The organism is Streptomyces poonensis, from assembly GCF_014650915.1.
GTDB lineage: Bacteria > Actinomycetota > Actinomycetes > Streptomycetales > Streptomycetaceae > Streptomyces > Streptomyces poonensis.
The window spans coordinates 1-57,412 of sequence record NZ_BMVW01000019.1; the positions used below are offsets into that span (position 1 = coordinate 1).

Genomic DNA, 57,412 nt, shown 5'->3' on the forward strand with positions numbered 1-57,412 from the left:
CTAAGCCTTACAGCGCCGATGGTACTGCAGGGGGGACCCTGTGGGAGAGTAGGACGCCGCCGAACAATTTTTGCAAGAGTTGGTCCCCGGACTTCAGTTCGGGGACCAACTCTTTTTTATTTTGTGTCACTTCGCGTTCACGTTGCGCGATCACCATCCAGTCATGGCTACCGTGGGAATGCTCAGGGCGGCGGGTATCGGTGTCGGTGACGAGGTCATCGTGCCGGCGTTCGGCAACGTCGAGGTCGCCGAGGCCGTGGCACTGACCGGTGCTGTGCCGGTTTTCGCCGACATAGATCCGGTGACGTACTGCCTCGATCCCAGAGCGGTGGACGCGGTCGTCACCCCGCAGTCGGCCGCTGTCGTCGTCGTACATCGCTTCGGCCGGTCGGCCGACGTCACGCGGTTGCGTGCCCTCGCCGAGCGGCGCGGGCTGCTGGTCCTGGAGCAGGGTGACTCCGAGGCGTCGTACGACGAGGTCGCCCAGCGCAGGGAACGGGCCGCCTACCTCGACGCCAAGCTGAGCGGGGTGCGGACGCCGGAGGAGGCCGAGGGGCACACGTACCAGCAGTACGTCGTGCGGGTGCCGGGCAACGGGCGGCCGGACCGGGACGCCTTCGCGCGCGCCGTGCGGGCGCGGGGAGTCGAGTGCCGGGTGCCGGTGAAGACTCCCGTGCACCGTATGCCGGCGTTCCGGCAGGACGTGTGTCTGCCGGAGACCGAGCGGGCCGCTGACGAAACGCTGGCGCTGCCCGTGGACGCTTCGCTGACCAGACGGGACATGCAGCGGATCGTCGCCGCGTGCAACGCGCTCGGTGGACTGCTGCAGCCCGCTTTCTGATCCCTTCGGACGCGGTTGGGAGCACGGGTCCGTTCGGGGTATGATCTATTCCGTTGCCGCGAGGGAAACCTTGAAAGCGACAGGCCCCTATAGCTCAGTCGGCAGAGCGTCTCCATGGTAAGGAGAAGGTCAACGGTTCGATTCCGTTTGGGGGCTCCGACAGAAAGGCCCCGCCCATTCGGGCGGGGCCTTTCGCGTGTTCTCAGTCCTGCTCCTCAGTCCTTCTGGAGGCCCGGTACACGCATCGCCAGAATCGCCATGTCGTCCGAGGGGGCGTCGGAGGCGAAGCGCTCGACCGCGCGCATGATGCGGGCCGCCACAGCGCCCGCCGTCAGGCCCGTACAGGCCGTCAGGACGTCCGCGAGACCGTCGTCCCCGAGCATGCGGGTGCCCTCGCGGCGTTCGGTGACGCCGTCCGTCACGCACAGCAGGACGTCGCCCGGGTCGAGCCGTACCTCCTGCTCGTACAGGTCGAGCTCTTCCATGACGCCGAGCAGCGGCTGCGGCTCGGCGGCCGGCTCGACGGTGCCGTCCTGGCGCAGGCGCAGCGGCAGCGGGTGGCCGGCGCAGACGACCTTCAGCAGCGCACCGCCGTCCTCCTGCGGCCACAGCTCGCCGTACAGCAGGGTGAGGAAGCGGCCGCGGTCGCCCTCGTCGAGGATCGCTGAGTTCAGGCGCTCCAGCACCATCGGCCCGCTCAGGCCCTCCCGGGCCAGCAGCCGGAGCGCGTGCCGGGCGAGGCCGGTGACCGCGGCCGCGTTCGGGCCCGTACCGCAGACGTCGCCGATGGCGAAGCCGTACGCGCCGTCGCGGATCGGGAACAGGTCGTAGAAGTCGCCGCCGACCTCGTTGCCCTCGCCCGCCGCCCGGTAGATGACGTCGACCTCCACGCCGTCGATGTCCGGCAGGCCGGGCGGGAGCAGGCTGCGCTGGAGGGACTGGCTGATGGCCATGCGCTCCGAGTACAGGCGGGCGTTGTCCAGGGCCAGGGCGGCCCGGCGGCTGAGGTCCTCGGCCAGTTCCAGGATCTCCTGGCGGAAGTGCTCGTCCGTGGGCTTGCCCAGCGTCAGCATGCCGATCACGCGGTTGCGGGCCACGAGGGGCAGGACGACCGTCTCGCCGCCCACCGCGGCGGCCGTCGCCAGTGTCGTACCGATGCCCGAGCTGACCGTGGCGGGCTCGTTCAGGCCCAGGCTGCGCATGGACTGGCGCAGTGCCGCCTGGTGGGCCGCCTCGGCGGGGGCCGACCAGATCCGGGCGCCGGGGGTAGGGATCGGCTCCGGCGGGCGGATCTTCGACAGGAGGGCCTTGAGGCCGTCGATGCGCTCCTCGTCCTCGTGGAGAACGTACGAGAGGTACGGCTCCGAGGCCTGGTCGGCGATCGTGTAGACCGCGCACCAGGTGGCGAGGGTCGGGATGGTCATCTGGGCCATCAGGGCCAGGGTCTGGTCGCGGTCCAAGGTGCCCGCGAGCAGGTCGGACGCCTCGACCAGGAAGCTGAGCGAACCGCGGCGCAGCCGCTCCAGCTCGCCCAGGCGGGCCGACTCCACGGCGAGCGCGATGCGGTCGGCGGCGAACTGCAGCCGCAGCGCCTCCTCGTTGGAGTAGCGGCCGGAGGCCTCCGCCGCGACGCCCAGCGAGCCCGTGAGACGGCCCTCGACCTTGAGCGGGACCGTGACCACCGAACGCATGCCCGTGCCGTTGAGCAGGGGTACGGCGCCGGGGACGGCCGTGAGGTCGTCGTGGACCGCGGGCATGCGGGCCGAGCCGTAGCGGCCGGGGCCGGCCTCCACGGGCACGCGGGCGAAGCGCTGGCGGGCGGAGGGCAGGCCGGTGGAGGCGCGCACCTCCAGCTCCGTCTCGTCGTCGGTGGCCAGGAGCAGGAAGGCCGCGTCGCTGTCGAGCATGTCGCGTGCGCGTTCGACGGTGCGCTGGAGCAGGCCGTCCAGGTCGTCGGGGGCGGGCGAGCCGATGAAGACCTCGAAGGGGTCCGCGCTCGGGCTCTCGGACGCGGTCGCCGCGTCGGAGGACGAGCCCCGCAGCGGAGTCTGCAGGACGGCGCGCTCGTGGTCCCGTACGAGCAGACAGACCGTGGACGGATCGCCGTCCGTGTCGCGTACGCGCAGGTGGGAGGCGTAGACGGGGGTCACGCGGCCGTTGGCGCCGCGGATGCCGTAGCTGCCTTCCCAGCGGGAGAGCTGAAGGGCCTCGGCGATGCCGGTGCTGGTGCCCGGGGTGTGCGGCCAGGCGGCGAGGTCGGTGAGGGGCTTGCCGACGACCTGCTCGGCGGGGTAGCCGAAGAGTTCCTCGGCGTCCTCGTTCCAGGCGCTGAGCGCGCCCGTGCGGTCGATCTGGACGACCGCGACACGTACCCGGCCGTCGGTGAGCGGCAGGAGTTCCGCCGGCAGCGAGGGGCCGGCGGCGCGGGTGCCCACCGGGCGTTCGGGGAGATCGAGCTGGAACCAGACCTGCTTCTGCGTGGGCGTGTACTCGACACCCCAGCGGGCGGCCAGAGCCGCGCAGAGCTGCAGGCCGCGGCCGCCCTCACGGTCGGGGCTGCCCATGCTGACGGCTTCGGCCTGGAGGGGAATCTCACGTTCGGGATATCTGTCGGCGACCTCGATGCGGACGCCGTCGTCGGTGCGCAGGCACAGGACGTCGGCCGAGGTGCCCGCGTGCACCACCGCGTTGGTGACCAGCTCGCTGGTGAGGACCACGGCGTCGTCGACGATGTCGGCGAAGCCCCAGCCCTGGAGGGTGTCGCGGACGAAGGAGCGGGCGGTCGCGACCGATCGCCCGACGGGCTCGAAACTGGCGGCCGCGCGCGCGGTGATCACAGAACTCCTTGTCCGGGTGTCTGCCTGCGGGTGTCCGCAGCCGACCCGCTCCTGCGGGGGCAGAAGCAGAGAATGGTGCTCCGTCGGCCGAGGTTCCTGGGGCGCTCCCCCAGGATGCAGTCCGGTGGTCATGGTGCGGCCGCCCCTCCGATGCCTGCCCGCTCGTGCTCGTGCCACCGCCCAGGCCGGACGGGCCGGCACGGCTGGACAGCCGCATGCAAGGTTACTTACCTTCGCCGTCCATGCGGATGCCGGTCGCCTGTGATTCCGCCCCGGGCGTGCGGACGATGTGCGAAGCTGCCGAACTGTTATGGCCTGGTTCAGCCATGGTGAAACACTGGGCAAGCTTCTAGGGAAGGTCCGGCCAGGTCGAGTGCCTTCCGTACAAGCGGGCAGCAGCATTCCGGCGGGTCCTGGTATATCGAGGCGGCGCCGCGCGGCCGTGCGCGGCACGCCGAGCAGCACCTGAAACACGCAGAGCAGTGATGGTCGACCCCTGCGGGAGGGACACAGTGGAGTCTGGCGCAGCGGCGCGGGGCACGAAGACGCGCGCGAAAGGCGGACAGTCCCTGGGCAGCAGTAAGCGCACACCGCGCAACGGCACCACCGCAGTGGACACGGCGTCCCTGAACCGGCTGCTCGCGGCCCTGGAGGCGGTCCGCGACGGCAACTTCCGCAAGCGCTTGCCGGTCACCGGCGACGGCGTGATGTCGGAGATCGCGGCCGTGTTCAACGAGGTGGCCGACCGCAATCTGCATCTGACCGGTGAGCTGTCGCGCGTGCGGCGTGTGGTGGGCCGTGAGGGCAAGCTGACCGAGCGGCTGGAGACGGGCGCCTGCGAGGGGTCCTGGGCGGCGGCGATCGACGCCTCCAACGCGCTGGTCGACGATCTGGCGCGGCCCGTGTCCGAGGTCGGCCGGGTGCTGTCGGCGGTGGCCGAGGGCGATCTGTCGCAGCGCATGGAGCTGCGGGCGCTGAGCACGGACGGGAACGGGCATCCGCTGCGCGGGGAGTTCCTCAAGGTCGGGCGCACGGTCAACAATCTGGTGGACCAGCTGTCGACGTTCACCGACGAGGTCACGCGGGTGGCCAGCGAGGTGGGCACCGAGGGCAAGCTGGGCGGCCAGGCGCGGGTGCGCGGGATGTCCGGTTCGTGGAAGGACCTGACCGACTCCGTCAACACGATGGCGTACCGGCTCACCGCGCAGGTGCGGGACATCGCGCTGGTGACGACGGCGGTCGCCAAGGGCGATCTGTCGCGCAAGGTCACGGTGCACGTGGCCGGCGAGATGCTGGAGCTGAAGAACACCGTCAACACGATGGTGGACCAGCTGTCCTCGTTCTCGTCCGAGGTGACGCGCGTTGCGCGCGAGGTGGGCGTCGAGGGTGAGCTGGGCGGCCAGGCGCAGGTCCCGGGCGTGGCCGGCGTCTGGAAGGACCTCACCGACTCGGTGAACCTGATGGCCGGCAACCTCACGGCCCAGGTACGTGGGATCGCGCAGGTGACCACCGCCGTCGCCAACGGTGACCTGTCACGGAAGGTGACCGTGAGTGCGCGCGGCGAGGTCGCGCAGCTCGCCGAGACGATCAACCAGATGACCGAGACGCTGCGGACGTTCGCGGACGAGGTCACGCGGGTCGCCAACGAGGTCGGCGGAGAGGGCCGCCTCGGCGGTCAGGCGAACGTGCCGGGCGCGGCCGGGACGTGGAAGGACCTCACGGACTCCGTCAACACGGTCTTCCGGAACCTGACCACGCAGGTGAGGGACATCGCGGCGGTGACGACGGCCGTGGCAAACGGTGATCTGTCGCAGAAGGTCACCGTCGACGTCGCCGGCGAGATGCTGGAGCTCAAGAACACCGTCAACACGATGGTGGACCAGCTCTCCTCGTTCGGCGCCGAGGTCACGCGCGTGGCCCGGGAGATCGGCGTCGAGGGTGAGCTGGGCGGCCAGGCGCAGGTGCCGGGCGCGGCCGGGACCTGGAAGGACCTCACGGACTCCGTCAATACGGCGTTCCGCAACCTCACCGGACAGGTGAGGAACATCGCCCAGGTGACGACGGCGGTGGCCAACGGCGACCTCTCGCAGAAGGTCACCGTCGACGTGTCCGGCGAGATGCTCCAGCTGAAGAACACCGTCAACACGATGGTGGACCAGCTGTCGAGCTTCGCCGACCAGGTCACCCGTATGGCCCGGGACGTGGGCACGGAGGGCCGCCTCGGCGGTCAGGCGCGCGTGGACGGCGTGTCGGGCACGTGGAAGGAGCTCACCGACTCCGTCAACTTCATGGCGGGGAACCTGACCTCGCAGGTGCGGCAGATCGCCCAGGTGACGACGGCGGTGGCGCGCGGTGATCTGTCGCAGAAGATCGACGTGGACGCGCGCGGGGAGATCCTCGAGCTGAAGAACACCATCAATACGATGGTCGACCAGCTCTCCGCGTTCGCCGACCAAGTGACACGTGTGGCGCGTGAGGTGGGTACGGAGGGCCGGCTCGGCGGTCAGGCGCAGGTGCCCGGTGTCGCCGGTGTGTGGCGGGACCTCACCGACTCCGTGAACGGCATGGCGGGCAACCTCACCGCCCAGGTGCGCAACATCGCGCAGGTCGCGACGGCGGTGGCGCGCGGTGATCTGTCGCAGAAGATCGACGTGGACGCGCGCGGGGAGATCCTCGAGCTGAAGAACACCCTCAACACGATGGTGGACCAGCTGTCCAACTTCGCCGAGCAGGTCACGCGCGTGGCCCGTGAGGTGGGCACCGAGGGCATGCTCGGCGGCCAGGCCGAGGTCCAGGGTGTCTCCGGCACCTGGAAGGACCTCACGCAGTCCGTGAACGGCATGGCCAACAACCTGACCATGCAGGTGCGGAACATCGCCGAGGTCACGACGGCGGTCGCCAACGGCGATCTGTCGAAGAAGATCACGGTCGACGCCAAGGGCGAGATCCTCGAGCTCGTCACGACCGTCAACACGATGGTGGACCAGCTGTCCAACTTCGCCGAGCAGGTGACCCGCGTGGCCCGCGAGGTGGGTACGGAGGGCCAGCTGGGCGGCCAGGCCCGGGTGCCCGGCGTCTCCGGCATCTGGAAGGACCTGACGGACAACGTCAACGTCATGGCCAACAACCTGACCGGCCAGGTGCGCAACATCTCGCAGGTCGCCACCGCGGTCGCCAACGGTGACCTCACCAAGAAGGTCACCGTCGAGGCCAGCGGCGAGGTGGCCCAGCTCGCCGACACCGTCAACACGATGGTGAAGACCCTGAGCTCGTTCGCCGACCAGGTGACCCGGGTGGCCCGCGAGGTGGGCACGGACGGCATCCTCGGCGGTCAGGCGCGCGTGCCGGGCGTGTCCGGCACGTGGAAGGACCTCACCGAGTCCGTGAACCAGATGGCGTCCAACCTGACCGGCCAGGTGCGCAACATCGCGATGGTCACCACGGCCATCGCCAAGGGCGACCTGACGAAGAAGATCGACATCGACGCGCGCGGGGAGATCCTGGAGCTCAAGACCACGATCAACACGATGGTCGACCAGCTCTCGTCCTTCGCCGAGGAGGTCACCCGGGTCGCTCGTGAGGTGGGCACGGAGGGCCAGCTGGGCGGCCAGGCGCGCGTGCGTGACGTCGACGGCACCTGGCGCGACCTCACCGAGTCGGTGAACGAGATGGCCGGGAACCTGACCCGGCAGGTGCGTGCCATCGCGCGCGTGGCCACCGCGGTGACCCGCGGCGACCTCAACCTGAAGATCGACGTGGATGCCTCGGGCGAGATCCAGGAGCTTCAGGACTACATCAACAAGATGATCGCCAACCTGCGCGACACCACGATCGCCAACAAGGAGCAGGACTGGCTCAAGGGCAATCTCGCCCGGATCTCCGCGCTGATGCAGGGCCGCCGCGACCTGGAGGACGTGGCCTCGCTGATCATGAGCGAGCTGACGCCCGTGGTCTCCGCGCAGCACGGCGCGTTCTTCCTCGCCCTGCCGCTGGTCGACGGCAAGGACCTCAAGGACCTCGGCACCGGGGACGACGACGCGTACGAGCTGCGCATGCTCGGGTCGTACGGCTACTCCATGGGCTCCATGCCGACGTCGTTCCACCCGGGTGAGGGGCTCATCGGGACGGCCGCCAAGGAGAAGCGCACGATCCTGGTGGCGAACGCGCCGAGCGGCTACCTGAAGATTTCGTCCGGTCTCGGCGAGGCGCCCCCGGCCCAGGTCATCGTGCTTCCGGTGCTCTTCGAGGGGACCGTGCTCGGCGTCATCGAGCTGGCCTCGTTCACGCCGTTCACGCAGATCCAGAAGGACTTCCTGAACCAGATCGCCGAGATGATCGCGACCAGCGTCAACACCATCTCCGTCAATACCAAGACCGAGGTACTGCTGAAGCAGTCCCAGGAGCTCACCGAGCAGCTCCAGCTGCGGTCGGAGGAGCTGGAGCAGCGGCAGAAGGCCCTGCAGGCGTCCAACGCCGAGCTGGAGGAGAAGGCCGAGCTGCTGGCCCGGCAGAACCGCGACATCGAGGTCAAGAACACCGAGATCGAGGAAGCGCGTCAGGTGCTGGAGGAGCGCGCGGAGCAGCTCGCCGTCTCCATGCGCTACAAGAGCGAGTTCCTGGCGAACATGTCGCACGAGCTGCGCACCCCGCTCAACTCGCTGCTGATCCTCGCCAAGCTGCTCGCCGACAACCCGGAGACGAACCTCACCCCCAAGCAGCTCGAGTTCGCCGAAACGATCCACGGTGCGGGCTCCGACCTGCTCCAGCTGATCAACGACATCCTCGACCTGTCCAAGGTCGAGGCGGGCAAGATGGACGTCTCCCCGACGCGCATCGCGCTCGTGCAGCTCGTCGACTACGTGGAGGCCACCTTCCGCCCGCTGACCGCGGAGAAGGGCCTGGACTTCTCGGTGCGGGTCTCGCCGGAGCTGCCCGCCACGCTGCACACCGACGAGCAGCGTCTGCTGCAGGTGCTGCGGAACCTGCTGTCGAACGCCGTGAAGTTCACCGACACCGGCGCCGTCGAGCTGGTGATCCGGCCCGCCGGCGCGGACGTGCCCGCGGCCATCCGGGAGCAGCTGCTGGAGGCCGGCTCGCTGCGGGACGCGGACGCCGACCTGATCGCGTTCTCCGTCGCCGACACCGGCATCGGTATCGCGGCCAGCAAGATGCGGGTCATCTTCGAGGCCTTCAAACAGGCGGACGGCACCACGAGCCGCAAGTACGGCGGTACGGGCCTCGGGCTGTCCATCTCGCGGGAGATCGCGCGTCTGCTGGGCGGTGAGATCCACGCCCAGAGCGAGCCCGGCCGCGGTTCCACGTTCACCCTGTACCTGCCGCTGCACCCGAGCGAGCTGCCGCCGCAGGGGTACACGCAGTCCGCGCCCGCCATGGAGGCCGGCGAACTGGTGGAGGCCGAGGCGGGGGCGCTCACGCCGTCCGACATCGAGACGCCGGCCGAGGTGAAGTCGTACCAGGCGACGCAGAACGGGCCCGCCGCGCTCTTCAGGCGGCGCCGCAGGACACTGCCGGCGGTCGAGCGGCGCGGTACCCAGCAGGCCGCGCCCGCGGCGTCCGCCGGGCAGGAGGAGTGGTCGCCCAACGGCCAGGAGCCGGCTGCCCAGCCGCGCCGGTCGATCCGCTTCGACAGCGAGAAGGTGCTGATCGTCGACGACGACATCCGCAATGTCTTCGCGCTGACCAGCGTCCTGGAGCAGCACGGCCTGTCGGTGCTGTACGCGGAGAACGGCCGTGAGGGGATCGAGGTCCTGGAACAGCACGAGGACGTGGCGGTCGTCCTGATGGACATCATGATGCCCGAGATGGACGGATATGCCACGACGACGGCGATCCGGCGGATGCCCCAGTTCGCCGGGCTGCCGATCGTCGCGCTGACGGCCAAGGCGATGAAGGGCGACAGGGAGAAGGCCATCGAGTCGGGCGCCTCCGACTACGTCACCAAGCCGGTGGACCCCGATCATCTGCTCTCCGTGATGGAGCAGTGGATGCGGGGCGAGTGACGGGTGTGTTCCGGCACACAGGCGCATTCCGGACGGTCCCGAGCGCTGCCGGGCGGGCCTTCGGGCGCCCCGGGAGCGCCCGGATGAAGGGTCGCCGGGCGCCGGGAACGTATGGCCGAAAGCCGGTCCCGGGGTGGCCGGTTGCCGCCCCTCGGGACAGGCCCGGCATAACTGACTGTGGTGGAAGCCGTGTAGAAGTGCGGGATTCGGGGAACCTTCTGGTCCCCCGCTACGTTTCTGCTACGTGCACGGTGACATGGCGGTGACAGGGTGTGTCGACAAGCGGGGTACGGCTACGATGACCGGCACAAGGACGGGCGGCACAAGGAAGTCGTCCCTTGGGACGGCTCCCGGAAGTGCCGCTCCAGGTCCTGCGGACAGGGGAGGCCCCAAGCCGGGGCGAGGAGGGCGGGCCATGGTACAGAAGGCCAAGATCCTCCTGGTCGATGACCGGCCGGAGAATCTGCTGGCGCTGGAGGCCATTCTCTCCGCGCTCGATCAGACGCTGGTACGGGCATCGTCCGGGGAGGAAGCGCTTAAAGCGCTGCTGACGGACGACTTCGCGGTCATCCTGCTGGACGTCCAGATGCCGGGCATGGACGGTTTCGAAACGGCCGCGCACATCAAGCGGCGAGAGAGGACCCGGGACATCCCGATCATCTTCCTCACCGCCATCAACCACGGTCCGCACCACACCTTCCGCGGGTACGCGGCGGGCGCGGTCGACTACATCTCCAAGCCGTTCGACCCCTGGGTGCTGCGCGCCAAGGTCTCCGTCTTCGTCGAGCTGTACATGAAGAACTGCCAGCTCAAGGAGCAGGCAGCGCTGCTGCGGCTGCAGCTGGAGGGGGGCGGCAGGCCTGCCGTGGGCGACGGCAAGGAGCCGGCCGGGATCCTCGCCGAGCTCTCCGCGCGGCTCGCCGCCGTGGAGGAGCAGGCAGAGGCGCTGTCCAAACAGCTGGACGACGAGTCGGCGGACGCCGCGTTGGTGGCCACGGCAGCCCACCTCGAACGGAAGCTGACGGGGCTGCGCCGCGCACTGGACGCCCTGGAACCGGGCACGGGCAGCGGTGCCGCGTCCGTACCGTCGCAGAACTGACCGCGGTAACGACACAGCACCGACAGCGGGACTGGCTCAGCGCCGACGGCGGAACCGCGGAAGAACCCAGCCTCGCCGTCGCGCAGGCGCACCGGCCACTGCGGGACGCACACGCCGCGCGCCGCACACGCTGCGCGCCGCGTTGCGCCAAGCGGCGTAAGCCCTGTGAGGGTGAGTCAAGGGCCCTAGGTGCCGCGTCAGTTTCCCGTATCCCCAGAGCCGACACGAACGGGTGAAGCAGTGGGCACGCGTGTCCGTTGTGGTCTTCACCGGTAATCTCGCCCTCATGGCCTCACGTCAGTCCGCCGCCAAGAAGGCGCCCGCCAAGAAAGCGGCCGCTCCCGCGAAGGCTCCGGCGAAGAAGGCCCCCGCGAAGAGGACCGCCGCGAAGAAGGCGCCCGCCAAGAAGGCCGCGGCGAAGAAGGCGGCTCCGAAGCAGCCGGCACCCAGTCCGACCGGGGGCGTGTACCGGCTCGTACGCGCCGTATGGCTCGGTGCCGCGCATGCCGTCGGCGCCGTGTTCCGGGGCATAGGGCAGGGCGCGCGGAATCTCGATCCGGCGCACCGTAAGGACGGCGTCGCGCTGCTGCTGCTCGCTCTCGCGCTGATCGTCGCCGCCGGCACCTGGTCCAGCCTGCAGGGCCCGGTCGGCGACCTCGTCGAGATGCTCGTCACCGGGACCTTCGGCCGGCTCGACCTGCTCGTGCCGATCCTCCTCGGGGTCATCGCCGTACGGTTCATCCGCCATCCCGAGAAGCCCGAGGCCAACGGGCGCATCGTCATCGGTCTGTCCGCCCTCGTCATCGGCGTGCTCGGACAGGTGCACATCGCGTGCGGGTCGCCCGCGCGCAGCGACGGCATACAGGGGATACAGGACGCCGGCGGCCTCATCGGCTGGGGCGTGGCGACTCCGCTGACGTTCACCATGGGCGAGGTGCTCGCCGTACCGCTGCTCGTGCTGCTCACGGTCTTCGGGCTGCTCGTCGTCACGGCGACCCCGGTGAACGCCATCCCGCAACGGCTGCGGCTGCTCGGCCAGAAGCTCGGCATCGTGCAGGAGGACGCCGGCCGGAACCTCACCGAGGACGACGAGCGGTACGAGGAGCAGTGGCGCGAGGCGTTGCCCGCGCGCTCCCGCCGCCGCGGTACCGGCCCGCAGGCGTACGACCCCGACGACGCCGAGCAGGAGGCGCTCTCCAAGCGCCGTGGACGGTCCCGGCGCTCCGGGGCGTCGCAGCCCGACCCGAACCGCCCGAAGGGCCCTGTGGACGTCGCCGCGGCCGCCGCCGCCGAGCTCGACGGCGCCGTGCTGCACGGCATGCCGCCCTCGCCGCTCGTCGCCGACCTCACCCAGGGCGTCACCGCCGAGCGCACCGGGCGCGAGGAGACGACGCCCGTACCGGCGGCGCGCTCCAACGAGCCCCGGCCGCCCGCCAAGGCGCCCCAGGAGGAGCAGTCGAGCGCCGGGGTCCCGGACCTCACCAAGGCTCCCCCCGAGGCGCCTCGCGACCTGCCCGCGCGCGCGGAGCAGCTCCAGCTCTCCGGCGACATCACCTACGCGCTGCCGTCCCTGGACCTGCTGGAGCGCGGGGGCCCCGGCAAGGCGCGCAGCGCGGCCAACGACGCCGTCGTCGACTCGCTCACCACCGTCTTCACCGAGTTCAAGGTGGACGCCCGGGTCACCGGCTTCACCCGCGGCCCGACGGTCACCCGGTACGAGGTCGAGCTCGGCCCGGCCGTGAAGGTCGAGCGGATCACGGCGCTCACCAAGAACATCGCGTATGCCGTCGCCAGTCCCGACGTGCGGATCATCAGCCCCATCCCCGGCAAGTCCGCGGTCGGCATCGAGATCCCCAACACCGACCGCGAGATGGTCAACCTCGGCGACGTGCTGCGGCTCGCGGAGTCCGCGGAGGACGACGACCCGATGCTGGTCGCGTTCGGCAAGGACGTCGAGGGCGGCTACGTCATGCACTCGCTGGCGAAGATGCCGCACATGCTGGTCGCAGGCGCCACCGGCTCCGGCAAGTCGTCCTGCATCAACTGCCTGATCACCTCGGTCATGATGCGGGCGACACCCGAGGACGTCCGGATGATCCTGGTCGACCCCAAGCGGGTCGAGCTGACCGCGTACGAGGGCATCCCGCACCTGATCACGCCCATCATCACCAACCCGAAGCGGGCCGCCGAGGCGCTCCAGTGGGTCGTACGGGAGATGGACCTCAGGTACGACGACCTGGCGGCCTACGGCTACCGGCACATCGACGACTTCAACCGCGCGGTGCGCGAGGGCAAGGTCACGCCGCCGGAGGGCAGCGAGCGCGAGCTCCAGCCGTATCCGTACCTCCTGGTGATCGTCGACGAGCTGGCCGACCTGATGATGGTGGCGCCCCGGGACGTCGAGGACGCGATCGTGCGCATCACGCAGCTCGCGCGCGCGGCCGGTATCCATCTGGTGCTCGCCACGCAGCGGCCGTCCGTGGATGTCGTCACCGGCCTGATCAAGGCGAACGTGCCGTCCCGGCTCGCCTTCGCCACCTCCTCGCTCGCCGACTCGCGGGTCATCCTGGACCAGCCCGGCGCCGAGAAGCTGATCGGTAAGGGCGACGGGCTGTTCCTGCCGATGGGCGCGAACAAGCCGACCCGTATGCAGGGCGCGTTCGTGACCGAGGAAGAGGTCGCGGCCGTCGTCCGGCACTGCAAGGACCAGATGACGCCCGTCTTCCGGGACGACGTCGTGGTCGGCACCAAGCAGAAGAAGGAGATCGACGAGGACATCGGCGACGACCTCGACCTGCTGTGCCAGGCGGCCGAGCTGGTCGTCTCCACGCAGTTCGGCTCCACCTCGATGCTCCAGCGCAAGCTGCGCGTGGGCTTCGCCAAGGCGGGGCGGCTGATGGACCTGATGGAGTCACGGGGCATCGTGGGTCCCAGCGAGGGCTCCAAGGCGCGGGACGTGCTGATCAAGCCCGATGACCTGGACGGTGTGCTGGCGACGCTCCGTGGGGAGGATTCCTAGAGGGGGCCGGTCGTCGGCCGGTTCCGCACGCGTACGTGGACCGCGGGCGGGTAGGCGAATGTGACTCACCCGTGAGGAACCGGTGGGCAACCGTTTCCCTCCGGCGTACGTCAAGTTGAGGGAGGGGACACTACTGTCCCACCTTCAGGATGTCCGGCCATTCTGATGGCGTACAAAGTCCTACCGCCCGGTTGCCCCACCCTTTTGCACCCCCCCTAGACTGAACCTCCAGCACAGGTGGCTACACCCTCGAAAGGCGCCCCCGTGTCCATCGGCAATCCCTCTGACGGCAACTCCCCTGAAGACGAGCGTCCGTTCGAAAATGAGCAGGACGACCACGAGGCGGAACGCCCCTCGATCGGACGCGCCCTGCAGCAGGCGCGCCTCGCGGCCGGGCTGACCGTCGATGACATCACCAACGCCACCCGGGTACGCATTGCCATCGTGCACGCGATCGAACAGGACGACTTCGCCCCCTGCGGCGGCAACGTCTACGCGCGCGGGCACATCCGCACCCTCGCGCGCGCGGTGCACATCGACCCCGAGCCACTGCTCGCCCAGTACGAGGCCGAACACGGCGGACGGCCCGCGCCCACTCCGGCGGCCCCGCTCTTCGAGGCGGAGCGGATCCGTCCCGAGCGCCGCGGCCCCAACTGGACCGCCGCCATGGTGGCCGCCATCGTCGCGGTGATCGGCTTCGTCGGCTTCACCCTGTTCGGCGGCGACGACGGGGACGGCGGCAGGACACAGGTCGCCGAGGGATCCACGCCGACGGCGAGCAAGCCCGCCACGTCCACGCCGAAGACCGAGAAGCCCGAGACGGAGCCGGAGCCGTCGGACAGCGCCATCGCGGCCGCGCCCCGCGACAAGGTGACCGTCCAGGTGAGCGCCGTCGACGGCCGCAGCTGGATCTCCGCCAAGGACCACAACGGCCGGCTGCTGTTCGACGGGCTGATGGAGCAGGGCGACTCCAAGACCTTCCAGGACCAGCAGAAGATCGATCTTGTCCTCGGCGACGCGGGCGCGATCCAGCTGTACGTCAACGGGAAGAAGATCGAGGACGAATTCCGAGCGGGTGCCGTCGAGCGCCTGACGTACACCAAGGGAGACCCCGAGGCCGGATAGGCCTCGTGCCGGGAGACGGCCCGACGACCTGGTGGACAGGGGGACGGCCGGACGACCCGACGCGCACGGACGCCGCACAGGATCGGACAGGGGGCACGGGGTTGGCCGGGATCGGCCAACCCCGTCGACATGGGCCGTCAGTGGGACGAAGTACTCTTGAGCCCATGCCTGAACGCCGTACCGTCGCACTCGTCACTCTTGGCTGCGCCCGTAACGAGGTGGACTCGGAGGAGCTCGCAGGCCGCTTGGAGGCGGACGGCTGGGAGCTGGTGGAGGACGCCGAGGACGCGGACGTCGCCGTGGTCAACACGTGCGGCTTCGTCGAGGCCGCCAAGAAGGACTCCGTGGACGCGCTCCTGGAGGCCAACGACCTCAAGGGACACGGCAGAACCCAGGCCGTCGTCGCCGTCGGCTGCATGGCCGAGCGGTACGGCAAGGAGCTGGCCCAGGCGCTGCCCGAGGCCGACGGCGTGCTCGGGTTCGACGACTACGCGAACATCTCCGACCGGCTCCAGACGATCCTGTCCGGCGGCATCCACGCCTCGCACACCCCGCAGGACCGGCGCAAGCTGCTGCCGATCAGCCCCGCCGAGCGGCAGACCGCGGGTGCGGACATCGCCCTCCCCGGGCACGCCCCGGTCGACCTCCCGGAGGGCCTCGCCCCGGCCTCGGGGCCCCGGGCGCCGCTGCGCCGCCGACTGGACGGTTCGCCCGTCGCCTCGGTGAAGCTCGCCTCCGGCTGCGACCGACGGTGCTCCTTCTGCGCCATCCCGTCCTTCCGCGGCTCCTTCATCTCGCGCCGCCCCAGCGATGTCCTCAACGAGACGCGCTGGCTCGCCGAGCAGGGCGTCAAGGAGATCATGCTGGTCTCCGAGAACAACACCTCGTACGGCAAGGACCTCGGCGACATCCGGCTGCTGGAGTCGCTGCTGCCCGAGCTCGCCGAGGTGGACGGCATCGAGCGGGTGCGCGTCAGCTACCTCCAGCCCGCCGAGATGCGGCCCGGGCTCATCGACGTGCTCACCTCCACGCCCAAGGTCGCGCCCTACTTCGACCTGTCCTTCCAGCACTCCGCGCCCGGCGTGCTGCGCGCGATGCGGCGCTTCGGCGACACCGACCGCTTCCTGGAGCTGCTCGACACCATCCGCTCCAAGGCCCCGCAGGCCGGTGCCCGCTCCAACTTCATCGTGGGCTTCCCCGGCGAGACCGAGGACGACCTGGCGGAGCTGGAGCGCTTCCTGAACGGTGCGCGGCTGGACGCGATCGGTGTCTTCGGTTACTCCGACGAGGAGGGCACCGAGGCCGCGACGTACGAGAACAAACTGGACGAGGACGTCGTCGCCGAGCGTCTCGCGCGCGTGTCCCGGCTGGCGGAGGAGCTGGTCTCGCAGCGCGCCGAGGAGCGCGTCGGTGAGACGCTCCAGGTGCTCGTCGAGTCGGTCGACGGCGAGGACGGCGCATACGGCCGTGCCGCGCACCAGGCGCCCGAGACGGACGGCCAGGTGCTGTTCACGAGCCGCGAGGGGCTCGCTGTCGGCCTCATGGTCGAGGCGAAGGTGGTCGGCACGGAGGGCGTCGACCTGGTGGCCGAGCCGCTTCCGGGGGCGGCGGCGGCCGGCGAGGAGGCGGCCAGATGACGGGAGTCCCGGCACCCGCGGCGGGTGAGTCCTCCAGCGCCCCGGGCGCCCAGGGGGATGCCAAGCCCGTGCGCGGCGGGAAGCTGGGCGCCGCCGCCGTCAATCAGGCCAGCCTCTGGAACATCGCCAACCTCCTGACGATGCTGAGGCTGCTCCTCGTGCCCGGCTTCGTCGTGCTGATGCTGATGGACGGCGGGTACGACCCGGTCTGGCGCGCCTGGGCCTGGGCGGCCTTCGCCGTCGCCATGATCACCGATGTCTTCGACGGGCACCTGGCGCGCACGTACAACCTCGTCACCGACTTCGGGAAGATCGCCGATCCCATAGCCGACAAGGCGATCATGGGAGCGGCGCTGATCTGCCTCTCCTCGCTGGGCGACCTGCCGTGGTGGGTGACCGGTGTCATCCTCGGCCGGGAACTCGGCATCACCCTGCTGCGTTTCCTCGTCATCCGGTACGGGGTCATCCCCGCGAGCCGCGGCGGCAAGATGAAGACGCTGGCGCAGGGCACCGCCGTGGGGATGTACGTACTGGCACTGACGGGGCCCCTGGCGACCCTGAGGTTCTGGGTGATGGTTGTGGCGGTCGCCCTGACCGTGGTGACCGGACTCGACTATGTAAGACAGGCCATTGTGCTGCGCAGGCGCGGAATGGCCGAGCGGGAGGCCGCGTTGAAGGAGACGGAGCGGTGAGCTCCACGGCCGCCGACGTGCTGCGACTACTCACAGCGAGGGGTGAGACCCTTGCTGTCGCCGAGTCGCTGACCGGCGGCCTGGTGGCCGCGGAGATCACCGCGACCCCCGGGGCCTCCCAGGCCTTCCGGGGTTCGGTGACCGCCTACGCCACCGCTCTCAAGCGGGAACTGCTCGGCGTCGACGGCACCCTGCTGGCCACGCGCGGCGCGGTGGATCCGCAGGTCGCGGCCCAGATGGCGGCCGGTGTACGGAAGGCGCTCGGCGCGGACTGGGGGATCGCGACCACCGGAGTCGCCGGGCCCGACCCCCAGGACGGACAGCCGGTGGGAACGGTCTTCGTCGCAGTCGACGGGCCTGCCGACACGGATTCCGGCGGTCGCGGTGGCGGGAAAGTGTCCTCGCTGCGGTTGAACGGCGACCGGGCGGAAATTCGTAGGGAGAGTGTACGGAGCGTACTCGCACTGCTCCTGACAGAGCTTGCGGGCGAACAGACCGGGAATGAGCGGACACAGGATACGGAACAGAACGGGGGGACTTGATGTTTGCAGCCCTGAGTGAACACGACAGCGCTCCCCGCACGGCCGCAGCGCAAGGCGGTACGGTGGGGCGTGAAGGATGCGGTTACGCGGTCCGAGGAGGGAGCCACCGATGATTCTGCTCCGTCGCCTGCTGGGTGACGTGCTGCGTCGGCAGCGCCAGCGCCAGGGCCGTACTCTGCGCGAAGTCTCCTCGTCCGCCCGAGTCTCACTCGGCTATCTCTCCGAGGTGGAGCGGGGGCAGAAGGAGGCTTCCTCCGAACTGCTCTCCGCGATCTGCGACGCGCTGGACGTACGGATGTCCGAGCTCATGCGGGAAGTGAGCGACGAGCTCGCCCTCGCGGAGCTGGCCCAGTCGGCAGCGGTCACCGATCCGGTGCCCGCACCAGCGCGTCGCCCCATGCTGAATTCCGTCTCGGTGACCGGTGTGTCACCGGAGCGGGTAACGATCAAGGCGCCCGCCGAGGCGGTGGACGTGGTCGCCGCGTGACGTTCGTACACGCGTGAGACAGGTGCCGGTCGGACGCTGACAGAGGTCCGGCCGAGCCCGAGGAAGTGTTGTGAGGCCCCGGCCGGGGCTTCTCCGGGAGAACCGGAGGGGTGCCGGTCGGGGTTTTCGCATGTGCATGGGGTGGGGTCCGTCTTCTGCTGGTGGTGAGGGCGCTGTCCGTCTGTGGTGAGGCGCTGTCCGTCCGTGGTGAGGCGTCGTCCGTCTGTGGTGAGGCCGTACTCCGCTTGCCGGTCCGTAGGACGGCGGTCATCGTGGAGGAGGCGGGGCTCGGGGCCGTACGTTCACCTCCGTCCGCGGAAAGCGGAACAGGGGTGAGTGGAGCGTCGGCGAAATGGCGGTGGTGCGTGTGAACGGCGGGTGCTGGGCGCGTGCGGCGCACAAGATGAGGTGTGCGTGCGCTGTGCCGCGGGTGTGGCACCGGCGCAGTGTCCGTACGGGTGCGGTGCGTCTGCGTGCCCGTGGTGCGCCCTGCCGACTGATAGGGGCGGCGGCCTAGCGTCGGGCCGGAGCGCTTCGAACGGCCCCGGACGGCGGGGTGGCCTGGAGGTGGCGGCCATGCGGACAGTGCGCTGGGGAGCGGTACTGGGACTCGGGGCGCTCTGGTGGTGGGGGGTGCTGCGGACGGCTTTCGCCGCGGACGCCGGCCTGGTCGAGGCGACGGTCGCCGCGGGTGGATGGGGGCTGAGCCTGTTGCCGGTGCACTGTGTTCCGTCGCATGGGGAGCCGGACCCTGTGTCGAGCAGGGGTTCGGACGGGGGTTCCGTTCCCTCGTAGTCGTGAACAACGAGGCCGTCCGGCTACCGAGGGCGGACCCGAGACAGGAAGCCTCAGAACGTCGTACGGCGCTGGACGGGGCGGGCGGCGGTCGGGGACGGCCCCGTCTGGCATGCGGGGCACCAGTAGGTGGGGCGTTCGCGGGTGCCGTCGCCCTGGTCGGCCATGCGGACGGGGGTCTGGCAGCGCAGACAGGGACGGGGTGCGCGGCCGTACACGAAGAAGTTCTGGCGCGGGAGGCCCGTGGTGTTGCGGACAGGGCGGTCGCGGTTGGCTTCCAGTAGCTTCTTCGCCAGGCCGGGGAGCTGGGCGGCGTGGCCCGGTGGGAGGTCGCCGACCGGGAGCCACGGGGTGACGCGGAGCAGGTGACAGAGCTCGCACTTGAAGACGTTGCCGATGCCGGCGAGATTGCGCTGGTCCAGGAGGGCCTCGCCCAGGGGGCGGGCCGGGTCGACGAGCAGGTTGGCGAGGGCGCGGTCAGGGTCCCAGTCCGGGCCGAGGAGATCGGGTCCCAGGTGACCGACGACGCGCTGTTCCTCGGAGGTGCGGAGCAGCGCGAGCACGGGGAGACGGTAGCCGACGGCCGTGCGGTCGGCGTTGCCGAGGACGGCCCGGATCTGGTGCGACGGACCGCCGCTCCAGCGCTGGCCGTTCGCGAACACCTTCCACGCGCCGTCCATCCGCAGATGCGAGTGCAGCGTCAAGCCGCCCTCGATCCGGGTGAGGAGGTGCTTGCCGCGCGGGGTGACGTCCAGGACGCTACGGCCGGTGAGGTCGGCGGTGGCGTACTTCGGTACCCGGAGGTCGGAGCGGATCAGCACCTTGCCCGCCAGGGCGGCGTGCAGCCGGTTCGCGGTCTGCCAGACGGTGTCTCCTTCGGGCATGGCTCCAGGGTGGCATGTCGGGAACGGTGCTGGTCGGTGGGACAGGGCGAGGAGGGCGGGCTCACGCGCGCAGCCGGAGCCCACGAGGGGTCGCGACGAAGCCGGCTGCCTCCAGGAGGGCGCCCAGCGGAGATGTCAGGGCGGAGGCTCCGTTGACGCGCTCCACCGTGACCGTGCCGAGGGAACCCGCGCGGGCGGAGGCGGCGAGGGCCTCGGCGGCGGCCGGCAGACGGGGATCGTCGGTGACGGCACCCTCCGGGTCCGTGGGCCAGGCCAGCAGGGTCTTGCCGCCGCGCTCCATGTACAGGGCCAGCTCGCCGTCGACCAGGACGACCAGGGCTCCCGCCTTGCGGCCCGGCTTGTGCCCGGCGCCGGCCGGCGGCTCGGGCCAGGGCAGGGCCGCGCCATGGGCGTTGGCCGGGTCGGCGGCTGCGAGGACCACGGCGCGGTCGCTGCCGGTACGGCGCCCTGCACGGTTGGCGGGGCCTGTGGCGTGACCGGGGCCCCCGGCACCGGAGCGACGGAAGCCGCTGGGGCCGCCCGTGCTCCCGCCGGTGCTGCCTCCGGGGAACTCGAAGGGGTCGGCGGGACCGGTGGGGAAGTCCGGCACGCCGTTCATGCCACCGGCACCGGGGAAGTCCGACAGGCCGTCGATGTCGCCGGCGAAGCCCGGGTGGCCGCCTGTGCTCCACGGAGAGTCGGTCCGCTGACCTGGACCCGGAGTCGCTGGGAGTCCGGATGCGCCCCCGGGTGACGCGTATCCGGACTCTGTCCCCGTCTCTCCCCGCTCCCGTGCGTTCGCCGTCGCGCGCAGGCGGTCCACTGCCCCGTCCATCGCGAACTGGGCGGCGCCGAGCCCTTCCACGACGTAACCGCGCCGTGCCTGCCCACTCTCCTCGAAGGCGGACAGCACGCGGTACACCGCCGAGAAGCCTCCCTCGACCCCCTCGGCGGCCACGGCGCCGCGGGTCACCACGCCGTGCCGGTCGAGAAGTGCCCGGGCCAAAGCGTGGGCGCGCACGGTGGGGTCCGGCTCCTGGGCGGGGAGCAGCGACCACCGGCCCGCGACCGTGGGAGGGCCGGTACGGGACTGGGGACGTGCGGCGGCGGTCAGGGAGCCGTAGCGGCCGCGCGGGACGGTGCGCTTGGCGCGGTGGGCGGTGGATCCGGCCGTACGGCCCGAGCCGAGGAGCGCGCGCATCGGGGTGAGCGTGTCGTTGGTGAGCAGGCCCGACCAGGACAGCTCCCAGAGAGCGTCGGCCAGTTGGGGATCGGTGACGTCGGGGTGTGTGGTGGCGCGCACCTGGTCGGCGATCTGGCGGAAGAACAGGCCGTAGCCCCCCGTCAGCGTGTCCAGCACCGACTGGTGGAGCGCGGTCGGCTCCAGGGGATGCGGGGGCGGGAGCAGCAGGGGGGCCGCGTCCGCGAGGTACAGCGAGATCCAGCCGTCCTTGCCGGGGAGTGCTCCGGCGCCCGCCCACACGACCTCGCCCGACGCCGTGAGCTCGTCGAGCATCGACGGCCGGTAGTCGGCGACGCGGGACGGCAGCACCAGCTTCTCCAGGGCCGACGCCGGTACGGAGGCGCCCTGCAGCTGCTCGATCGCGCGGACCAGTCCGTCGATGCCCCGCAGTCGGTGACCGCCGCCCACGTGCTGCCACCGCGGCAGGAACTGCGCGAGTGCGGCGGGCGGCACGGGCTCCAGTTCGTGCCGCAGCGCGGCGAGGGATCGGCGGCGCAGCCGGCGCAGCACGGCCGCGTCGCACCACTCCTGGCCGATGCCCGCCGGATGGAACTCGCCCTGCACCACCCGGCCGCTCGCGGCGAGACGCTGGAGCGCGCCCTCGGTGACGGCCACTCCGAGGCCGAAACGGGCGGCTGCCGCGGCCGAGGTGAACGGGCCGTGGGTGCGCGCGTATCGCGCGAGGAGGTCGCCGAGCGGGTCCTTGACCGGCTCGGTGAACGCCTCCGGGACGCCGACGGGCAGCGCCGTGCCGAGCGCGTCGCGCAGCCGGCCCGCATCCTCGATCGCCGACCAGTGGTCGGCCCCGGCGATCCTGACCTGGATGACACGGCGGGCCGCGGCCAGTTCCCGGGCCCACTGCGGGTCGGCACCGCGCCGCGCCAGCTCGTCGTCCGTGAGGGGGCCCAGCAGCCGCAGCACGTCCGCGACGCCCTCGGGGTCCTTCACGCGTCGGTCCTCGGTGAGCCACTGGAGTTCCTGCTCCAGCTCGGTGAGGACGTCGGCGTCGAGCAGCTCGCGCAGCTCCGCCTGGCCCAGCAGCTCGGCCAGCAGCCGTGAGTCCAGCGACAGGGCGGCGGCGCGCCGCTCGGCGAGGGGCGAGTCGCCCTCGTACAGGAACTGCGCCACGTACCCGAAGAGCAGGGAGCGGGCGAACGGGGAGGGCTCCGGGGTGGTGACCTCGACGAGCCGGACCTTGCGGGACTCGATGTCGCCCATCAGTTCGGCGAGCCCGGGGACGTCGAAGACGTCCTGGAGGCATTCGCGGACCGCTTCCAGGACGATCGGGAACGAGCCGAACTCGCTCGCCACCTCGAGCAGCTGAGCGGCCCGCTGGCGCTGCTGCCACAGCGGGGTCCGCTTGCCCGGGTTGCGCTTGGGCAGCAGCAGCGCGCGGGCGGCGCACTCGCGGAACCGGGACGCGAAGAGTGCGGAGCCGCCCACCTGGTCGGTGACGATCTGGTCGACCTCGCCCTTGTCGAACGCCACGTCCGCCGCGCCGACGGGCGCCTTCTCGGCGTCGTACTCCGTGCCCCCCTTCATGGGGTCCTGGTCGAGCAGGTCCAGGCCCATCAGATCGACGTCCGGCAGACGCAGCACGATGCCGTCGTCGGCGTGCATGACCTGGGCGTCCATGCCGTACCGCTCGGACAGGCGGGCGCCGAGGGCGAGCGCCCAGGGGGCGTGGACCTGGGCGCCGAACGGGGAGTGCACGACGACCCGCCAGTCGCCCAGCTCGTCGCGGAAGCGCTCGACGACGATGGTGCGGTCGTCGGGCACATGGCCGCAGGCCTCGCGCTGTTCGGCGAGGTACGACAGGACGTTGTCCGCGGCCCAGGCGTCGAGGCCGGCCGTGAGCAGACGCAGCCGTGCGTCCTCCGGCGTCAGAGAGCCGACCTCACGCAGGAAGGCGCCCACCGCGCGGCCCAGCTCCAGCGGGCGGCCCAGCTGATCGCCCTTCCAGAACGGCAGCCGGCCCGGGACACCGGGCGCGGGGGAGACCAGCACGCGGTCGCGCGTGATGTCCTCGATCCGCCAGGAACTGGTGCCCAGCGTGAAGACGTCCCCCACGCGTGACTCGTAGACCATCTCCTCGTCGAGCTCGCCGACCCGGCCGCCGCCCTTCTTCGGGTCGGAGCCCGCGAGGAACACCCCGAAGAGGCCGCGGTCCGGGATCGTGCCCCCGGACGTGACGGCGAGGCGCTGGGCACCAGGGCGTCCGGTGACCGTGCCGGTGACCCGGTCCCACACCACGCGTGGGCGCAGCTCCGCGAAGGCGTCCGACGGATAGCGGCCCGCCAGCATGTCGAGCACGGCCGTGAACGCCGACTCCGGGAGCGAGGCGAACGGAGCCGCGCGGCGGACCATGGCCAGCAGGTCGTCGACCTGCCAGGCGTCCAGCGCGGTCATGGCGACGAGCTGCTGGGCGAGCACGTCCAGCGGGTTGGCCGGGATCCTCAGGGACTCGATGGCACCCTCACGCATCCGCTCGGTGACCACGGCCGCCTGGACCAGGTCGCCGCGGTACTTGGGGAAGACCACGCCCGTGGAGACCGCGCCCACCTGGTGGCCCGCGCGGCCCACGCGCTGGAGGCCGGAGGCGACCGAGGGCGGTGACTCCACCTGGATCACGAGGTCCACGGCACCCATGTCGATGCCGAGCTCCAGACTGGAGGTGGCGACGACGGCCGGCAGGCGGCCCGCCTTCAGGTCCTCCTCCACCAGGGCGCGCTGCTCCTTGGAGACCGAGCCGTGGTGGGCGCGCGCGATGACGGGGGGAGCGCCGTGGGCCGCGCCCGAACCGCCCATGAGCTCCGCCGGGGAGTGGTGCTCGTCCAGGGACTCCCCGGTGGCCCGCTCGTAGGCGATCTCGTTGAGCCGGTTGCAGAGGCGCTCCGCGAGACGGCGGGAGTTCGCGAACACGATCGTCGAGCGGTGCGACTGGACGAGATCGGTGATCCGCTCCTCGACGTGCGGCCAGATCGACGGGCGCTCGGCGCCCTGCGCGCTGTCGGCGACGGGGGACCCGCCCAGCTCGCCCAGGTCCTCGACCGGGACGACCACGGACAGGTCGAACTCCTTGCCGGACGGCGGCTGGACGATCTCCACCTTGCGGCGCGGGGAGAGATAGCGGGCGACCTCGTCGACCGGGCGGACGGTCGCGGAGAGGCCGACGCGACGGGCGGGCCTCGGCAGGAGCTCGTCGAGCCGCTCCAGGGAGAGAGCGAGATGCGCGCCCCGCTTGGTGCCGGCGACCGCGTGCACCTCGTCGAGGATCACCGTCTCCACGCCCGTGAGCGCGTCGCGCGTGGCCGACGTGAGCATCAGGAACAGCGATTCAGGAGTGGTGATCAGGATGTCCGGCGGGCGGGTGGCCAGAGCGCGGCGCTCGGCGGCCGGAGTGTCGCCGGACCGGATGCCCACCTTGACCTCCGGCTCGGGCAGACCGAGGCGTACGGCCTCCTGGCGGATGCCGGTGAGAGGGCTGCGCAGATTGCGCTCCACGTCGACGGCGAGGGCCTTCAGCGGCGAGACGTACAGGACGCGGCAGCGCTTCTTCGGGTCGGCGGGGGGCGGTGTGGAGGCCAGCTGGTCGAGGGCGGCGAGGAACGCGGCGAGGGTCTTGCCGGAGCCGGTCGGGGCGACGACGAGCACGTCCGAGCCCTCGCTGATCGCCTGCCACGCCCCTGTCTGCGCCGCCGTGGGCGCGGAGAAGGCCCCCGTGAACCAGGCGCGGGTCGCGGGGGAGAAGGCGTCGAGCGGGGAACCAGCCATGCACCCATCCTGCACCCGAGCACTGACAATGGGGCTGACCTGCGGTGACGACGGTCACTCGGGCGGGCCCGCTCAGCGGTGCCCTGGTGCTGCGGGAGAATGAGGGCATGGCGAGTTCGGGCGAGCGGGCACGGCACTGGCAGTATGCGGAACTGCCCGGTGTCGATCTGCTGCGGGCCCGGTACGTCGGGAAGCGGTTCGTGCGGCACACGCACGAGAACTTCGTCATCGCGGCCATCGCCGACGGTGTCGAGGTCTTCCATCACGGTGGTGCCGATCAGTACGCGGGGCCCGGAGCGCTGGCACTGATCAATCCCGACACCCCGCACACGGGACGGGCGGGTGGGCCCGAGGGTTGGCGGTACGGGGCCGTCTATCCGTCTCCCGAGCTGGTGGCCGAGATCGCCGCCGAGACGACGCTGATCCGGGGGACACCCGGTTTCCGCAACCCGGTCCTCGACGACCCGTACGCCGCCGGGCTGGTCCACCAGGTGCTGCGGGCCGTGGACGAGGGCAACGCGCTCGCGGCCGACACGCTGCTGCGGGTCGCCGTGACCCGGTTGCTGCGGCTCAACGGCGGGACGCCGCCCCGGCGTGCCGTGCGCACGGCCGGGGCCCGCATGGCCGCCCGCGCGCGTGCGGTCCTGGAGGAGCGGATGGCCGAGCCGCCGACGCTGCAGCGGCTCGCCGAGGACCTCGGCACCAGCCCCTTCGCGCTGCTGCGGGCGTTCCGGGAGACCTACGGGATGCCTCCGCACGCGTGGCTGACCGATGCCCGGGTGCGCGGGGCGCGACGCCTGCTGGACGCGGGCAGCACACCCGCGGAGGCCGCCGTCGCCGTGGGCTTCACCGACCAGCCGCATCTCAACCGTCACTTCGGCCGGATCGTAGGAGTGCCGCCGGGCGCCTACCAGCGGGAGCGCAAAAATGTACAAGACCCGCGCGGTCGGGTCCCCGTACGGTCCGACGCATGGCACAACAGACAGCACCAGCAGACATATGTGAGGGAAAGCCCGACTCGGCCGTCGTCAGAGACGCCCTGGGAGTCGGGCTCGCCGTCGGACTGTCCGGCTTCGCCTTCGGGGTGACCTCGGCCGGCAGCGGGCTCACCCTGCTGCAGACCTGCGCCCTCAGCCTCCTGGTGTTCACGGGCGCCTCCCAGTTCGCACTCGTGGGCGCCCTCGCGGCGGGCGGCAACCCGTTCACGGCGGCGGCGGGAGCTTTCTTCCTGGGGGTGCGCAACGCGTTCTACGGGCTGCGGCTCTCCCAGTTGCTGGCGCTCCCGCGCGCGGTGCGGCCCTTCGCAGCCCAGTGGGTCATCGACGAGACCGCGGCAGTCGCCCTCGCCCAGCCGACGCGACGGGCCGTCCGGATCGGCTTCACCGTCACCGGGCTGAGCCTGTACGTGCTGTGGAACCTCACCACGCTGCTCGGCGCGGTGGGCGCCGAGGCCATCGGGGACACCGACGCCTGGGGGCTGGACGCCGCGGGCCCCGCCGTCTTCCTGGCGCTGCTCGCGCCGATGCTGAAGACCGCCACGGAGCGCGCCGTCGCCGGCCTCGCGGTCGTCCTGGGAGTCGGCCTGCTGCCCGTACTGCCCGCCGGGATGCCGGTTCTCGTGGCCGCGCTGGCCGCCCCGGCCGTCCTGTGGGCAACGGGGCGGCGAACGGCGACGGCCGGCGAGAAGGCCGCCGAGGACGACGTACGGAGGGCGGACCGTTGACCGTCTGGATCGCGATCGCCGTGACGGCGGTCGGTTGCTACGCCGTCAAGCTCATCGGCCTGCTCGTGCCCGAAGGCGTACTGGAGCGGCCGCTCGTCCGTCGCTTGGCCGCACTGGTCCCCGTGGCGCTGCTGGCCGCCCTCACGGCCCAGCAGACCTTCGCCGACGGAACCACCGTCGTACTCGACGCGCGGGCCGCGGGGCTGGCCGCGGCCGCCGTCGCGTTGCTGCTGCGCGCGCCCTTCCTGCTCGTCGTCGCCGCGGCCGTGGTCGTGACGGCGGGGGTACGGGCACTGACGGGCTGACCGCGGGCCGGGTCCGCACGCGCGCGTGCGGACCCGTTCGTGCCTCCGGGAGTCACAACCGTCCGTACGCGCGGAGCGTGAGCAGCGCCTCGATGGTGACGACGGGGCGGCTCTCCAGTGCGATGCCCGGCGCCCACGGGCGCTGAGGGGAGCGCTCGCGCGTCGAGCAGTGGGGAAGGACCGGCCAGCCACCGTCCTCCCGTTGACCGGCCATCAGGAAGTCCAGCGAGCGGGTCATCTCCTCGTCCGTGAACCACGCGCGCGCGAGGCTGTCCGGTGTGCGGGCGAAGTCGTACGGGAAGTGGCGCCCGCCCGGCACACAGCCGGGCGACACCGGGTACGCCGCCGCGTCCTTCAGCTCCTCCGGGTCCAGCACGGCCAGCCGCCGGCCGCGGACCAGGCGGCCGAGCCGGTCGGCGGCCGCCTCCGCGCGCGGGCGGTCGGGCACGGAGTCGAGAAAGGCCACAGCCGCCTCGATCTCGTGCGGATGCGACTGTTCCAGGGAGTCCACCGCCTGCCAGCAGAAGTCGGTGGCCCGGAACAGCCAGGCGTGCCACACCCCGTTGCCGTGCAGCAGCCCCACCACGGGCCCGGTGGCGAGGAGGTCGCTGGGCGGGGTGTCGACGATGGGAAGGCAGGGGGCCGCCGGATAGGCCCGCTGGCTGGGATGGATCGCCGGGAGGGCGCCGTCCGGCGTCGACACGGACGTCAGATACCGGCACACACGCTCCGCCCGCTGTCCGCCGCAGCGCCCGATCGAGTCCAGCACGCGCAGCGCCTGCCCGGTGTGCAGCGGCTGGCTCACCGGCCCCCGCAGATCGGGTGCGAGCGCGTGGCCGTATCCCTCGTCCGCGTTGCGGTAGGCGGCCAGTGCGGTCTCCACCGCGTCGGCGCTCCCGCCCAGGAAGTGGTACGCGAAGCGGCGCTGTTCCAGTACGCGCGCGGTGAGCCAGACGAACTGCTCGGCGCGGGTCAGCGGGGTGTGTGCCAAAGACGTCGGGGGCGTCGGGGGGAGTGGGGATGCTCCTGTTTCGGCCATGCGTCAGACCGTAGGGCGGAAAGCGTTCTCGGCAGGCCGTCCCGGCTCGGCCCACCCCCGGGCGCGGGATACTGGGGGCATGCGGTTGACGGTCTTCTGGCAGCGGATGGCGGATCACTTCGGTGAGGGGTACGCCGAAACCTTTGCGCACGATCATGTGATGTCCGAGCTGGGCGGGCGCACCGTGCGGCAGGCGCTCGACGCCGGCTGGGAGGCGAAGGACGTGTGGCGCGTGGTGTGCTCGACGATGAACGTTCCGGACGAGAGGCGCTGAACCTTCGCGGAGCCGCAGCCCGGCCGCCCGGTGCCCGCATGAAGATCCTGGGGGAGGGACTGACTGTCGGTCGTGTGGGCGAGACTTGGTGCGTGGCCCCCACAGACGAGACCGCGCCGGTCGACCAGCTCGCATCCCCGTACGGCACCGTGCCGCCCCCGCCGCCTCCGGCGGCCGATGATGCAGGGCGGGGCGACCGCATGCCGCGCTGGCTGCCGCGCGCCATGGTGCTGGCCCTGTCGCTCGTCGCCGCCTTCCAGCTCGGCAGCTGGGCGTTCCATCAGCTCATCGGGCTGCTGGTCAACGTCCTCATCGCCTTCTTCCTGGCGCTCGCGATCGAGCCGGCGGTCAGCTGGATGGCCTCGCGCGGGCTGCGCAGAGGCTTCGCCACCTTCCTCGTCTTCTTCGGTGTGCTGATCGGTGTCGCGGGTTTCGTCACGCTGATGGGCTCGATGCTCGCGGGCCAGATCGTCAGGATGGTCGAGGGCCTCCCGGAGTACTTCGACTCCGTGATCAGCTGGGTCAACACCACCTTCCACACCGAGCTGAAGCGGGTGGACATACAGGAGGGCCTGCTCCGCTCCGACTGGCTGCAGAGATACGTGCAGAACAGCGCCACGGGGGTCCTGGACGTCTCCGCGCAGGTGCTGGGCGGTCTCTTCCAGCTGCTCACGATCACACTGTTCTCGTTCTACTTCGCCGCCGACGGCCCGCGGCTGCGGCGCGCACTGTGTTCCGTACTGCCGCCCGCCAGGCAGGCCGAGGTGCTGCGTGCCTGGGAGATCGCCGTCGACAAGACCGGCGGTTACCTCTATTCGAGGGGTCTGATGGCGCTCATCTCCGGCGTGGCGCACTACGTCCTGCTGGAGTACCTGGACGTGAACTACGCGCCCGTCCTCGCGGTCTGGGTCGGCCTCGTCTCCCAGTTCATCCCCACCATCGGCACCTATCTGGCGGGCGCGCTGCCGATGCTGATCGCCTTCACGGAGAACCCGTGGTACGCGCTGTGGGTACTGATCTTCGTGGTGATCTACCAGCAGTTCGAGAACTACATGCTGCAGCCCAAGCTGACCGCCAAGACGGTGGACGTCCATCCGGCGGTCGCCTTCGGGTCCGTCATCGCGGGCACCGCCCTCCTCGGTGCCGTCGGGGCGCTGATCGCCATTCCGGCGGTCGCCACGCTGCAGGCGTTCCTCGGGGCGTACGTGAAGCGGTACGACGTCACGGACGACCCCCGGGTGCAAGGCCACCGCGGACGGGGTCCGAGCAGGGCACTCGCCCGTGCACGGCGCATGCTGCAGCAGAGACGGCAGCCGAAGCCGGAAGAGGGCGGCGGGTCCTCCTGAGGCGGCTGCCCTCCGGCGCCATGTCCGGAGGGCGCCACACGTGGGTGGTCCGCGCTCGTAGCGCCCGTTCCCGTCCCGCACACGACTCCGGCGGGGCGAGGGCGCGCTTGACACTAAAATCGAACATCCATTCTCATGGAGGCTTCGACGAGGCTCTCGGTGGGCGATTCCGGCGGTTTTGAGGGGGTTTCCAAGAGGGAGTGCCGGAGTTATCCACAGGCCGGACGGGCGTCAGGGCCCATTGTCAGTGGCAGGCGTTAGCGTTTTTGACGTGAAGCGAACGACTCAAGCAAACCGGGTGGAACCCATGGCAGGAACCGACCGCGAGAAGGCGCTCGACGCCGCGCTCGCACAGATTGAACGGCAATTCGGCAAGGGCGCGGTCATGCGCATGGGCGAGCGGTCGAAGGAGCCCATCGAGGTCATCCCGACCGGTTCGACCGCCCTCGACGTGGCCCTCGGCGTCGGCGGCCTGCCGCGCGGCCGTGTGGTGCGCCGTGGCCAACGCGCAGAAGGCCGGCGGCCAGGTCGCCTTCGTGGACGCGGAGCACGCCCTCGACCCCGAGTACGCCAAGAAGCTCGGCGTCGACATCGACAACCTGATCCTCTCCCAGCCCGACAACGGTGAGCAGGCGCTGGAGATCGTGGACATGCTGGTCCGCTCCGGTGCCCTCGACCTGATCGTCATCGACTCCGTCGCCGCGCTCGTCCCGCGCGCGGAGATCGAGGGCGAGATGGGCGACAGCCACGTCGGTCTGCAGGCCCGTCTGATGAGCCAGGCCCTGCGGAAGATCACCAGCGCGCTCAACCAGTCCAAGACCACCGCGATCTTCATCAACCAGCTCCGCGAGAAGATCGGCGTGATGTTCGGCTCCCCCGAGACCACGACCGGTGGCCGGGCGCTCAAGTTCTACGCCTCGGTGCGTATCGACATCCGCCGCATCGAGACCCTGAAGGACGGCACGGAGGCGGTCGGCAACCGCACCCGTTGCAAGGTCGTCAAGAACAAGGTCGCGCCGCCCTTCAAGCAGGCCGAGTTCGACATCCTCTACGGGCAGGGCATCAGCCGTGAGGGCGGCCTGATCGACATGGGCGTGGAGCACGGCTTCGTCCGCAAGGCCGGCGCCTGGTACACGTACGAGGGCGACCAGCTCGGCCAGGGCAAGGAGAACGCCCGCAACTTCCTGAAGGACAACCCCGACCTCGCCAACGAGATCGAGAAGAAGATCAAGGAGAAGCTGGGCGTCGGGGTGCGGGCTGAGGAGCCCGCCGCCGAGCCGGGAGCGGACGCGGCGGCCTCGACCGCGACCGCGGGCGAGGCCGCGAAGACCGTGCCCGCTCCGGCGGCCAAGACGGCCAAGACCAAGGCTGCGGCAGCCAAGAGCTGACCCGTGACACGGCGAACGGACTGGGCCGAGTACGCCCGCCCCGTTGTCCCCGGGGGCCAAGGGGGCGGGGACGACGCGGGCGTCGCCCCCGCCGACGCGGAGGGGCCGTACAGAGGGTGGCCGCAGGACGGTCACCGGCTGGAGGACGGCCACCGTCCGAACGGTGGCCGCCCGAGCGATGGCCGGGCGGACGGCGGCCGGGCGGACGCGTACGGCCGGCCGGGCGACGGGACATGGCCCGACGGCGGTCCGAGCGGTACGGGGGCCTGGCCGGCGGGCGACGGCACGGGGCACGGTGACGACGGCGACAGTGATGGCGGCGGTCGTGCTCAGGGTGGTCGTTCTCACGGGAGTGGTGGTCCGCGTGGAGGGCGTGGTCGTGGGAGCGGCCGTGGGCGTCGGCGGCCAGACTTCGGGGAGTCGTCCGGGGCGCCCTTCGACCGGTCGTCCGGCGTCCGGCAGGGCGGAGCGGACGGAGCGGACGGAGGTTCCTCCTCCTCGTCGAGGGCCGGGGAGAGGGAGCCTTCAGGGGACCCGGTCGAGCGGGCGCGGGCGATCTGTCTGCGTCTGCTCACCGGGACCCCGCGTACGCGGAAACAGCTCGCCGACGCGTTGCGCAAGCGGGAGATCCCCGATGACGTGGCGGACCAGGTGCTGTCGCGGTTCGAGGAGGTCGGGCTGATCAACGACAGCGCCTTCGCGGACGCCTGGGTGGAGTCCCGGCACCACGGCCGGGGGCTGGCCCGGCGGGCGCTCGCACAGGAGCTGCGGACCAAGGGCGTGGACGCGACACTGATCGACCAGGCCGTCGCCCAGCTGGACTCCGATCAGGAGGAGGTCACGGCACGGGAGCTCGTCGCCCGCAAACTGCGCTCGACGCGTGGCCTGGACCGCGACAAGCGCCTCCGGCGTCTCGCGGGCATGCTCGCCCGCAAGGGGTACTCCCAGGGCCTGGCCCTCAAGGTGGTCCGCCAGGCACTGGAAGAGGAGGGGGAGGATACGGAAGGGCTGGACGAGAAGTACTGAGACGGGGTCGGGGTTCGGGGAACGGGGACACACCCACTGTTCGATGAGCCGAGAGCCGATGAGTCGGCGAGCTGGTGAACCGGTGAGCTGGGAAGTCAGCGGACCGGGTGCCCCGGCGAGCCGGGCTGCCGGTGACCCAGTGAGGCGGGTACCGGCGTCGGCCCAGACAGTCGCTACCGCCGGCGCGGCGTGGCCCCGGCCGGCAGTGCTAGAGCGTCAGTGGGAGTCCGGCGTCCCGCCACGCCTGGAAACCGCCCACCAGGTCGGTTGCCCGGTGGAGGCCCAGTTGCCGCAGGGATGCGGCGGCGAGGCTGGAGGCGTAGCCCTCGTTGCAGATGACGACGACGCGCAGGTCGTGGTGAGCTGCCTCGGGGAGCCGGTGGCTGCCCTGGGGGTCGAGGCGCCACTCGAGTTCATTGCGCTCGACGACGAGGGCACCGGGGATCAGGCCGTCACGGTCCCGCAGGGCCGCGTAGCGGATGTCGACCAGGAGAGCGTCGCCTCCCCGCGCGGCCTCGTACGCCTCCAGGGCCTCGACCCGGTCGAGCTTCTCGCGGGCGCGCTCCAGCAGCTCGTCGATGCCGATCGGGTGTGCCGGGGCTTTCGGGCGTTCCAGGTCTTTCAGGTCTTCTGCCAAAACTTCCACGCCTCCCAGGACTCTCAGGTCTTCCAGATCTTGCGTTTCCTCTGCGCGTCCGAGGGGCTTCGAGGTGGGCCTCACTGCCAGTCCTCCGGGCGTTCGACCTGCTCCAGGCGGAGCACGGGACCCGTGCGGCTGTAGCGGCGGATCCGGGGGAGGGGCGGGTAGTAGGCGTGGACGGAGACGGCGTGCTGTTCGGCGGACTCGTTGAGCACTTCGTGCACGTGATGGCGGCCGAAAGCCCGGCCCTGGCGGGCCGGCAACCGCCGTACGCGGTCCACGCCTTCGGTGAGTTCCAGGGTTCGCCAGCCGTCGGTGGGCAGTCGGGCGGCGAGCGAGTTCTCGGTCAGTTCGCCGACGGCGGTGACGAAGGCGCCGACGGAGTCGGCGTGGTCGTGCCAGCCGGTGCCGGTGCCGGGCGGCCACCCGATGAGCCAGGCCTCGCTGCCGCCGGGGCCTTCGAGACGGACCCAGGTACGGCCCTCGGGGTCGAGGGGGAGCGAGGCGATCAACTCGCTGTCGGCGGCCGCACGGCGCGCGAAGTCGAGCAGGTCCGCCGAGGTCGGGGTGGAGCCACCGGCGCGGGAGCGGGAGGGCACGGCGGAGGAAGCAGCAGGTGATACGGACATGGTTACCGTCCTGAGAATGTTCGCGTGGGAGTGCACGGCGGCGCACACGGAGAAGCGCGCGTGGCAGTGCAGGGGGAGAAGATGCGAGTTCAGCAGGACGGACGACACACGCAGCCCGCATAGCGGACGAGATCCATATGGACCCTCCGCCACAGGCGCACACAGGTGTCGGTCACGGTGCGGAGTACACCATGGCCGACGGGAGCGGTCAACTCACGAGGAAGAGGGCGGGATCGACGGGGGAACGATACCGGCCACCTCTCTCAGCCCGCCTCCGCTTCCGCCCCCGCTTCCGTCTCCGGCTGCGCCCCGCCGCCCAGCGCCGCCTCCGCCGCCGCGTACAGATCCGCGGGGTGCACTCCGCTCAGCGCGGTCACCAGGTGGCCGTCCGGACGGACCAGCAGGACCGTGTGCGCGGCCGCGCCCGGGTAGCTCTCGGCGACCAGCAGCTCGGCGGGACATGGCAGCGCGGCCACGGCGGCCGCCAGCCGGGGCATGATCCCGGCGCTCACCCAGTGCTTGCGCGCCCACACCCCCGTGCCCGGCGCGATCAGTACCACCAGCAGCGCTCCGCGTCCGAGCCGGTCCCGCAGCCGGACGAAGGAACCGTCCTCGGCGGTCACCCGTACGTCGACGACCGGGGCACCCGGCGGGGTGTCCACGGCGGTCTGCGAGTCGGCGTGCGGGGGCGCGAGCGGTGACTCGGCGTACACACTCGGCGCACCCAGCGGTCCGCGCCCCAGGTGGCCGTCGGCGAGGAGCGTGTCATGGCCGCGGGCCGAGCCGAGGACGTACGACCGCAGGCCCCCGCCGCCGCGCAGCACCGGCAGGGCCTGGTCGGCGGCGCGCAGCCGGGCGGCGACGACCGCCCGCCGCTCCGCCTGGTAGCTGTCGAGCAGCGCCTCGTGCGGGCCGTGGTGCCAGGCCAGGGCCAGCTTCCAGGCGAGGTTGTCGGCGTCCCGCAGGCCCTCGTCGAGACCCTGGGTGCCGAGTGCGCCGAGCAGGTGAGCCGCGTCTCCGGCGAGGAAGACCCGGCCGGCCCGCCAGCGGCGTGCGAGGCGGTGGTGGACGGTGTGCACTCCGGTGTCGAGCAGTTCGTACGCCGGTGTCGAACCGCCGCTCCAGCCCGCGAGCGTCTCCCGGATCCGGGTCACCAGCATCTCCGGCGTGACCAGGTCCTTGCCCGGCGGCAGCAGCCAGTCCAGGCGCCACACCCCGCCGGGCAGCGGCCGCGCGGTCACCTCGCCGCCCGTCGGGCCGGAGGTGCGCCACGGCGGCACCCGGTGCAGCAACGCCTCGCCGGGCCGGGGGAGTTCCGTGCGCAGCGCCGCCACCGCGTGCCGCTCCACGGCCGTACGCCCCGGGAAGCGGATGTCCTGGAGCTTGCGGACGGTCGAGCGGGGGCCGTCGCAGCCGACGAGGTAGCTGCCGCGCCACCAAGTGCCCTTCGGCCCGCGCGTGTGCGCCGTGACGCCCGATGCCTCCTGCTCGATGCCGTCCAGCCGGCTCTCCACGGCGACCTTCACCAGCCGCTCGCCCGCGATGGCCTCGCGCAGCGCACTCGTCAGCGCATGCTGGGGGATGTGCAGCGGAGCGGCCGGTTCCACGGTGGTGCCGGACCCGTCCGCCGCGGCACGGCCGAAGACGTTCTCCGGAGTGCTGCCCGGGGCGTCCTCCGCGAAGCGGATCTCCCGCATCACCTGTCTGCGCCGCATCGACCGCCAGCCGGTCCAGCGCAGCCCCGCCTCGGCGAGCGGTGCCCCGGTCAGCCGCATGAGCAGCGCTGCCGTGTCCTCACGCAGGACGACCGTCCGCGCGGGACGCTGCTCGTCCTTGCCGGGGCCCTCGTCGAGGAGTACGGAGGGGACGTCCTGACGGGCGAGCGCGAGCGCGAGCGTGAGCCCCACGGGCCCCGCTCCCGCGATGATCACCGGGTCCACGGCGTGGTGCCCCCTGCCCGGACCGGTGTCCTGAGGAACGTACGGGAACAGGCAGTTGAAGGGGGGTGCACGATCACAGAACGTATGCAACCCATTGCCGGTGCTTGCGTCAAGTGACGGAGGCAGTGGCGATCATGCCACTGCCTCCGCTTTTTCACATATCGTCAGGTGTTTTGTGCCGCACGGCACTTCGCCCGGCGGTTCAGGGTGCCTTGCCCACGTCGCCCCCGGCCCTCGCGCCCGCGTCGACACCGTGCACGCCGACGACCTCGCCGGGCGCGTTGAGGTCTTCCACGTCCTCGGCACCCAGGACCACGCCCGTGCTCTTCTTGCTGCGCCGGAGCCTGCGCTCCAGCCAGGAGGCGAAGCTGGTGAGGAGGAAGTTCAGGACGATGTAGATGAGCGCCACCACGATGAAGCTGGGGATGACGTTCGCGTAGTTCGCCGCCAGCGTCTTGCGGCCGTTGAGCAGGTCGGTGAAGTTCAGCATGGCGCCGCCGAGCGCCGTGTCCTTCACGATCACGACGAGCTGGCTGACGATCGCCGGCAGCATCGCGGTCACGGCCTGCGGCAGCAGGATGGTCGTCATCACCTGCGTCTTGCGCATGCCGATCGCCTGCGCGGCCTCCGTCTGCCCCTTGGGCAGCGACAGGATGCCCGCACGGACGATCTCGGCGAGCACCGAGGCGTTGTACAGGACGAGGCCCGTGACCACCGCGTACAGCGGCCGGGTGTCACTCTCGATCGCGGTGTAGTCCGAGTAGAACTGGTTGGCGAAGACCATCAGCAGCAGCACCGGGATGGCGCGGAAGAACTCGACGATCACGGCCGCCGGGACCCGTACCCACCGATGGTCCGACATCCGGGCGATGCCGAGGGCCGCACCGAGCGGCAGGGCGATGATCATCGACAGGGCCGCGGCCTTGAGCGTGTTGCCGAGGCCGGGCAGCAGGTACGTCGTCCAGGCCTGCCCCTCAACGAAGGGGCTCCACTTGGCCCCCTCCATCTGGCCCGCGTCGGCCATGGTCTGCCAGATCCACCAGAGCGCGAGCACCAGCAGGGCGGCGAAAACCACCGAGAGGATCATGTTGCGCCGCCTGGCCCGGGGCCCCGGCGTGTCGTACAGAACGGAACTCATCGCTTCACCGCCAGTCGCTTGCCGAGCCATCCGAGAAGCAGGCCGGTCGGCAGCGTCAGCACCACGAAGCCCAGGGCGAAGATCGTGGCGATGAGGAGGAGCTGCGCCTCGTTCTCGATCATTTGCTTCATCAGGAGCGCGGCCTCGGCCACGCCGATGGCCGCCGCCACCGTGGTGTTCTTGGTCAGGGCGATCAGTACGTTGGTCAGCGGGCCGATCACCGAGCGGAACGCCTGCGGGAGCACGATGAGCGTGAGCACCTGGTTGAAGCTCAGCCCGAGCGCGCGGGCCGCCTCCGCCTGGCCCACGGGCACCGTGTTGATGCCGGAGCGCAGCGCCTCGCACACGAACGTCGCGGTGTACGCGCTCAGCCCCAGCACGGCGAGCCGGAAGAACTTCGTGTCGAAGTCGTCGGCCGCGCCGAGGTTGACACCGAAGATGTTGGACAGGCCGAGCGAGGTGAACACGATGATCACGGTGAGCGGGATGTTCCGCACGATGTTCACGTAGGCCGTGCCGAAGCCGCGCATCAGCGGCACGGGGCTGACCCGCATCCCGGCCAGGATCGTGCCCCAGACCAGGGAGCCGACGGCCGAGAGCAGCGTCAGCTGCACTGTGGTCCAGAACGCCCCTAGGACGTCGTAGCCTTCAAGAAAGTCGAACACGATCTCCCGCGCTTCCGCGTGTGCCGAGGGCGGTGACGGACCGCCGGCGTACCGAACGGCCCGTCACCGGTGACTGCCTTACTTGACGATGTCGCCGATCTTCGGGGCGGACTCGTTCTCGTAGTTGGAGCCGAAGTTGGCCTCGACGGCCTTGTCCCAGGACTTGTCCTGGACCATCTTCTCCAGGGCCTTGTTGATCTTGTCGACCATCTCGGTGTCGCCCTTCTTGACACCGATGCCGTAGTTCTCGTTGCTCAGCTCCAGGCCGGCCAGCTCGAACTTGCCCTTGTACTGCTCCTGAGCCGCGTACCCCGCGAGGATCGAGTCGTCCGTGGTCAGGGCGTCGACCGCACCGCTCGCCAGGCCGTCCAGGCACTCGGAGTACGTGCCGAGCTGCTGCAGCTGGGCATCGGGGGCGAAGTCGTTCTTGACGTTCTGCGCGGAGGTGGAGCCGGTGACCGAGCACAGCTTCTTGCCGTTGAGGTCCTCGCCCTCCGTGACCTTCTCACCGGCGCGGACCAGCAGGTCCTGGTGGGCGAGGAGGTACGGGCCGGCGAAGTCGACCTTCTCCTTGCGCTCGTCGGTGATCGAGTAGGACGCCGCGATGAAGTCGACGTCGCCGCGGGACAGCGCGTTCTCGCGGTCGGCGCTCGGCGTCTCCTTCCACTCGATGTCCTTCTCGTCGTAGCCCAGCTCCTTGGCCACGTACGTCGCGACATCGACGTCGAAGCCCGAGTAGCTGCCGTCGGGCTCCTTGAGGCCGATGCCCGGCTGGTCGAACTTGATGCCGATCGTGATCTTGTCGCCACCGCCGGAGGCGCTGTCACCGTCCTTGTCACCGCCACCACAGGCGGTCGCGGTCAGGGCGAGGACGAAGGCGGCGGCCGAGGCGGCGGTGACCTTGTGGAGCTTCATGGTGCACATCCTTTGCGTGGTGAAAAGAAGCGGGCCGTCGGTGCGGGTGACGCAGGCTGTCGGGATCCCGGGTGAGCGGAACCTCGGTCGGCCCCGAGGGTGACCGAGGCGCTGATCAGGTGGTTCTCCGGCGGTGAGCCCGTCGGTGACCTCAGTGGTGCAGGATCTTCGACAGGAAGTCCTTGGCCCGGTCGCTGCGCGGGTTGCTGAAGAACTGGTCCGGCACGGCCTCTTCGACGATGCGGCCGTCGGCCATGAACACGACCCGGTTGGCGGCGGAGCGGGCGAAGCCCATCTCATGAGTGACGACGATCATGGTCATGCCGTCGCGGGCGAGCTGCTGCATGACCTCCAGGACCTCGTTGATCATCTCGGGGTCGAGTGCCGAGGTCGGCTCGTCGAAGAGCATCACCTTCGGGTCCATCGCCAGCGCCCGCGCGATCGCCACGCGCTGCTGCTGACCGCCGGAGAGCTGGGCCGGGTACTTGTCGGCCTGCGTACCCACACCGACGCGGTCGAGCAGGGCACGCGCCTTCTCCTCGGCTTTCGCCTTGTCGGTCTTGCGGACCTTGATCTGGCCGAGCATGACGTTCTCGAGCACCGTTTTGTGCGCGAAGAGGTTGAAGGACTGGAACACCATGCCGACATCGGCCCGGAGCCGGGCGAGCGCCTTGCCCTCCGCGGGGAGCGGCTTGCCGTCGATCGTGATGTCGCCCGAGTCGATCGTCTCCAGGCGGTTGATGGTGCGGCACAGGGTGGACTTGCCGGACCCGGAGGGCCCGATCACCACGACGACCTCGCCCTTGGCGATGGTCAGGTCGATGTCCTGGAGCACGTGCAACGCGCCGAAGTGCTTGTTGACGCTCTTCAGGACGACCAGGTCGTCGGTAGCGGCCACGGCGTCCTTGGCCACCGATACTTCGGTCATCGCTTACTGGCTCCGTCCTCCTCGGTTTCGGAGGAGGGTAGGTCCCCGGTGCGACCAGCGTCATTACATCTGAGGGGAAATTGAGCATAACGATCCGATTTCGGGCTGCCACTCCGCGTAGTGACCGGAATGGTGCTGCGTACCGGCTGGGTAACGCCCGGCGGCAGCTACTTGACGCGGTCCTCGGTCATCGGCGTCACTGCCAGGAGGCACGCGCGCGTGCCTGCCCTTTCCGCCTGCCACGACCGGGGCTTTCGCCTGTCACGGCCGGACGTTCCGGTCGCCGCGCCGACCGGGGTCCGCCGTGTCCGCGGAAGCCGAACAGGCCGGAATCCCGCGGTCGGAAACGCGCAACGCGCGACCCGCGACCCACGCGACCCGCAACCCACACGGTCCGGGAAGCGTGGTCCGGGATGTGCGATCCGGGACCCGCCCGAAGCCCGCACGTACGACCACGACCCGCGACACACGACCCGCGACACACGACACACGACCCGCGACCCACATCGGAGGGGGCCGGAATGAGACTGCTCCTCGTCGAGGACGACAACCACGTCGCCGCCGCCCTGTCCGCGGTGCTGACCCGGCACGGCTTCGACGTCACGCACGCCCGCAGCGGCGAGGAGGCGCTCCAGGCGCTCGTCCCCGAGGGTGCCGGCTTCGGCGTGGTGCTGCTCGATCTCGGCCTGCCCGACCAGGACGGCTACGAGGTCTGCGGGAAGATCCGCAAGCGCACCAGCACCCCCGTGATCATGGTGACCGCCCGTTCCGACGTGCGCTCGCGCATCCACGGCCTGAACCTCGGCGCGGACGACTACGTCGTCAAGCCGTACGACACCGGGGAACTCCTCGCCCGTATCCACGCCGTCAGCAGACGCAGCGCGGCCGGCGAGGCACCGGAGCCGGGCGGCAGCGCGCTCAGTCTCGGGCCCGTGCACATCGAACTGCCCACCCGCCAGGTCAGCGTGGACGGCATCGTGGTCCAGCTGACCCGCAAGGAGTTCGATCTGCTGGCGCTGCTCGCCCAGCGCCCCGGAGTGGTCTTCCGCCGGGAGCAGATCATCAGCGAGGTGTGGCGCACCAGCTGGGAGGGGACCGGCCGCACCCTGGAGGTGCACGTGGCGTCCCTGCGGTCCAAACTGCGCATGCCCGCACTGATCGAGACAGTGCGCGGAGTCGGGTACCGGCTCGTCACCCCGGCGGCATAGCGTGCCCGCGTGCGCACTCGTCTGCTTCCGCTGCTCATCGTCCTCATGGCCGCCGTGCTGCTGGCGCTCGGCATCCCGCTCGCGGTCAGCCTGGCGGCCGCGGAACAGCAGAAGGTGGTTGTCGACCGCATCGACGACACGGCGCGGTTCGCGGCCCTCGCCCAGTACGTCGCCGACCGCCCCGCCGGCTCGCGCGTCGACGGCACGGACGAACGTCTGGAGACCCTCCAGAAGGAACTCCAGCGCTACCACGACGTGTACGGCATCAGGGCGGGCGTCTTCGACCGCGAGAAGCGTGTCATGGCGAACGCCCCGCGCAACTGGTCCGTGCCCGCGGACGGCGAGGGCCGCGACGCCTACGACGAGGCGCTGCTGGGACGGCGCAGCCACGACCCGGAGCAGGTGTGGCCCTGGCAACGCGGCCGGCTGGCCGTCGCGTCGCCCGTCGTCCGGGACGGGGACGTCGTCGGCGTCGTCGTCACCGACTCGCCCACCGGGCAGATGCGGTCCGCGACGCTGCGCGGCTGGCTGGTCATCGCGGGGGGCCTGATCGCCGCGATGCTCCTCGCCGTCGGTGCCGCGCTGCGGCTGACCGGCTGGGTGCTCCGGCCCGTGCGGATCCTCGACGCCACCACCCACGACATTGCCACCGGGCGCCTGAAGTCCCGCGTCGCGGTGGCCGGCGGACCTCCGGAACTTCGGCGCCTGGCCCGGTCGTTCAACGAGATGGCCGACCACGTGGAGGAGGTACTGGAACAGCAGCGCGCCTTCGTCGCCGACGCCTCCCACCAGCTGCGCAACCCGCTTGCCGCGCTGCTGCTGCGTATCGACCTGCTCGCCCTCGAACTGCCCGAGAACAACGAGGAGATCGCCTCCGTGCGCACGGAGGGCAAGCGGCTCGCGCAGGTCCTCGACGACCTGCTCGACCTGGCGCTCGCCGAGCACGCCGAGGCGGACCTCGCGCTCACCGACATCGGGGAGCTGGCCGCCGAACGCGTCGCCGCGTGGGCGCCGGTGGCCGAGAGCAAGGGGGTGCGGCTGTCGGGGGACTGCCCGCCGACCACCGCCTGGGCCGACCCGATCGCCCTGTCCAGCGCGCTGGACGCGGTGATCGACAACGCGCTCAAGTTCACTCCCGAAGGGGAGGACGTCGCGGTGGAGGTGTCCTCCAACGGCGGTGTTTCCACGGTCGTCGTCGCCGACGGCGGACCCGGCCTCGACGACGAGGAGCTCGGCCGCATCGGCGACCGCTTCTGGCGCAGCCCCGGGCACCAGAACGTCAAGGGCTCCGGGCTCGGCCTGTCCATCTCCCGCGCCCTCCTCACGGCGGGCGGCGGATCCATCTCGTACGCCCGCCGTGAGCCGCACGGGCTGGAGGTGACCGTGACGGTGCCGAGATCGGGACCGGCGGCCTGAGGGGTGCGGAGGCGTTCTACGGTTTGACCGAGCGGTAGTACCGCCGCGCGCCCTCGTGCAGGCTCAGCGGGTCCGTGTAGATGGCCGTGCGCAGGTCCACCAGCTGCGCCGAGTGGACGTGGCGGCCGATGCTGTCACGGCTCTTGATCACCGTACGGGTGAGCCACTCGGTCAGCCGGGGATCCACTCCCGCGCGCGTGATGAGCAGATTGGCCACGGTGAGTGTCTGCACGGTCCGGCCCCGCTGGATGGACGGGTACGCCTCGGCCGGCATCACCGAGGACCGGTAGTAGCCGAAGGTGTCGCTCTGGTCGTGCAACGCGGCCACGGTGCCGCTGTCGATCTCCACGAACCGGAAGTCGTACGCCTTGGCGAGGTCGGCCAGCCCGCGCGTCGGCAGACCGCCGGACCAGAAGAAGGCGTCGATCTCGCCGTCCCGCAGCCGGGCCGGCCCCGTCTTTATGCCGTCCGTCGCCGGCTCGATGTCCCGCTGCGGATCGAGACCGGCCGCCCTCAGCACCCGGTTCGCGATCAGCCGTACCCCGGAGTGGTCCGGGCCGAGGCCCACCCGCTTGCCCTTGAGGTCGTCGACCCCGTCGATGTCCGACGACCGCGGTACGACCAGCTGCACATAGTCGTCGTACAGCCGGGCCATGCCGCGCAGCCGGCTGTGCCCGGGCAGCCGGTTCAGCCGGTACGTGTCCACCGCGTCGGCCGCGGCGATCGCGAAGTCGGCCTCGCCGGTGGCCACCCGCGCGACGTTCTGCTGGGAACCGTCGCTGGCCTGCAGCACCACCTTCACATCGGGCATGTCCCTGGCGATGGCGGTCCGCAGGCGCTCCCCGTACTCGTAGTAGACCCCCTCCTCCGCTCCCGTGCTGATCGTGATCGTTCCGGCCGGGGGTTCCTCGCGCGGCCACAGCCACCAAGCGAGCAGCCCGAGCACCACGAGCGCGGCCGTCGCGGCCGGCAGTGCGCGGTGGGCGCCGTAGCGGTGGAGTGCCTGGAGCATGGCGTGATCCTGCCAGCTCAGAGGGCGGTGGCCAAGGCCCGGAAAGGCGGGCTCGGAGGCCGCGTTCCGAACCCCGGGGGCGTCGGCCCGGCACGGGAACTCCCCGCGGCTAGTGGCCGCCCGCCACCGCCGCGCGCAGCCGGTCCAGCTTCCGGTACATCGTCCCGCCCGGGCACTTGGTCTTCATCCAGTCCTGGTGCCCGCTGATCGCGGGGACCTCCTTCTGCCCGCCGTTCACCGGGTTCGTGTATGTGACATGAGCCCACGGGTCGACGCCGTGCTGCCGTACCAGCACCCGGACCAGACGGGTCAGCGACGACTGGGCGGCCGCTGTCGGGCCCCGCTCCACCAGGGTGCCCAGCAGGGCGATGCCCAGGTTCCCGGAGTTGCAGCCGCCGACGTGGAAGGCGGTCACCAGCCTGCCGTCCGCGTCGTGCGCGGGCATTCCGTCGCCACCGGAGCGGCGGCCCTCGTAGATGCGGCCCTGCTCGTCGATGAGGAAGTGGTAGCCGATGTCCCCCCATTCGTTGGTCACGGTGTGCAGCTCGTAGATCCCGCGCACGGTGGCGGCCGGACGGGGGTCGCCGTTGGGGGTGGCGGTGTGGTGCACCGTGATCGTCTGAAAACCGTGGTACTCGGCCGGTGTGATCTCCGTGCCGTCCGGCCGGAACCGGAGGGACTCGTCCGCCCCCCAGGCAGCCCGCGACACGTAGGGGAGGCCGCGCATCCGCGTCCGGGCCGACGGGACGGTCACCGCGCGCCTCGGGCCGTTCGTGGTGTCCAGCGCCAGTGACCGCAGCCCGGTCGCCCCGTCGGGCGCCTTCAGCTCGTACCCGGCGGCCTGCCCGGCCGGGAGCAGGAGCCCGCCGCCGTTCAGCGGGGAGCAGCCGCTCTCGGGGAACGCCTGCCAGGCACCCTCGGTCCCGTCCGCCTCACGCAGCCGGATGCCGCCGCCGGCCGCCTCCGCCGTGCCCTCCCATCGCACACCCACGAAACCGATGGGGAAGGCGGCCTCCACGGGCGTCTCGCCGACGGCCGCCTCGGCACGGGTCGTGGGGAAGTCCTCGGTGGTGAGGCCGGTCTGCGCGGCGTCGGCGGCCTCAGTTCCGGTTGTCTCGACGGTCTCAGCGGTGTCGGCGCTTCCCTTGGAGCCGACGGAGTCGACGGTGTCCGACCCGGTGGTGCCCGCCATCACGGCCGGCGTGATCACGGCCCCGGCGGCGACCGCGCCCGCGGCGCCGATCAGGGTGCGCCGGGTGACGGGGGACTTGGCCCGGTGGGCGGGAGAGGTGGGCGGAACGGTCACAGTGTGTCCTCACGATGTCGTGGGTCGTACGACGTCCGGTGGCCGCCGGGTCGCACGGCGTCTGCTGGGCGTACGGCGCCCACCGCGTTCGAGGGGCTCAACGGAACGCGGGAAGGAACGTCACCGTTCTCCGTGCCGTCCCTTGCCCCCGAGCGGCGCAGGTGAGCGAGCGGGCAGGTGACGCACTCACCACGGAGGGCGCGCGGTTGCCGGGCGTATCGAGGGGTCTCCTGCGAGGTGACGGCCGACGGACACACAACCATCCGGGCACGCGGGGTCCGCCTCAAGCCGGCGAACAGGCCAAGTCGGTGAACGGGCCACGAGAAGCCCTGCACCCCGCTTCACGGAAGTGACCTCCGTCACAGGGGTGTGCGGCGTCACCCGGACACGGTCACGCTCGCCAGGGAGGTGTGCGGCACCGGGGCGGGGGGTTCCTCCGGGACGTCCTACCCTGTAAGGCATGACCAGCAGCGACCGGAGCCAGGCAGTGGGCGTCAAGACATACGAAGTACGCACCTACGGGTGTCAGATGAACGTCCACGACTCCGAGCGCCTGTCCGGTTTGCTGGAGGATGCCGGGTACGTCCGTGCCCCCGAGGGCACGCGCGAGGGCGAGGCCGACGTCGTCGTCTTCAACACCTGCGCCGTCCGTGAGAACGCCGACAACCGCCTCTACGGCAACCTCGGCCGCCTCGCCCCCATGAAGGCCTCCCGCCCCGGCATGCAGATCGCCGTCGGCGGCTGCCTGGCGCAGAAGGACCGCGACACCATCGTCAAGAAGGCGCCCTGGGTGGACGTCGTCTTCGGCACGCACAACATCGGCAAGCTGCCGGTCCTGCTGGAGCGCGCCCGCGTCCAGGAGGAGGCGCAGGTCGAGATCGCCGAGTCGCTGGAGGCGTTCCCCTCGACGCTGCCGACCCGCCGCGAGAGCGCGTACGCCGCCTGGGTGTCCATCTCGGTCGGCTGCAACAACACCTGCACCTTCTGCATCGTCCCGGCGCTGCGCGGCAAGGAGAAGGACCGCCGCCCCGGCGACATCCTCGCCGAGGTCGAGGCGCTGGTCGCCGAGGGTGTCTCGGAGATCACGCTGCTCGGCCAGAACGTCAACGCGTACGGCTCCGACATCGGCGACCGCGAGGCGTTCAGCAAGCTGCTGCGGGCCTGCGGGCAGATCGAGGGCCTGGAGCGCGTCCGCTTCACCTCGCCGCACCCGCGCGACTTCACCGACGACGTGATCTCGGCCATGGCCGAGACGCCGAACGTGATGCCGCAGCTGCACATGCCGCTGCAGTCCGGCTCGGACACCGTCCTGAAGGCGATGCGGCGCTCGTACCGGCAGGAGCGCTACCTCGGGATCATCGAGAAGGTCCGCGCGGCCATCCCGCACGCCGCCATCACCACCGACATCATCGTGGGCTTCCCCGGCGAGACCGAGGAGGACTTCGAGCAGACCCTGCACGTGGTGCGCGAGGCCCGTTTCTCGCAGGCCTTCACCTTCCAGTACTCCAAGCGCCCCGGCACGCCCGCGGCCACCATGGAGAACCAGATCCCCAAGGAGGTCGTCCAGGCGCGCTACGAGCGCCTCGTCGCCCTCCAGGAGGAGATCTCCTGGGAGGAGAACAAGAAGCAGGTCGGCCGCACCCTGGAGCTGATGGTCGCCGAGGGCGAGGGCCGCAAGGACGGCGCCACCCACCGCCTCTCCGGCCGCGCCCCCGACAACCGCCTGGTCCACTTCACCAAGCCCGAGCAGGAGGTGCGCCCCGGCGACGTGGTGACCGTGGAGATCACGTACGCCGCCCCGCACCACCTCCTCGCCGAGGGCGCCGTCCTGGCCGTGCGCCGCACGCGCGCGGGCGATGCCTGGGAGAAGCGGAACGCCGCCCAGGCCGCCAAGCCGGCCGGTGTGATGCTCGGCCTGCCCAAGATCGGGGTCCCGGAGCCGCTGCCGGTCGCGACGGGCAGCGGCTGCGGCTGCGACTGAGCCGGTAGGGCCTGCGGCGGACGTTCCGGGAGTGGCGCCGGGGGAGCGGGCGCCTGGCTCCTGGACGGGACTACGCTGCTGGTCATGCTTGTAGCCGCCGCCGTCTGCCCCTGTCCGCCGCTGCTCGTGCCCGAGGTCGCCTCCGGGGCCGCGCCCGAACTGGACGCCGCGCGGGCCGCATGCGCCACCGCGCTCGGCGTACTGGCCACCGCCCTCCCCGACCGGCTCGTGATCGTGGGCCCGGCCGGGGCGAGCGGCGACGGGGCGCACCCGGAGGGGACGGACCCTCGCACGGAAGAGCCCGTCCCCTACGTCGAGGGCACTCCAGGCTCCTTCCGCGGCTTCGGCGTGGACGTCGGCGTACGTCTGGGCTGCGGGGAGCCGGACACCCCGGCGCCCGGGGCGGAGCTCCCGCCCTCCCTCGCGGTCGCCGCGTGGCTGCTGGACTGCACGGAGTGGGCCGGCGTGCCCGTCGAGGGCCTCGCTCTCGGGCAGCGTCTCCCGGCCGAGCGGTGCGTCCTGGCCGGGCGGGAGATCGCGGCGCGGTCCGAGCGGGTGGCCCTGTTGGTGATGGGCGACGCCAGCGCGTGCCGCACGCTCAAGGCACCGGGGTATCTCGACGAGCGCGCGGCCGGCTTCGACGCGGAGGTCGCGCGGGCCCTCGGCGCCGTCGACACCGACGCCCTGAAGGCGCTGGACGCCGGCCTGGCGTACGACCTGAAGGCCGCCGGACGCGCCCCTTGGCAATTCCTGGCGGGCGCCGCAGAGGACGCGGACCTCTCCGGCTCGCTGCTGTACGACGACGCCCCGTACGGCGTGGGGTATCTGGTGGCCACCTGGTCGTAGGCGACAGTCGGACGAACACGGCGGACGGCCGGGAGCGTGCTGCTCCGCGGCCGTCCGCCGATTCGTATCCGTTGCCCGTTCGGTTCCCGACGCTCAGGAAGCCGGTGGCGGCGGGGCCGAGGGCGGCGGTGGTGACGTGTCCGAGGGGGGCGCGTTTCCGTCGTCCTTGTGCGCGAGCCGGTCCACGGCACCCTTCGCCTTGTCCGTGCCCGTGTGGATCCTGTCGCTGTACTTGCCCTTGGTCCTCTCGTCGACCATCTGCGCCGCCTTGTCGAGACCGCGCCCGACCTTGTCCCCGTGCTCCTTGGCGAGATCCGAGATCCTGCCCTTGGCGGGGCCGAGTCTGGCTCTCACGTTGTCCAGGAGGCCCATGGTCCACCTCCACCTTCCTCGCCGGAGCGGTTACGTGCGGGCGCCCTCGCCGGTTTCGTTGTCGGCGGCCTTCGCCGCGGTCTGCTGTGCGGGAATCTCCAGGTCGGCGGTTCCCCCGGACTCCTCCGGCGGAACCCCGTCGGCCCCGTCTCCGCCCTCGGTGTCCGGTGTCCGTCCCACCTCGGTCGCGGTCCCGGCCGTCCCCGGGGATGCCTGCGCGCTGCCCGACCCCGCGTCCGACGCGTCCGGCGTCTCCGTCACGTCCGGCGTCCCCAGGCCCGGTGACTGCGGCCCGTCCACGCCTGGATCCACGGCCGGCGCCGCAGCCTGTGCCTCGGAGTCCGGCGCCTCGGCGACCGGCGCCTCCTCCGCAGACTTCGACTTCCGGAGGAGTCGTGCAAAAACGCCCATATCCACTCCAACATTACTCGTGCGGGCGAAATCCCGCGCTGCCCGGTGCGTCCGATTGCGCCGCCCGGGTCACCGGCACTCGGAACCGGCGGTCCGAACCTCGCAACAGGCAACGACCCCGGCCGTGTGGCGTCACGCAGCTCGTTCGAGGGGAACCCGCCGGGTTTGCGAGACTGGGGCGGTGAGCAGCGCACCCTTCGTCCCCCGTGTCATCGCCGTCGTCGGACCCACCGCGGCCGGCAAGTCCGATCTCGGCGTCTTCCTGGCCCAGCGCCTCGGCGGCGAAGTCGTCAACGCCGACTCGATGCAGCTCTACCGCGGGATGGACATCGGCACCGCCAAGCTGACGCCCGAGGAGCGCGGCGGCGTCCCGCACCACCTGCTGGACATCTGGGACGTGACCGTCACGGCCAGCGTCGCCGAGTACCAGCGGCTCGCCCGCGCGCGGATCGACGCGCTGCTCGCGGAGGGCCGCTGGCCCGTCCTGGTGGGCGGCTCCGGGCTGTACGTCCGCGGCGCGGTCGACAACCTGGAGTTCCCCGGCACCGATCCCGAGGTCCGGGCCCGTCTGGAGGACGAGCTCGCCCTGCGCGGCTCCGGCGCCCTGCACGCCCGCCTCGCCGCCGCCGACCCCGAGGCGGCCCGGGCGATCCTGCCCAGCAACGGCCGCCGCATCGTCCGTGCCCTGGAGGTCATCGAGATCACCGGCAAGCCGTTCACCGCCAACCTCCCCGGCCACGACTCCGTCTACGACACCGTGCAGATCGGCGTCGACGTGTCCCGCCCCGAACTGGACGAGCGCATCGCCCGCCGGGTCGACCGCATGTGGGAGGCCGGACTGGTCGACGAGGTTCGCGCGCTGGAGGCGCGGGGGCTGCGCGAGGGGCGTACGGCGTCGCGCGCGCTCGGCTACCAGCAGGTGCTCGCGGCACTCGCCGGAGAGTGCACCGAGGAGGAGGCGCGGGCCGAGACCGTCCGTGCCACCAAGCGCTTCGCGCGCCGCCAGGATTCCTGGTTCCGGCGCGATCCCCGGGTGCACTGGCTGGGGGGCGGTGCGGCGGACGTCACAGAACTTCCCGAGCTCGCGCTGGCGTTGGTCGAACGACCGGTTACAGCCTGATCACGTCCTGGCATCGGGACGCTCCGGCCGTCATCCCGGCCTCCGGGAGCGTGCCATCATCAAGCTTCGATCGACCAGTGGAGTCCTGAGTTGGGAGGGCGCGTGGCGATGGAGGCCGGCCCTCGCGACACCGCACAAGGAGCGGACCACGACACCGCGGAGCAAGGGGAGCGGGAAACCCTCGAGGGGTACCCCCTGGACCCGGACGGCAGTCCACTGAGCCCCGACGGGCCCGAGGAGCAGCCGCCGGACGGAGTGAGCGCCGACGGACCGGCACCGGACGAGATGTCCGCCGGGCCGGAGGTCGAGGTGGAGCTGCGCCCCCAGCGCCGGATGCGGATCTGGCAGCTCGCACCCATCGTGGGCCTGGCGGCGGTCGGCTCCCTGATGTTCGCCTTCCCGCTCGCCTTCGAGTTCGGTGACGGCGGCGCCGTGGTCGCCATGCTCGGCCTGCTGATCTGCTTCTGCGCGGCCGGCTGGGGCATGATGGCCGCCCGCCGGGTCGGCAGCACCTGGCCCGGACTGCCGCAGCGCGGCTCCGGCCGGCGCCCCGACTGGCGGGTGGTGCTCCTGTACGCGGTGGTGGTCGCCGTACTGGTCGGGCTGGCCGTGTGGCGCGTGGCCCGGCTGCGCTGAGGCCCCCGCGCGCGTGACCGGCACTTCCGCGCCGGGACCCCCGCGCCGCCGGGGCCGTCGTACCCACCCCGTACGATCGAGGAATGAGCACGCGGATCGCCTTCCTCAAGGGCCACGGCACCGAGAACGACTTCGTGATCGTCCCGGACCCCGAGAACGCCATCGACCTGTCCCCGGCCGCCGTCACCGCGCTGTGCGACCGCCGTGCAGGCATCGGCGGTGACGGTCTGCTGCACGTCGTACGGTCCGCCGCGCACCCCGAGGCGCGGGCGATGGCGGCCGAGGCGGAGTGGTTCATGGACTATCGCAACGGCGACGGCTCGGTCGCCGAGATGTGCGGCAACGGCGTACGGGTCTTCGCCCGCTACCTCCAGCGCGCCGGCCACGCGGCCGAGGGCGATCTGACGATCGCCACGCGCGGGGGCGTGAAGACCGTGCACCTCGCCAAGGACGGTGACGTCACCGTCGGCATGGGCAGGGCCCGCCTGCCCGAGGGCGACGTCACGGTGAGCGTCGGCGAGCGCAGCTGGCCCGCGCGCAACGTGAACATGGGCAACCCGCACGCGGTGGCCTTCGTGGACGACCTCGCCCACGCGGGCGACCTGTACGAGCCCCCGCCGTTCAGCCCGGCCGCCGCCTACCCGGACGGGGTCAACGTGGAGTTCGTGGTCGACCGCGGCCCCCGGCATGTGGCGTTGCGCGTCCACGAGCGCGGTTCCGGCGAGACCCGGTCGTGCGGCACGGGTGCGTGCGCCGTGGCCGTGGCTGCGGCCCGCCGCGACGGCGCCGACCCGGCGGTGACAGGGACCCCCGTGACGTACACCGTCGACGTGCCCGGCGGCACCCTGGTGATCACCGAGCGCCCGGACGGCGAGATCGAGATGACCGGCCCCGCGGTGATCGTCGCCGAGGGCGAGATCGACGCCGAGTGGCTGGAAAGCGCGGCGCGCTGATCCGTCCGTCGGCTCGGTATCGCAGAGCGCGGAGCGCCGGAAGGTGCGGAATCGCACTCAGTCAGCGCGCGTGCGTTCGATTACATGGCCGACGGTGTTTCACATGACTCGAAACCGTAAACCCCACCACCCTCGCTCGAATGGGTGATCCGTTTCACGCTCGGCGAGAGGCGGTCAACCGCGCGTGGTGGGCTCGATAGCATCAAGCACCGGTCCGGACGGGGGAACGACGCCCACCCCTGAGCCGCCGTATGCCCAAGGGCACCCGTCCGCCGGTCCACGGAGCCGGAGGTGCCCATGAGTGCGGAGGCCACGAACCCCCTCACGCCCACCACTGTGACGACCGCAGCACACCGCAGGAAGAACCGCCCGCGCATCGATCTGCGCCGCCTCGGCCGGGCCGCCGTGATCGGCCCGGCCGCCCGCGACAAGCTGCCGGACGCGATCAGCCATGTGGTCGAGGCCCACCGCGCCCATCACCCCGACGCCGACCTGGAACCGCTGCGCCGGGCGTATCTGCTGGCCGAGTCCTCGCACCGCGGCCAGATGCGCAAGAGCGGCGAGCCGTACATCACGCACCCCCTCGCTGTGACCCTGATCCTCGCCGAGCTCGGTGCCGAGACGACGACCCTGACGGCGTCCCTGCTCCACGACACGGTCGAGGACACGGATGTGACGCTCGATCAGGTCGGAGCGGAGTTCGGCGAGGAGGTCCGCTACCTCGTCGACGGCGTCACCAAGCTGGAGAAGGTCGACTACGGGGCCGCCGCCGAGCCCGAGACGTTCCGCAAGATGCTCGTCGCCACCGGCAGCGACGTCCGCGTGATGTCGATCAAACTCGCCGACCGGCTGCACAACATGCGCACCCTGAGCGTGATGCGCCGCGAGAAACAGGAACGCATCGCCAAGGTCACCCGGGACGTGCTGATCCCCCTCGCCGAGCGGCTCGGCGTCCAGGTCGTCAAGACCGAACTGGAGGACCTGGTCTTCGCGATCCTGCACCCCGAGGAGTATCAGCGCACCAGGGAACTGATCGCTGGGAACGCGGCCGGCGCGGCGCACGGGGGCGACACCCTCGCCGAGACCGCCGACGAGGTGCGCTCGGTGCTGCGCGAGGCCGGCGTCCAGACCGAAGTCGTCATCAGGCCCCGGCACTTCGTCTCCGTGCACCGTGTCTCCCGCAGGCGCGGGCAGTTGCGCGGTGCCGACTTCGGACGGCTTCTGGTGCTCGTGGGCGAGGACGCCGACTGCTACGCGGTCCTCGGTGAACTGCACACCTGTCTCACTCCGGTCGTCTCGGAGTTCAAGGACTTCATCGCCGTACCGAAGTTCAACCTGTACCAGTCGCTGCACACCGCCGTCGCGCGCGCGGACGGACAGGTCGTCGAGGTCCTCATCCGCACCCACCAGATGCACCGGGTCGCCGAGGCGGGGGTCGTCGCACTCGGCAACCCCTACGCCCCCGGGGCCGACGACCCGTCCGACGGCGAGCGCGCCGACCCCACCCGGCCCGGCTGGCTCTCCCGGCTCCTGGACTGGCAGGAGGCGACGACCGACACCGACACGTTCTGGTCCACCCTGCGCGAGGACCTCGCCCAGGACCGCGAGATCACCGTGTTCCGGCCCGACGGGGGCGCGCTGGGGCTGCCCGAGGGAGCCAGTTGCGTGGACGCCGCGTACGCCCTGTACGGAGAGGACGCACACGCCTGTATCGGCGCTCGCGTCAACGGCCGGCTGGCGACGCTCAGTACGGTGCTGAGGGACGGCGACGCCGTTCAGTTGCTCATGGGGCAGGACGTGGCCTCCGAGCCCTCCCGGGAGTGGCTGGAGCACGCGCACACACCCGGCGCGCGCATCGCCATCCAGCGCTGGCTGGCCACCCACCCGTCGACCGCCGACACCGGAGAACCGGCCGACAGGGCCCCGCGCCCCGAAGCCGACGGTGCCGCCTCGCGACCCGTGCCGGAGACGCCGACCCCGCGCCCGACGGCCTCCCCGAGCGTCATCGTCGACCGGCCGGGTGCGAACGCACGGCTCGCGAGGTGCTGCACGCCCGTACCGCCCGACGAGATCACCGGCTTCGCCGTACGCGGAGGAGTGGTCACCGTCCACCGTGTGGAGTGCTCCGGAGTGACGCGCATGAAGAGCGCGGAGCGCGCGGAGGTCGGCGTGCGCTGGGGCGACACCACCGAGTGCCGGGTCACGCTGGTCGCCGAGTCGTTCCAGCGGCCGCACCTCCTCGCCGACCTCACCGAGGTCATCGCCCTGGAAGGCGTGGCGATCGTCTCCGCCACCGTGGAACCCCCGACCCAGCAGCGCGTCCGCCACACCTACACGCTCCAGCTGCCGGACGCCGCCCGTCTCCCCGCCCTGATGCGCGCGATGCGCAACGTCGCGGGGGTCTACGACGTGGGCCGGATCCAGCACCACGCGGCGGCCGCGGAGTAACCCCGCGGCGCACGGCGACCGTACGGCACGCGCGCGTGGACCACGCCCGACGCCACGCGCGCGGCACGGACTTCGGCGCCGGGCGGCGGACCGTCGGCAGCACCGTTCGGGTGGCTTCGTCGCGCGTCGTCGTCGCGAAGCGCGGCCGCGCTGATAGCCGTGGTCCATGCTGCTCACGCCCCGACCCAGGACCCGTCGTGCCAAGGCGGCCCCGTCCGCCCCCCGGACCGGCCGCGCCAGGGCGGCCCTCCTCGCCGCCGCCGTCTCCGTCTGCCTGACCGCCGCGAGCGCGCCCCCGCCGGCCGCGCCCCTCGGCGTCGGCGACCGGCTCTACCCGCACCTCGGCAACCCGGGGTACGACGTCAAGTCCTACGACCTGGCCTTCGCCTACCCGGGGTCCAACAGCGAGCCGCTCACCGTCGTCACCACCATCGAGGCCCGGACGACCTCCCGGCTGGACCACGTCAACCTCGACTTCGCCCATGGCGAGGTCGGCTCCGTCGAGGTCAACGACGCCCCCGCCGACTTCACCGAGGTGGGCGAGGACCTGGTCGTCACACCCAAGGAGCCGCTGTCGAAGGGAAGCGCGCTGCGGATCACCGTGCGGCACACCAGCGATCCCACGTCCGCCGCGAGCGGGGAGAGCGGCTGGGTACGCACCGCGGACGGCCTCGTGCTGGCCAACCAGGCCGACGCCGCCCACCGGGTCTTCCCCTGCAACGACCACCCCTCCGACAAGGCGATGTTCACCGTCCGGGTCAGCGCGCCCGAGGGATACCGGGCGGTGGCCAACGGTCTGCCCGCCGGTGAGGAACACGCCACCAAGTCGACCGCCTGGACGTACCGCACCGAGCACCCCATGGCCACCGAGCTCCTCCAGGTCGCCATCGGCCGCTCCACGGTGCTGCACCGCTCCGGACCGCACGGCCTGCCCGTACGCGACGTGGTCCCCGTGAAGGACCGCGGCAGGCTGGAACGGTGGCTCGGCAAGACCCCCGGCCAGATCGCCTGGATGGAGGGGAAGGTCGGCCGGTACCCCTTCGAGACGTACGGCCTGCTGGTCGCCGACGCGCGGCTGGGCTTCGAGCTGGAGACGCAGACGCTGTCCCTCTTCGAGCGGGACCTCTTCACCCGGCCCGAGTTCCCGGAGTGGTACGTCGACTCGGTCATGGTGCACGAGCTGGCGCACCAGTGGTTCGGCAACAGCGTCAGCCCGCGCACCTGGTCCGACCTGTGGATCAGCGAAGGACACGCCACCTGGTACGAGGCCCTGTACGCGGAGGAGATGGGCGGCAGATCCCTGGACGAGCGGATGAAGCTGGCCTACGGGGCGTCCGACGGCTGGCGCGCCGCCGGAGGACCGCCGGCGGCGCCCGAGGCCCCGGAGGCGGGCCGGAAGACCGGCATCTTCCGGCCCAACGTCTACGACGGCGCCGCGCTCGTCCTGTACGCCCTCCGCCAGGAGATCGGCCGCCCCGCCTTCGAGCGCCTGCAACGCGCGTGGGTGTCGCTCCACCGCGACGGCACGGCCGGCACGGACGACTACAAGGAACTGGCGTCCGTCATCGCCGGCCGCGACCTGAACGACTTCTTCCATGCCTGGCTGTACGGGCAGCGGACGCCCCCGATGCCGGGACACCCGGACTGGAAGTCCGTGCCCGTGGGACAGCCGGGAGCGGCGGAGAAGTGACACGGCCCGGCCGTGCCGCCGCGCCCGGACGGAAATAACACAGTGACGAGACGGGCCGTGCCGTGCGACCATCTTCGGGTCGGCGGCACGGCCCGGCCCACCGAAGGGCAGGGCCCGGAGATCTCGCAGGTCACCGGGACCGGTCGCGCCCCGGAATGTGCGGGGCGGATCCGGGGAATCTCCCGGGGTACCCGGACGTTGTCACCCGTGACGGAGCACACCCGTCGCCGCATCCGATTCCATCGACGTAAAGGATCCAATGACCTCCTCCTCTTCCCCTTCCCAGGCCGCACAGAGTGCCCTCGCGCAGAACTACACCGACGGTCTCCGGGCCGATGCCCTGATGGAAGAGGACGTCGCCTGGAGCCACGAGATCGACGGAGAGCGGGACGGCGACCAGTTCGACCGCTCCGAGCGCGCGGCCCTGCGCCGCGTCGCCGGCCTCTCCACCGAACTCGAGGACGTCACCGAGGTCGAGTACCGCCAGCTCCGCCTGGAGCGCGTCGTCCTCGTGGGTGTCTGGACCTCGGGAACCGCGCAGGACGCCGAGAACTCGCTGGCCGAGCTCGCCGCCCTCGCGGAGACCGCGGGCGCGCTGGTGCTCGACGGTGTGATCCAGCGCCGCGACAAGCCGGACGCGGCCACCTACATCGGCTCCGGCAAGGCGGGCGAGCTGCGGGACATCGTCCTGGAGTCGGGCGCGGACACCGTCATCTGCGACGGTGAGCTCAGCCCCGGCCAGCTCATCCACCTCGAGGACGTCGTCAAGGTCAAGGTCATCGACCGTACGGCCCTGATCCTCGACATCTTCGCCCAGCACGCCAAGTCCCGTGAGGGCAAGGCGCAGGTCGCGCTCGCGCAGATGCAGTACATGCTGCCGAGGCTGCGCGGCTGGGGTCAGTCGCTGTCCCGGCAGATGGGCGGCGGCAAGGGCGGCGGCCTCGCCACCCGTGGTCCCGGTGAGACCAAGATCGAGACCGACCGGCGACGGATCCGCGAGAAGATGGCGAAGATGCGCCGGGAGATCGCGGAGATGAAGACCGGCCGCGAGATCAAGCGCCAGGAGCGCCGGCGCAACAAGGTGCCCTCGGTCGCCATCGCCGGCTACACCAACGCCGGCAAGTCCTCGCTGCTCAACCGCCTCACGGGCGCGGGCGTGCTGGTCGAGAACGCCTTGTTCGCGACCCTCGACCCGACCGTGCGCCGGGCCGAGACCCCGGGCGGGCGGCTGTACACGCTGGCGGACACCGTCGGCTTCGTCCGGCACCTGCCGCACCACCTGGTCGAGGCGTTCCGCTCCACGATGGAGGAGGTCGGCGACTCCGACCTGATCCTGCACGTGGTGGACGGTTCGCACCCGAACCCGGAGGAGCAGCTCGCCGCCGTGCGCGAGGTCATCCGGGACGTCGGCGCCACCGACGTGCCCGAGATCGTCGTGATCAACAAGGCGGACGCGGCCGACCCGCTGGCGCTCCAGCGGCTGATGCGGATCGAGAAGCGCTCCATCGCCGTCTCGGCCCGCACCGGCCAGGGCATCGACGAGCTGCTCGCGCTGATCGACAACGAGCTGCCCCGGCCCTCGGTCGAGATCGAGGCGCTCGTGCCGTACACGCTCGGCAAGCTGGTCGCCCGTGCCCACACCGAGGGCGAGGTGATCTCCGAGGAGCACACCGCGGAGGGCACGCTGCTCAAGGTGCGGGTCCACGAGGAGCTCGCCGCGGACCTCGCGCCGTACGTACCGGCACCGGTGGCCTGAGCCACCGCACCGTACGCACGCGCGTCCGGTCACCCGCGCGCCCCGAGCACCGCGCACCAAGGCCCGCCCCTCACGCTAGGGGCGGGCCTTCCCGTACATCACGCGGGGGCGGGCACTTCCCGCCCGGCACGGACGGGCGCGTACGGCAGACGGCCTACCGGCCGCCGTACTGAGCGCCCATCATGGCGTACAACTGTTTGGCCTCCCTGCCCAGTCGCGGTCCCGCGAGCCAGGTGCCGTCCGCCGAGCCGATCGACGTGTTCGACACCAGCCTCGTCGCGCCGCCGACGACACGGAACCAGCCGCCGCCCGACGCGCCGCCCGTCATGGTGCAGCCGATGCGGTACATCGTCGGCAGGTCCGGGCCGAGGGAGAAGCGGCCTGGCCGGTCGACGCACCTGAACATCCTGAGGCCGTCGTACGGGGGCGAGGCCGGGTAGCCCCAGGCGCCCATGGAGCCGGCCTCGGACACGGCCGGTGCGGAGAAGTCCACGTCCAGGGCCGCACCGACCGTCTCCTCCAGGGACCTGCCGCCCGACTCGGGCCGCACCTGCAGGACCGCGTAGTCGTACGGGGCACCGGCACCGCCCGTCTGCGAGCCGCCCGCGATCCACTCGTCCGAGGTCGCGGCCCGGTCCGCCCACCACAGGCCGTACGGGGCGATCTCCCGCGGGGTGGCGCCCGCCAGCTGGGCCGCGGACATGCCCAGGTCGTTGTAGGCGGGAACGAAGGCGATGTTGCGGTACCAGCCGCCCGACCTGCCCGCGTGCACACAGTGGCCGGCGGTCCACACCAGGTTCGACTGGCCGGGGTGGTACACGTCCTTGACGACCGTGCCCGAGCAGACCAGGGCGCCCTCGGGTGAGTCGAAGAAGACCTTGCCCACGAAGGCGGCGTTCGCGTGGTAAGGGGTCCGCTCGGGTGTGGCCCCGACCGGTGCCGGCGGGGGATCGCTGATGCCCCGGTCGGCGGAGGCGTCCCGGGGCGGGACGGTCCTGCCGGCCCCCTGGGCGGACCGCATCCGCTCGGGCTGCCAAAGATCCTCGATCACGGGGTTGACGAAGTCGTCGGCCTCGTCGAGCCACTGGTCCTTGTCCCAGTCCCGCCAGCCGCCGTCCTTCCAGTCGTCGACGTCGATGCCGAGCTGCCTCAGCCTGTCGGCCAGATCGTCGGCGAGGCCGCCACCGGTGCGGCCGTCCGAGCGGGACGAGCCGGCACCGGGGCCGCTGCTCGCGCCGTCCCCGCCGGGCTCGCAGGCCGTCGCGGTGAGCGTCAGGGCCGCGAGGAGCCCGGTCGCGGCGAGGAC

42 protein-coding genes, 1 tRNA gene, 1 rRNA gene and 1 pseudogene are annotated in these 57,412 nt (G+C 71.4%); 28 read left to right on the forward strand and 17 right to left on the reverse strand.

Translation table 11 applies throughout. The features are described from left to right. From rrf to IE242_RS32245, 3 genes are all read left to right on the forward strand, one after another. A 5S ribosomal RNA gene (gene rrf, locus IE242_RS39505) occupies positions 1 to 65 on the forward strand; the annotation flags it as partial. A 113-nt stretch (positions 66 to 178) separates the two neighbouring features. Then, a complete protein-coding gene (locus tag IE242_RS32240; protein ID WP_189865952.1) occupies positions 179 to 841 on the forward strand; it encodes a DegT/DnrJ/EryC1/StrS family aminotransferase in 663 nt (220 codons plus the stop codon). An 83-nt stretch (positions 842 to 924) separates the two neighbouring features. Next, positions 925 to 997, forward strand: a tRNA-Thr gene (locus IE242_RS32245). Positions 998 to 1,056: 59 nt separating this feature from the next. Here the strand turns inward: IE242_RS32245 and IE242_RS32250 are convergent. Further along, positions 1,057 to 3,810 carry a SpoIIE family protein phosphatase gene (locus tag IE242_RS32250; RefSeq protein ID WP_189865716.1) on the reverse strand — a complete coding sequence of 918 codons (2,754 nt, stop codon included), beginning with the start codon at positions 3,808 to 3,810 and terminating at the stop codon, positions 1,057 to 1,059. A 380-nt stretch (positions 3,811 to 4,190) separates the two neighbouring features. Between IE242_RS32250 and IE242_RS32255 the strand changes: the two genes are divergently transcribed. The 8 genes from IE242_RS32255 to IE242_RS32290 all read left to right on the forward strand — a co-directional run bounded on the left by IE242_RS32255 (position 4,191) and on the right by IE242_RS32290 (position 18,299). Further along, positions 4,191 to 9,698: a HAMP domain-containing protein gene (locus IE242_RS32255; RefSeq protein WP_189865719.1), complete on the forward strand. Its 5,508-nt coding sequence runs from the start codon at positions 4,191 to 4,193 to the stop codon at positions 9,696 to 9,698. Positions 9,699 to 10,113: 415 nt separating this feature from the next. Further along, positions 10,114 to 10,797, forward strand: a complete 684-nt coding sequence (locus tag IE242_RS32260; RefSeq protein ID WP_189865721.1) for a response regulator — start codon at positions 10,114 to 10,116, stop codon at positions 10,795 to 10,797. A 286-nt stretch (positions 10,798 to 11,083) separates the two neighbouring features. Continuing rightward, complete coding sequence (locus tag IE242_RS32265) at positions 11,084 to 13,816, forward strand: DNA translocase FtsK (protein ID WP_189865722.1); 2,733 nt, start codon at positions 11,084 to 11,086, stop codon at positions 13,814 to 13,816. 264 nt (positions 13,817 to 14,080) lie between these two features. Further along, positions 14,081 to 14,941, forward strand: coding sequence for a helix-turn-helix domain-containing protein (locus IE242_RS32270; RefSeq protein WP_189865724.1), 861 nt, complete (start codon positions 14,081 to 14,083; stop codon positions 14,939 to 14,941). Positions 14,942 to 15,105: 164 nt separating this feature from the next. Then, the gene (gene rimO, locus IE242_RS32275; protein WP_189865726.1) at positions 15,106 to 16,578 is read left to right on the forward strand and encodes a 30S ribosomal protein S12 methylthiotransferase RimO; all 1,473 of its coding nucleotides are present in this window, start codon (positions 15,106 to 15,108) and stop codon (positions 16,576 to 16,578) included. Beyond that, a complete protein-coding gene (gene pgsA / locus IE242_RS32280) occupies positions 16,575 to 17,270 on the forward strand; it encodes a CDP-diacylglycerol--glycerol-3-phosphate 3-phosphatidyltransferase (protein ID WP_189865728.1) in 696 nt (231 codons plus the stop codon). Before rimO ends, pgsA begins: the two co-directional genes overlap by 4 nt. Beyond that, positions 17,267 to 17,812 carry a CinA family protein gene (locus tag IE242_RS32285; protein ID WP_189865730.1) on the forward strand — a complete coding sequence of 182 codons (546 nt, stop codon included), beginning with the start codon at positions 17,267 to 17,269 and terminating at the stop codon, positions 17,810 to 17,812. Before pgsA ends, IE242_RS32285 begins: the two co-directional genes overlap by 4 nt. A gap of 109 nt (positions 17,813 to 17,921) precedes the next feature. Continuing rightward, positions 17,922 to 18,299 (forward strand): helix-turn-helix domain-containing protein, encoded by a 378-nt coding sequence (locus IE242_RS32290; RefSeq protein WP_189865732.1) that lies wholly within the window; start codon positions 17,922 to 17,924, stop codon positions 18,297 to 18,299. A gap of 848 nt (positions 18,300 to 19,147) precedes the next feature. Here IE242_RS32290 and IE242_RS32295 read toward each other — a convergent pair. Beyond that, positions 19,148 to 19,978, reverse strand: a complete 831-nt coding sequence (locus tag IE242_RS32295) for a DNA-formamidopyrimidine glycosylase family protein (protein ID WP_189865734.1) — start codon at positions 19,976 to 19,978, stop codon at positions 19,148 to 19,150. 61 nt (positions 19,979 to 20,039) lie between these two features. Further along, on the reverse strand, positions 20,040 to 24,995 hold the full coding sequence (locus IE242_RS32300) for an ATP-dependent helicase (protein ID WP_189865736.1): 4,956 nt from the start codon (positions 24,993 to 24,995) through the stop codon (positions 20,040 to 20,042). A gap of 107 nt (positions 24,996 to 25,102) precedes the next feature. Between IE242_RS32300 and IE242_RS32305 the strand changes: the two genes are divergently transcribed. From IE242_RS32305 to IE242_RS32315, 3 genes are read left to right on the forward strand one after another with little or no spacing between them, the layout of a single operon-like run. Next, on the forward strand, positions 25,103 to 26,083 hold the full coding sequence (locus tag IE242_RS32305; RefSeq protein ID WP_189865953.1) for an AraC family transcriptional regulator: 981 nt from the start codon (positions 25,103 to 25,105) through the stop codon (positions 26,081 to 26,083). Then, positions 25,966 to 26,718, forward strand: a complete 753-nt coding sequence (locus IE242_RS32310; RefSeq protein ID WP_189865738.1) for an AzlC family ABC transporter permease — start codon at positions 25,966 to 25,968, stop codon at positions 26,716 to 26,718. The genes IE242_RS32305 and IE242_RS32310 overlap by 118 nt, the downstream gene beginning before the upstream one ends. After that, entirely contained in the window at positions 26,715 to 27,023 is a 309-nt protein-coding gene (locus tag IE242_RS32315) for an AzlD domain-containing protein (RefSeq protein ID WP_189865740.1), read from the forward strand. The genes IE242_RS32310 and IE242_RS32315 overlap by 4 nt, the downstream gene beginning before the upstream one ends. A 52-nt stretch (positions 27,024 to 27,075) precedes the next feature. Here the strand turns inward: IE242_RS32315 and IE242_RS32320 are convergent, their stop codons facing one another. Then, positions 27,076 to 28,062: a hypothetical protein gene (locus IE242_RS32320; RefSeq protein ID WP_189865742.1), complete on the reverse strand. Its 987-nt coding sequence runs from the start codon at positions 28,060 to 28,062 to the stop codon at positions 27,076 to 27,078. A gap of 79 nt (positions 28,063 to 28,141) precedes the next feature. Here IE242_RS32320 and IE242_RS32325 point away from each other — a divergent pair, with 79 nt between their 5' ends. From IE242_RS32325 to recX, 4 genes and pseudogenes are all read left to right on the forward strand, one after another. Next, positions 28,142 to 28,336: a DUF3046 domain-containing protein gene (locus tag IE242_RS32325; protein WP_189865744.1), complete on the forward strand. Its 195-nt coding sequence runs from the start codon at positions 28,142 to 28,144 to the stop codon at positions 28,334 to 28,336. 92 nt (positions 28,337 to 28,428) lie between these two features. After that, entirely contained in the window at positions 28,429 to 29,682 is a 1,254-nt protein-coding gene (locus IE242_RS32330; RefSeq protein WP_189865746.1) for an AI-2E family transporter, read from the forward strand. A gap of 307 nt (positions 29,683 to 29,989) precedes the next feature. Beyond that, positions 29,990 to 31,070 (forward strand): annotated as a pseudogene (gene recA, locus IE242_RS32335) (recombinase RecA). Between the two features lie 3 nt (positions 31,071 to 31,073). Further along, entirely contained in the window at positions 31,074 to 32,096 is a 1,023-nt protein-coding gene (recX, locus tag IE242_RS32340; RefSeq protein ID WP_189865748.1) for a recombination regulator RecX, read from the forward strand. Between the two features lie 208 nt (positions 32,097 to 32,304). Here recX and IE242_RS32345 read toward each other — a convergent pair whose 3' ends face one another. The 8 genes from IE242_RS32345 to IE242_RS32375 form a co-directional block, all read right to left on the reverse strand. Then, positions 32,305 to 32,733 (reverse strand): rhodanese-like domain-containing protein, encoded by a 429-nt coding sequence (locus tag IE242_RS32345; protein WP_229859738.1) that lies wholly within the window; start codon positions 32,731 to 32,733, stop codon positions 32,305 to 32,307. 80 nt (positions 32,734 to 32,813) lie between these two features. Beyond that, positions 32,814 to 33,365 carry a cupin domain-containing protein gene (locus IE242_RS32350; RefSeq protein WP_189865750.1) on the reverse strand — a complete coding sequence of 184 codons (552 nt, stop codon included), beginning with the start codon at positions 33,363 to 33,365 and terminating at the stop codon, positions 32,814 to 32,816. 89 nt (positions 33,366 to 33,454) lie between these two features. Further along, complete coding sequence (locus tag IE242_RS39340) at positions 33,455 to 33,541, reverse strand: putative leader peptide (protein WP_313960178.1); 87 nt, start codon at positions 33,539 to 33,541, stop codon at positions 33,455 to 33,457. Positions 33,542 to 33,628: 87 nt separating this feature from the next. Continuing rightward, positions 33,629 to 35,305 (reverse strand): FAD-dependent monooxygenase, encoded by a 1,677-nt coding sequence (locus IE242_RS32355; protein WP_189865752.1) that lies wholly within the window; start codon positions 35,303 to 35,305, stop codon positions 33,629 to 33,631. 202 nt (positions 35,306 to 35,507) lie between these two features. Then, a complete protein-coding gene (locus tag IE242_RS32360; RefSeq protein WP_189865754.1) occupies positions 35,508 to 36,443 on the reverse strand; it encodes an amino acid ABC transporter permease in 936 nt (311 codons plus the stop codon). Further along, on the reverse strand, positions 36,440 to 37,108 hold the full coding sequence (locus IE242_RS32365; protein WP_189865755.1) for an amino acid ABC transporter permease: 669 nt from the start codon (positions 37,106 to 37,108) through the stop codon (positions 36,440 to 36,442). The genes IE242_RS32360 and IE242_RS32365 overlap by 4 nt, the downstream gene beginning before the upstream one ends. A gap of 78 nt (positions 37,109 to 37,186) precedes the next feature. Then, positions 37,187 to 38,023 carry a glutamate ABC transporter substrate-binding protein gene (locus tag IE242_RS32370; protein WP_189865757.1) on the reverse strand — a complete coding sequence of 279 codons (837 nt, stop codon included), beginning with the start codon at positions 38,021 to 38,023 and terminating at the stop codon, positions 37,187 to 37,189. 151 nt (positions 38,024 to 38,174) lie between these two features. Next, the gene (locus tag IE242_RS32375) at positions 38,175 to 38,951 is read right to left on the reverse strand and encodes an amino acid ABC transporter ATP-binding protein (protein ID WP_189865759.1); all 777 of its coding nucleotides are present in this window, start codon (positions 38,949 to 38,951) and stop codon (positions 38,175 to 38,177) included. A 521-nt stretch (positions 38,952 to 39,472) separates the two neighbouring features. Here IE242_RS32375 and IE242_RS32380 point away from each other — a divergent pair. Both IE242_RS32380 and IE242_RS32385 read left to right on the forward strand, forming a co-directional pair. Further along, positions 39,473 to 40,159 carry a response regulator transcription factor gene (locus IE242_RS32380; protein WP_189865761.1) on the forward strand — a complete coding sequence of 229 codons (687 nt, stop codon included), beginning with the start codon at positions 39,473 to 39,475 and terminating at the stop codon, positions 40,157 to 40,159. A gap of 9 nt (positions 40,160 to 40,168) precedes the next feature. Beyond that, positions 40,169 to 41,575 carry a sensor histidine kinase gene (locus IE242_RS32385; protein WP_189865763.1) on the forward strand — a complete coding sequence of 469 codons (1,407 nt, stop codon included), beginning with the start codon at positions 40,169 to 40,171 and terminating at the stop codon, positions 41,573 to 41,575. 16 nt (positions 41,576 to 41,591) lie between these two features. Here the strand turns inward: IE242_RS32385 and IE242_RS32390 are convergent, their stop codons facing one another. Further along, on the reverse strand, positions 41,592 to 42,587 hold the full coding sequence (locus IE242_RS32390) for a TAXI family TRAP transporter solute-binding subunit (RefSeq protein ID WP_189865765.1): 996 nt from the start codon (positions 42,585 to 42,587) through the stop codon (positions 41,592 to 41,594). Between the two features lie 109 nt (positions 42,588 to 42,696). Beyond that, positions 42,697 to 43,893, reverse strand: a complete 1,197-nt coding sequence (locus tag IE242_RS32395; protein WP_189865768.1) for a peptidoglycan recognition protein family protein — start codon at positions 43,891 to 43,893, stop codon at positions 42,697 to 42,699. A 460-nt stretch (positions 43,894 to 44,353) separates the two neighbouring features. On the opposite strand from IE242_RS32395, the gene miaB reads away from it, so the two are divergent. Both miaB and IE242_RS32405 read left to right on the forward strand, forming a co-directional pair. Next, positions 44,354 to 45,874: a tRNA (N6-isopentenyl adenosine(37)-C2)-methylthiotransferase MiaB gene (miaB, locus tag IE242_RS32400; RefSeq protein WP_189865770.1), complete on the forward strand. Its 1,521-nt coding sequence runs from the start codon at positions 44,354 to 44,356 to the stop codon at positions 45,872 to 45,874. Between the two features lie 84 nt (positions 45,875 to 45,958). Continuing rightward, the gene (locus tag IE242_RS32405) at positions 45,959 to 46,720 is read left to right on the forward strand and encodes a class III extradiol dioxygenase subunit B-like domain-containing protein (RefSeq protein WP_189865772.1); all 762 of its coding nucleotides are present in this window, start codon (positions 45,959 to 45,961) and stop codon (positions 46,718 to 46,720) included. A 93-nt stretch (positions 46,721 to 46,813) separates the two neighbouring features. Here the strand turns inward: IE242_RS32405 and IE242_RS32410 are convergent, their stop codons facing one another. Together IE242_RS32410 and IE242_RS38190 are read right to left on the reverse strand one after the other, a co-directional pair. After that, positions 46,814 to 47,092 (reverse strand): antitoxin, encoded by a 279-nt coding sequence (locus IE242_RS32410; protein ID WP_189865774.1) that lies wholly within the window; start codon positions 47,090 to 47,092, stop codon positions 46,814 to 46,816. 30 nt (positions 47,093 to 47,122) lie between these two features. Beyond that, the gene (locus IE242_RS38190; protein ID WP_229859739.1) at positions 47,123 to 47,353 is read right to left on the reverse strand and encodes a hypothetical protein; all 231 of its coding nucleotides are present in this window, start codon (positions 47,351 to 47,353) and stop codon (positions 47,123 to 47,125) included. 331 nt (positions 47,354 to 47,684) lie between these two features. Here IE242_RS38190 and miaA point away from each other — a divergent pair, with 331 nt between their 5' ends. From miaA to hflX, 6 genes are all read left to right on the forward strand, one after another. Continuing rightward, positions 47,685 to 48,623, forward strand: a complete 939-nt coding sequence (miaA, locus tag IE242_RS32420; protein ID WP_189865778.1) for a tRNA (adenosine(37)-N6)-dimethylallyltransferase MiaA — start codon at positions 47,685 to 47,687, stop codon at positions 48,621 to 48,623. Positions 48,624 to 48,731: 108 nt separating this feature from the next. After that, positions 48,732 to 49,259 (forward strand): hypothetical protein, encoded by a 528-nt coding sequence (locus IE242_RS32425; RefSeq protein WP_189865957.1) that lies wholly within the window; start codon positions 48,732 to 48,734, stop codon positions 49,257 to 49,259. Positions 49,260 to 49,342: 83 nt separating this feature from the next. Continuing rightward, positions 49,343 to 50,212, forward strand: coding sequence for a diaminopimelate epimerase (gene dapF / locus IE242_RS32430; protein ID WP_189865780.1), 870 nt, complete (start codon positions 49,343 to 49,345; stop codon positions 50,210 to 50,212). 297 nt (positions 50,213 to 50,509) lie between these two features. Beyond that, positions 50,510 to 52,660: a RelA/SpoT family protein gene (locus IE242_RS32435; RefSeq protein ID WP_189865782.1), complete on the forward strand. Its 2,151-nt coding sequence runs from the start codon at positions 50,510 to 50,512 to the stop codon at positions 52,658 to 52,660. 166 nt (positions 52,661 to 52,826) lie between these two features. Beyond that, on the forward strand, positions 52,827 to 54,350 hold the full coding sequence (locus IE242_RS32440; protein WP_189865784.1) for a M1 family metallopeptidase: 1,524 nt from the start codon (positions 52,827 to 52,829) through the stop codon (positions 54,348 to 54,350). Positions 54,351 to 54,609: 259 nt separating this feature from the next. Then, a complete protein-coding gene (gene hflX, locus IE242_RS32445; RefSeq protein ID WP_189865786.1) occupies positions 54,610 to 56,106 on the forward strand; it encodes a GTPase HflX in 1,497 nt (498 codons plus the stop codon). 154 nt (positions 56,107 to 56,260) lie between these two features. Here the strand turns inward: hflX and IE242_RS32450 are convergent. Beyond that, the coding region (locus IE242_RS32450) for a trypsin-like serine peptidase (RefSeq protein ID WP_189865788.1) at positions 56,261 to 57,412 on the reverse strand (1,152 nt) is incomplete at its 5' end.

Bases quoted from the DNA above. Each gene is read 5' to 3' on its own strand.
- IE242_RS32240 (WP_189865952.1), top strand. From the start codon at position 179: ATGCTCAGGGCGGCGGGTATCGGTGTCGGTGACGAGGTCATCGTGCCG.
- IE242_RS32250 (WP_189865716.1), bottom strand. From the start codon at position 3,810: ATGACCACCGGACTGCATCCTGGGGGAGCGCCCCAGGAACCTCGGCCG.
- IE242_RS32260 (WP_189865721.1), top strand. From the start codon at position 10,114: ATGGTACAGAAGGCCAAGATCCTCCTGGTCGATGACCGGCCGGAGAAT.
- IE242_RS32265 (WP_189865722.1), top strand. From the start codon at position 11,084: ATGGCCTCACGTCAGTCCGCCGCCAAGAAGGCGCCCGCCAAGAAAGCG.
- rimO (WP_189865726.1), top strand. From the start codon at position 15,106: ATGCCTGAACGCCGTACCGTCGCACTCGTCACTCTTGGCTGCGCCCGT.
- pgsA (WP_189865728.1), top strand. From the start codon at position 16,575: ATGACGGGAGTCCCGGCACCCGCGGCGGGTGAGTCCTCCAGCGCCCCG.
- IE242_RS32290 (WP_189865732.1), top strand. From the start codon at position 17,922: ATGATTCTGCTCCGTCGCCTGCTGGGTGACGTGCTGCGTCGGCAGCGC.
- IE242_RS32295 (WP_189865734.1), bottom strand. From the start codon at position 19,978: ATGCCCGAAGGAGACACCGTCTGGCAGACCGCGAACCGGCTGCACGCC.
- IE242_RS32300 (WP_189865736.1), bottom strand. From the start codon at position 24,995: ATGGCTGGTTCCCCGCTCGACGCCTTCTCCCCCGCGACCCGCGCCTGG.
- IE242_RS32305 (WP_189865953.1), top strand. From the start codon at position 25,103: ATGGCGAGTTCGGGCGAGCGGGCACGGCACTGGCAGTATGCGGAACTG.
- IE242_RS32310 (WP_189865738.1), top strand. From the start codon at position 25,966: ATGGCACAACAGACAGCACCAGCAGACATATGTGAGGGAAAGCCCGAC.
- IE242_RS32320 (WP_189865742.1), bottom strand. From the start codon at position 28,062: ATGGCCGAAACAGGAGCATCCCCACTCCCCCCGACGCCCCCGACGTCT.
- IE242_RS32325 (WP_189865744.1), top strand. From the start codon at position 28,142: ATGCGGTTGACGGTCTTCTGGCAGCGGATGGCGGATCACTTCGGTGAG.
- IE242_RS32350 (WP_189865750.1), bottom strand. From the start codon at position 33,365: ATGTCCGTATCACCTGCTGCTTCCTCCGCCGTGCCCTCCCGCTCCCGC.
- IE242_RS32360 (WP_189865754.1), bottom strand. From the start codon at position 36,443: ATGAGTTCCGTTCTGTACGACACGCCGGGGCCCCGGGCCAGGCGGCGC.
- IE242_RS32370 (WP_189865757.1), bottom strand. From the start codon at position 38,023: ATGAAGCTCCACAAGGTCACCGCCGCCTCGGCCGCCGCCTTCGTCCTC.
- IE242_RS32375 (WP_189865759.1), bottom strand. From the start codon at position 38,951: ATGACCGAAGTATCGGTGGCCAAGGACGCCGTGGCCGCTACCGACGAC.
- IE242_RS32380 (WP_189865761.1), top strand. From the start codon at position 39,473: ATGAGACTGCTCCTCGTCGAGGACGACAACCACGTCGCCGCCGCCCTG.
- IE242_RS32390 (WP_189865765.1), bottom strand. From the start codon at position 42,587: ATGCTCCAGGCACTCCACCGCTACGGCGCCCACCGCGCACTGCCGGCC.
- miaB (WP_189865770.1), top strand. From the start codon at position 44,354: ATGACCAGCAGCGACCGGAGCCAGGCAGTGGGCGTCAAGACATACGAA.
- IE242_RS32405 (WP_189865772.1), top strand. From the start codon at position 45,959: ATGCTTGTAGCCGCCGCCGTCTGCCCCTGTCCGCCGCTGCTCGTGCCC.
- IE242_RS32410 (WP_189865774.1), bottom strand. From the start codon at position 47,092: ATGGGCCTCCTGGACAACGTGAGAGCCAGACTCGGCCCCGCCAAGGGC.
- IE242_RS32425 (WP_189865957.1), top strand. From the start codon at position 48,732: ATGGAGGCCGGCCCTCGCGACACCGCACAAGGAGCGGACCACGACACC.
- dapF (WP_189865780.1), top strand. From the start codon at position 49,343: ATGAGCACGCGGATCGCCTTCCTCAAGGGCCACGGCACCGAGAACGAC.
- IE242_RS32435 (WP_189865782.1), top strand. From the start codon at position 50,510: ATGAGTGCGGAGGCCACGAACCCCCTCACGCCCACCACTGTGACGACC.
- IE242_RS32440 (WP_189865784.1), top strand. From the start codon at position 52,827: ATGCTGCTCACGCCCCGACCCAGGACCCGTCGTGCCAAGGCGGCCCCG.
- hflX (WP_189865786.1), top strand. From the start codon at position 54,610: ATGACCTCCTCCTCTTCCCCTTCCCAGGCCGCACAGAGTGCCCTCGCG.